The organism is Helicovermis profundi, from assembly GCF_033097505.1.
Classification (GTDB): Bacteria; Bacillota; Clostridia; order Peptostreptococcales; family Acidaminobacteraceae; genus Helicovermis; species Helicovermis profundi.
Window position 1 is genome coordinate 2607501 of the sequence record NZ_AP028654.1, and the last position, 57671, is coordinate 2665171.

At 27.4% G+C, this 57671-nt stretch carries 54 protein-coding genes (2 of these 54 cut by a window edge); 12 read left to right on the forward strand and 42 right to left on the reverse strand.

Annotated features, from left to right (window positions below; translation table 11 throughout):
- The 7 genes from AACH12_RS11850 to mnmA all read right to left on the reverse strand — a co-directional run.
- Positions 1-166, reverse strand: the 5' portion of a protein-coding gene (locus tag AACH12_RS11850; protein ID WP_338535597.1) for a hypothetical protein. The gene continues 227 nt to the left of window position 1, outside the view; 166 of the gene's 393 nt are visible here — the first part of the coding sequence; the start codon lies at positions 164-166; its stop codon lies beyond the left edge, outside the window.
- An 89-nt stretch (positions 167-255) separates the two neighbouring features.
- Positions 256-2319, reverse strand: a complete 2064-nt coding sequence (locus tag AACH12_RS11855) for an ATP-binding protein (RefSeq protein ID WP_338535598.1) — start codon at positions 2317-2319, stop codon at positions 256-258.
- Between the two features lie 89 nt (positions 2320-2408).
- Entirely contained in the window at positions 2409-3605 is a 1197-nt protein-coding gene (locus AACH12_RS11860) for a bifunctional chorismate mutase/prephenate dehydratase (protein ID WP_338535599.1), read from the reverse strand.
- Between the two features lie 73 nt (positions 3606-3678).
- Positions 3679-4971 carry a 3-phosphoshikimate 1-carboxyvinyltransferase gene (gene aroA, locus AACH12_RS11865; RefSeq protein ID WP_338535600.1) on the reverse strand — a complete coding sequence of 431 codons (1293 nt, stop codon included), beginning with the start codon at positions 4969-4971 and terminating at the stop codon, positions 3679-3681.
- 3 nt (positions 4972-4974) lie between these two features.
- Positions 4975-5835 carry a prephenate dehydrogenase gene (locus AACH12_RS11870; protein WP_338535601.1) on the reverse strand — a complete coding sequence of 287 codons (861 nt, stop codon included), beginning with the start codon at positions 5833-5835 and terminating at the stop codon, positions 4975-4977.
- A gap of 12 nt (positions 5836-5847) precedes the next feature.
- Positions 5848-6864 (reverse strand): 3-deoxy-7-phosphoheptulonate synthase, encoded by a 1017-nt coding sequence (gene aroF, locus AACH12_RS11875; RefSeq protein WP_338535602.1) that lies wholly within the window; start codon positions 6862-6864, stop codon positions 5848-5850.
- Positions 6865-7214: 350 nt separating this feature from the next.
- A complete protein-coding gene (gene mnmA / locus AACH12_RS11880; protein ID WP_338535603.1) occupies positions 7215-8312 on the reverse strand; it encodes a tRNA 2-thiouridine(34) synthase MnmA in 1098 nt (365 codons plus the stop codon).
- Positions 8313-8508: 196 nt separating this feature from the next.
- On the opposite strand from mnmA, the gene AACH12_RS11885 reads away from it, so the two are divergent.
- Complete coding sequence (locus AACH12_RS11885) at positions 8509-10158, forward strand: DEAD/DEAH box helicase (RefSeq protein ID WP_338535604.1); 1650 nt, start codon at positions 8509-8511, stop codon at positions 10156-10158.
- 155 nt (positions 10159-10313) lie between these two features.
- On the forward strand, positions 10314-12131 hold the full coding sequence (gene typA / locus AACH12_RS11890; RefSeq protein ID WP_338535605.1) for a translational GTPase TypA: 1818 nt from the start codon (positions 10314-10316) through the stop codon (positions 12129-12131).
- 72 nt (positions 12132-12203) lie between these two features.
- On the opposite strand, the gene AACH12_RS11895 is transcribed toward typA, so the two are convergent.
- The 11 genes from AACH12_RS11895 to AACH12_RS11945 form a co-directional block, all read right to left on the reverse strand.
- Positions 12204-13052 (reverse strand): PhzF family phenazine biosynthesis protein, encoded by an 849-nt coding sequence (locus AACH12_RS11895; RefSeq protein ID WP_338535606.1) that lies wholly within the window; start codon positions 13050-13052, stop codon positions 12204-12206.
- Between the two features lies 1 nt (position 13053).
- Positions 13054-13410, reverse strand: a complete 357-nt coding sequence (locus tag AACH12_RS11900) for a NifB/NifX family molybdenum-iron cluster-binding protein (RefSeq protein ID WP_338535607.1) — start codon at positions 13408-13410, stop codon at positions 13054-13056.
- Positions 13411-13534: 124 nt separating this feature from the next.
- The gene (locus tag AACH12_RS11905) at positions 13535-14446 is read right to left on the reverse strand and encodes an ATP-binding protein (RefSeq protein WP_338535608.1); all 912 of its coding nucleotides are present in this window, start codon (positions 14444-14446) and stop codon (positions 13535-13537) included.
- Positions 14446-15279 (reverse strand): ATP-binding protein, encoded by an 834-nt coding sequence (locus AACH12_RS11910; RefSeq protein ID WP_338535609.1) that lies wholly within the window; start codon positions 15277-15279, stop codon positions 14446-14448. Before AACH12_RS11910 ends, AACH12_RS11905 begins: the two co-directional genes overlap by 1 nt.
- A 15-nt stretch (positions 15280-15294) precedes the next feature.
- Positions 15295-15657 carry a NifB/NifX family molybdenum-iron cluster-binding protein gene (locus tag AACH12_RS11915; protein ID WP_338535610.1) on the reverse strand — a complete coding sequence of 121 codons (363 nt, stop codon included), beginning with the start codon at positions 15655-15657 and terminating at the stop codon, positions 15295-15297.
- A 25-nt stretch (positions 15658-15682) separates the two neighbouring features.
- Positions 15683-16495 carry an Mrp/NBP35 family ATP-binding protein gene (locus tag AACH12_RS11920; protein ID WP_338535611.1) on the reverse strand — a complete coding sequence of 271 codons (813 nt, stop codon included), beginning with the start codon at positions 16493-16495 and terminating at the stop codon, positions 15683-15685.
- Positions 16496-16539: 44 nt separating this feature from the next.
- Entirely contained in the window at positions 16540-16959 is a 420-nt protein-coding gene (locus AACH12_RS11925) for a MerR family transcriptional regulator (protein ID WP_338535612.1), read from the reverse strand.
- A 35-nt stretch (positions 16960-16994) separates the two neighbouring features.
- Positions 16995-17360: an iron-sulfur cluster assembly scaffold protein gene (locus tag AACH12_RS11930; RefSeq protein WP_338535613.1), complete on the reverse strand. Its 366-nt coding sequence runs from the start codon at positions 17358-17360 to the stop codon at positions 16995-16997.
- Between the two features lie 175 nt (positions 17361-17535).
- Positions 17536-18372, reverse strand: a complete 837-nt coding sequence (locus AACH12_RS11935; RefSeq protein WP_338535614.1) for a CvfB family protein — start codon at positions 18370-18372, stop codon at positions 17536-17538.
- Positions 18373-18454: 82 nt separating this feature from the next.
- Entirely contained in the window at positions 18455-19093 is a 639-nt protein-coding gene (locus AACH12_RS11940; RefSeq protein ID WP_338535615.1) for a cyclase family protein, read from the reverse strand.
- A gap of 85 nt (positions 19094-19178) precedes the next feature.
- Complete coding sequence (locus AACH12_RS11945; RefSeq protein WP_338535616.1) at positions 19179-20150, reverse strand: diguanylate cyclase; 972 nt, start codon at positions 20148-20150, stop codon at positions 19179-19181.
- 478 nt (positions 20151-20628) lie between these two features.
- On the opposite strand from AACH12_RS11945, the gene AACH12_RS11950 reads away from it, so the two are divergent.
- Entirely contained in the window at positions 20629-21969 is a 1341-nt protein-coding gene (locus AACH12_RS11950; RefSeq protein WP_338535617.1) for an FAD-dependent oxidoreductase, read from the forward strand.
- A gap of 173 nt (positions 21970-22142) precedes the next feature.
- On the forward strand, positions 22143-22481 hold the full coding sequence (locus AACH12_RS11955; RefSeq protein WP_338535618.1) for a thioredoxin domain-containing protein: 339 nt from the start codon (positions 22143-22145) through the stop codon (positions 22479-22481).
- A gap of 79 nt (positions 22482-22560) precedes the next feature.
- On the opposite strand, the gene AACH12_RS11960 is transcribed toward AACH12_RS11955, so the two are convergent.
- From AACH12_RS11960 to AACH12_RS11975, 4 genes are all read right to left on the reverse strand, one after another.
- Complete coding sequence (locus AACH12_RS11960; RefSeq protein ID WP_338535619.1) at positions 22561-23745, reverse strand: MFS transporter; 1185 nt, start codon at positions 23743-23745, stop codon at positions 22561-22563.
- The gene (locus AACH12_RS11965) at positions 23735-25102 is read right to left on the reverse strand and encodes an MATE family efflux transporter (protein WP_338535620.1); all 1368 of its coding nucleotides are present in this window, start codon (positions 25100-25102) and stop codon (positions 23735-23737) included. The genes AACH12_RS11960 and AACH12_RS11965 overlap by 11 nt, the downstream gene beginning before the upstream one ends.
- Positions 25103-25291: 189 nt before the next feature.
- The gene (locus AACH12_RS11970; protein ID WP_338535621.1) at positions 25292-26986 is read right to left on the reverse strand and encodes a sensor histidine kinase; all 1695 of its coding nucleotides are present in this window, start codon (positions 26984-26986) and stop codon (positions 25292-25294) included.
- Between the two features lie 21 nt (positions 26987-27007).
- Positions 27008-28258, reverse strand: a complete 1251-nt coding sequence (locus AACH12_RS11975) for an NAD(P)-dependent oxidoreductase (protein WP_338535622.1) — start codon at positions 28256-28258, stop codon at positions 27008-27010.
- Between the two features lie 224 nt (positions 28259-28482).
- Between AACH12_RS11975 and AACH12_RS11980 the strand changes: the two genes are divergently transcribed.
- From AACH12_RS11980 to pdo, 3 genes are all read left to right on the forward strand, one after another.
- Positions 28483-29256, forward strand: a complete 774-nt coding sequence (locus tag AACH12_RS11980) for a transposase (protein ID WP_338535623.1) — start codon at positions 28483-28485, stop codon at positions 29254-29256.
- Positions 29257-29287: 31 nt separating this feature from the next.
- The gene (locus AACH12_RS11985) at positions 29288-30265 is read left to right on the forward strand and encodes an NAD(P)/FAD-dependent oxidoreductase (RefSeq protein ID WP_338535624.1); all 978 of its coding nucleotides are present in this window, start codon (positions 29288-29290) and stop codon (positions 30263-30265) included.
- 68 nt (positions 30266-30333) lie between these two features.
- Entirely contained in the window at positions 30334-30975 is a 642-nt protein-coding gene (pdo, locus tag AACH12_RS11990) for a protein disulfide oxidoreductase (RefSeq protein WP_338535625.1), read from the forward strand.
- A gap of 77 nt (positions 30976-31052) precedes the next feature.
- On the opposite strand, the gene AACH12_RS11995 is transcribed toward pdo, so the two are convergent.
- On the reverse strand, positions 31053-32147 hold the full coding sequence (locus tag AACH12_RS11995) for a stalk domain-containing protein (protein WP_338535626.1): 1095 nt from the start codon (positions 32145-32147) through the stop codon (positions 31053-31055).
- Between the two features lie 266 nt (positions 32148-32413).
- Here AACH12_RS11995 and AACH12_RS12000 point away from each other — a divergent pair, with 266 nt between their 5' ends.
- Complete coding sequence (locus AACH12_RS12000) at positions 32414-33346, forward strand: CobW family GTP-binding protein (RefSeq protein WP_338535627.1); 933 nt, start codon at positions 32414-32416, stop codon at positions 33344-33346.
- A gap of 87 nt (positions 33347-33433) precedes the next feature.
- On the opposite strand, the gene AACH12_RS12005 is transcribed toward AACH12_RS12000, so the two are convergent.
- Positions 33434-34153 carry a sulfite exporter TauE/SafE family protein gene (locus tag AACH12_RS12005; protein ID WP_338535628.1) on the reverse strand — a complete coding sequence of 240 codons (720 nt, stop codon included), beginning with the start codon at positions 34151-34153 and terminating at the stop codon, positions 33434-33436.
- Between the two features lie 155 nt (positions 34154-34308).
- Between AACH12_RS12005 and AACH12_RS12010 the strand changes: the two genes are divergently transcribed.
- Both AACH12_RS12010 and AACH12_RS14275 read left to right on the forward strand, forming a co-directional pair.
- Entirely contained in the window at positions 34309-35331 is a 1023-nt protein-coding gene (locus tag AACH12_RS12010) for a DUF362 domain-containing protein (RefSeq protein ID WP_338535629.1), read from the forward strand.
- A gap of 117 nt (positions 35332-35448) precedes the next feature.
- On the forward strand, positions 35449-36186 hold the full coding sequence (locus AACH12_RS14275) for a YwaF family protein (protein ID WP_422388920.1): 738 nt from the start codon (positions 35449-35451) through the stop codon (positions 36184-36186).
- A gap of 88 nt (positions 36187-36274) precedes the next feature.
- On the opposite strand, the gene AACH12_RS12015 is transcribed toward AACH12_RS14275, so the two are convergent.
- The 7 genes from AACH12_RS12015 to AACH12_RS12045 all read right to left on the reverse strand — a co-directional run bounded on the left by AACH12_RS12015 (position 36275) and on the right by AACH12_RS12045 (position 42848).
- Positions 36275-37051: an enoyl-CoA hydratase/isomerase family protein gene (locus tag AACH12_RS12015; protein WP_338535630.1), complete on the reverse strand. Its 777-nt coding sequence runs from the start codon at positions 37049-37051 to the stop codon at positions 36275-36277.
- 13 nt (positions 37052-37064) lie between these two features.
- Entirely contained in the window at positions 37065-37901 is an 837-nt protein-coding gene (locus AACH12_RS12020; protein WP_338535631.1) for an MBL fold metallo-hydrolase, read from the reverse strand.
- Between the two features lie 29 nt (positions 37902-37930).
- Positions 37931-39064: an HD-GYP domain-containing protein gene (locus tag AACH12_RS12025; protein WP_338535632.1), complete on the reverse strand. Its 1134-nt coding sequence runs from the start codon at positions 39062-39064 to the stop codon at positions 37931-37933.
- Between the two features lie 231 nt (positions 39065-39295).
- Positions 39296-40381 (reverse strand): ribosome small subunit-dependent GTPase A, encoded by a 1086-nt coding sequence (gene rsgA, locus AACH12_RS12030; RefSeq protein ID WP_338535633.1) that lies wholly within the window; start codon positions 40379-40381, stop codon positions 39296-39298.
- 467 nt (positions 40382-40848) lie between these two features.
- Positions 40849-41388 carry a DUF5698 domain-containing protein gene (locus AACH12_RS12035; protein WP_338535634.1) on the reverse strand — a complete coding sequence of 180 codons (540 nt, stop codon included), beginning with the start codon at positions 41386-41388 and terminating at the stop codon, positions 40849-40851.
- A 193-nt stretch (positions 41389-41581) separates the two neighbouring features.
- Positions 41582-42235 (reverse strand): SDR family NAD(P)-dependent oxidoreductase, encoded by a 654-nt coding sequence (locus AACH12_RS12040; RefSeq protein WP_338535635.1) that lies wholly within the window; start codon positions 42233-42235, stop codon positions 41582-41584.
- 34 nt (positions 42236-42269) lie between these two features.
- Complete coding sequence (locus AACH12_RS12045) at positions 42270-42848, reverse strand: hypothetical protein (RefSeq protein WP_338535636.1); 579 nt, start codon at positions 42846-42848, stop codon at positions 42270-42272.
- A 153-nt stretch (positions 42849-43001) separates the two neighbouring features.
- Here AACH12_RS12045 and AACH12_RS12050 point away from each other — a divergent pair, with 153 nt between their 5' ends.
- On the forward strand, positions 43002-44447 hold the full coding sequence (locus AACH12_RS12050) for a sensor domain-containing diguanylate cyclase (protein ID WP_338535637.1): 1446 nt from the start codon (positions 43002-43004) through the stop codon (positions 44445-44447).
- Positions 44448-44559: 112 nt separating this feature from the next.
- Entirely contained in the window at positions 44560-46245 is a 1686-nt protein-coding gene (locus AACH12_RS12055) for an ABC transporter ATP-binding protein (protein WP_338535638.1), read from the forward strand.
- 6 nt (positions 46246-46251) lie between these two features.
- Here the strand turns inward: AACH12_RS12055 and AACH12_RS12060 are convergent, their stop codons facing one another.
- From AACH12_RS12060 to AACH12_RS12110, 11 genes are all read right to left on the reverse strand, one after another.
- Positions 46252-46509 carry a hypothetical protein gene (locus AACH12_RS12060; protein ID WP_338535639.1) on the reverse strand — a complete coding sequence of 86 codons (258 nt, stop codon included), beginning with the start codon at positions 46507-46509 and terminating at the stop codon, positions 46252-46254.
- 107 nt (positions 46510-46616) lie between these two features.
- On the reverse strand, positions 46617-46901 hold the full coding sequence (locus AACH12_RS12065) for a 50S ribosomal protein L7/L12 (protein WP_338535640.1): 285 nt from the start codon (positions 46899-46901) through the stop codon (positions 46617-46619).
- Between the two features lie 165 nt (positions 46902-47066).
- Positions 47067-47306: a hypothetical protein gene (locus tag AACH12_RS12070; protein WP_338535641.1), complete on the reverse strand. Its 240-nt coding sequence runs from the start codon at positions 47304-47306 to the stop codon at positions 47067-47069.
- A 325-nt stretch (positions 47307-47631) separates the two neighbouring features.
- On the reverse strand, positions 47632-49443 hold the full coding sequence (locus AACH12_RS12075) for an HD domain-containing phosphohydrolase (protein ID WP_338535642.1): 1812 nt from the start codon (positions 49441-49443) through the stop codon (positions 47632-47634).
- A 148-nt stretch (positions 49444-49591) separates the two neighbouring features.
- Positions 49592-50050 carry a signal peptidase II gene (lspA, locus tag AACH12_RS12080; RefSeq protein WP_338535643.1) on the reverse strand — a complete coding sequence of 153 codons (459 nt, stop codon included), beginning with the start codon at positions 50048-50050 and terminating at the stop codon, positions 49592-49594.
- A gap of 27 nt (positions 50051-50077) precedes the next feature.
- Positions 50078-51631 carry a cardiolipin synthase gene (gene cls, locus AACH12_RS12085; RefSeq protein ID WP_338535644.1) on the reverse strand — a complete coding sequence of 518 codons (1554 nt, stop codon included), beginning with the start codon at positions 51629-51631 and terminating at the stop codon, positions 50078-50080.
- A gap of 11 nt (positions 51632-51642) precedes the next feature.
- A complete protein-coding gene (locus tag AACH12_RS12090; protein ID WP_338535645.1) occupies positions 51643-54231 on the reverse strand; it encodes an FAD-dependent oxidoreductase in 2589 nt (862 codons plus the stop codon).
- Positions 54232-54334: 103 nt separating this feature from the next.
- Positions 54335-54979 (reverse strand): tRNA (guanosine(46)-N7)-methyltransferase TrmB, encoded by a 645-nt coding sequence (gene trmB / locus AACH12_RS12095; RefSeq protein WP_338537389.1) that lies wholly within the window; start codon positions 54977-54979, stop codon positions 54335-54337.
- 115 nt (positions 54980-55094) lie between these two features.
- Positions 55095-55724, reverse strand: coding sequence for an orotate phosphoribosyltransferase (gene pyrE, locus AACH12_RS12100; protein WP_338535646.1), 630 nt, complete (start codon positions 55722-55724; stop codon positions 55095-55097).
- Between the two features lie 233 nt (positions 55725-55957).
- Positions 55958-57130, reverse strand: a complete 1173-nt coding sequence (locus AACH12_RS12105; RefSeq protein ID WP_338535647.1) for a quaternary amine ABC transporter ATP-binding protein — start codon at positions 57128-57130, stop codon at positions 55958-55960.
- A 9-nt stretch (positions 57131-57139) separates the two neighbouring features.
- A protein-coding gene (locus AACH12_RS12110; protein WP_338535648.1) for an ABC transporter permease crosses the window boundary here: on the reverse strand, positions 57140-57671 show its 3' portion. The gene runs 317 nt beyond the window's last position; the window shows 532 of its 849 coding nt (coding positions 318-849); the start codon falls outside the window, past its right edge; it ends in the stop codon at positions 57140-57142.

Here is a 57671-nt window from a genome sequence, read left to right on the forward strand (position 1 = left end):
TCTTAGAAATAAGTACAATATCGCGTTTATCAAATTCTATATAAAATATACCAACAGTCAAATCATAGTATTTTAAATCATAATATATTTTACTTATAGCTGCAATTGCAGCAAGTGAAATGCTTACTTTAAAAATCTTTTTACATATCTTCATATTATTATTCACTTACATCCTCCTCAATTTAGTATTTTACACATCATCTTATTAGTATTTTACACATCATCTTAAATTATTATACACTTTAGAATATTATATTACAACTTCAAAACAATCTTAAATGAAGTACCTAAATTAATTTCGCTTTCAACTTTTATCTCTCCATGAAAAATACCCGTAATAATGTTATGAACGACATTCAATCCAAGCCCACTCGATGTAAATTTTGTATTAACCGAATAAAATGGAGTGAAGATATTCTTAAGCTCTTCTTTATTCATGCCTATTCCATCATCCGAAAACTCAATTAATAAAGAGTCATATTCTTTTTCAACTTCTATACTAATAATGCCCTCATTATTTGGAAACGCATGCTGAATTGAGTTAAATATTAAATTTTTTATAATCTGCGATAACTTAATAGGATCACTATATATATGCAAATCCTTATCACATAAAATATGAAAATTTATATTTGTATTTTTTTCATCCCTTTTAATAGAAGCAACAATTGAATTTAGATACTCTTCTACATTATAACTTATATTATTAGTTTCTATTTTTTCAACTGCTAACTCTTTAAATTTATTAATTAAATTTTTTAATATTAGCAAATTTCTTGAAAGTAATGCAGCTGAATCATTCATATTAGTTGTAAAATCTTCTAGATGTTTTTTTTTGAGTTTTGAAGAATTAAGCATATTTACTAAATCTGAAACTTCTTTTTCAATATAACTTGCCATAGTTATACAATTACCTACTGGCGTATTAATTTCATGAGCAACCCCTGATACTAAATAACCAAGCGAAGCAATTTTTTCCGATTCAGCTAATTGTAGTTTTGTATTTTTTTCCGCTTCTAGAGCACTTTCCAATTGATCGTTGCTCATCATAAGTTCCGCTTGCTGCTCTTCGAGTTGTCCAAGCGAAACTTCAAGATATTCATTTGTTTTTATAAGCTCTCGAGTTCTCTCATCTACTTTATTCTCTAAATCATTATTATGACTTCGTATTTTTTCAAAGCTTATTTTTTGCCTTATCCTCATTTTCTCAATTGAATTCGCTAAGCTACCTATTTCATCTTTCATATTCAAAAATTTTAAATCAACTCCATCATCATAATTTCCCTCTTCAATTTTTTTCACTTTAAAAATTATTTTTTCTATTGGTTTAAAAATTCTTTTACTAAAAATATATCCAGAAAAGCCCGCAATTATAATAGAAAATAAAATAATTAGTACAGCTATTTTAATAAGTTTATTAATACCTTCAAACATTTCAACTCTAGGCACCTTAATAACAAGTTTCCAGCCATTTACTAAAGTGTTATAAACAAATATATTATCTTTAGTTTCAAATACCCCACTCTTATTTAATTTTACACTATCAATAAATGCAGAATAATCATCTTTAAAAATACTTTTTACGTCAGAACCTATTTTTAGTGTGGAATGAACAATCACTTTATTATCTTTATTTAAAAGCATTGCATTTCCTGTATTATATATTTTAATTGATGAAATTTTATTTTTAATATCATTAAAATAATAATCAGAGCCTAAAACTGCAACAACTTTACCATTTACTATAAAAGGAGCAGTATATGAAATATACAGTATATCCTTATCAGCTTCAACTGTACCAATATAAGGGTCTGACCATTTAGCTTTTTTTGTGTTATAAGGTATATAATACCACGCTTTGCTTACTACATCTCCATCATAATAACTTAATGGAAATTTTTCTTGCCTTTCAACTTCACCATCATTATTCAAATCTGCAAACCAAACGTCATGTGGTCCACTTATATTTGGATCAAAAAAAGCATACGTACTATGTGATACACTTAGCTCTTGAGCGATTATTTGTACATTTGGTACTAAAAATTTTTCAAATTCATCTAAATATTTTTTATCACTATACATTTTATTTACGTTCAAATTTAATACCATTAATTGGTTTAATTCTTTTACAAGAAGTTCAACAGTTTTAAGATTAGAATTAAAATCTGCTACATATTTTTCAGAAACAGATTCAATTCTTGCATAAGAATTTTTATAAACTATTTTTTTTGATTGCGTAACAAAAAAAACTCCAATAAATATTGATGAAATAATCGATATTGTAATTACTGTAAAAATAATTTTATTTTTATATTTCATATTAGCACCACCTAAATAATACAGCCCTATAAAAATAATATACCCATTTAAATTCTAATTATCAAATAAAAAAAAGATTTATATATATTTTATAAATCTTTTTCATTATTATCGTAATTATATTCACCAAGTACTCTAAAATCAATGCATTTAGGTATTATATTGTCTATTGTAGACTTAAGTTTAAAATCCTTAAGGGAACCCTCAATATCTACATAAAACATGTACTCCCAAGGTTTATCGACAATAGGACGAGATTCCAATTTCAACAAATTAAATTCATTTATTGCAAAACTTTCTAGAACTTTATAAAGTGATCCAGATTTATGATCAACAGTAAATAATAAAGATACTTTTCTTCCATTACCTTCTATACTGTTAGCCATTAATTTATTATGTGAAATAATAATAAATTTCGTATAATTATTTTTTGCATTATTAATATTTTTTTTCAATATTTTCAAATCATATATTCTAGCACTTTTTCTTGAACCTATCGCAGCTATTTTGCCATCATTTATGTCCTTTACTTTTTTTACACTAATCGCTGTATTAAAATACGGTACTTTCTTCACACCTAATAATTCATTTAAATATTCACTTGTTTGTAAAAATGCTTGTGGATGTGAATATAATTCCTCTATATTATCAATTGAAGAATTAGAAAGACCTATTATACAATGGTTTATTCTAATAATTTTTTCCCCTACAATATTTACAGGAAATTCTTCTAATAAATCATATACTTCGTTAATGTTCCCAGTAGAAGAATTCTCAATTGGTAAAATTCCGTAACTACTTTTTTTAGTATTAACAGAAACAAAAACATCTCTAAACGATTTATAATTTTGTGACTTTACATTTTTTCCAAAAACTTCATCTAATGCTTCATGACTATAAGAACCTTTAATACCTTGAAAAGCAACTGTAATACTTTTATCTACCAAACATCCATGAGTAGTTTTTTTATCACCCTCTCTTTTATATTCAAAATTAATCAAATTTTGAATATAAGCTGATTGCTTCGCTTTAGATTGATTCATAATATACTTCATAAGTAATTCAACTTCTCTAGCAAATTCATTATTATCGTTTTTTGCCAAACTCAAATTTATCCTTTCAATAATTTCTTCTTCTCTCGAATTATTTACCACATCTAATTTGTTTTCGTATTTATATTTTGCGATTTTTACAACTATTTTTAACCTTTTTGACAATAGAACAGCAAGTTCATCATCTAAAGAGTTGATATGTTTTCTTAATTCATTTAGTTCATCATTTTTCATTTACTCACCTACCTATTTGATAACGTTTACATGCGTAAGGCATTCGTAATAATTTTACTTGTTTTAATAACATCTATTTAATAATAGTAACTTTGCATCCCGAACTTGCTAAATCATCCCAAAATTTTGGATACGATTTATTAATACACTGAGCTCCACTGATTGTTATTGGCTTTTTTGATCTTAAAGATGCTATAGCAAGGGACATAGCAATTCTATGATCATTCCAGCTTTCAACTTCTCCTCCATTTAGATATTCAACGCCACTAATAATTAAGCCGTCTTCTGTTTCAACTACATGAGCTCCAATTTTATTTAATTCTGTTGATATCGCTTTTAGTCTATCAGATTCTTTTAGTCTCAGTCTCTTAGCATTAACAATTGTAGTTTTTCCTTTGCTTAGCGAAGCTAAAACCGCTAAAATTGGAATAATATCCGGACATTCAGAACCATCAATAATCGTTCCATTTGTATCACTTTTAGCTACAATTAGTTCACTATCAGAAAAATCATACTCGCCATTCATTTTTCTAAAAATATCTAAAATTTCTTTGTCTCCTTGATTAGAATTTTTATCTAATCCTTTTATAGAAAACTTGTTACTAATTGACCCTGCAACTATCCAAAAAGCACTTTGTGAATAATCACCTTCAACAACGTAATCGTTTGCTAAATACTTTTGATTTCCTTCAATAAGGAATTTTTTATAAGCAATATTTTTAATTTTTATACCAAAACGTTTTAAAACATCAATCGTTAAATCAATGTAAGCTTTCGATTCTAAATCTCCTTCTATTTTTATTTCTGAATTACCTTCCAAAATTGGTAAAATAAACATTAACCCCGTTATAAATTGAGATGAAACATCTCCTTTTATAGAAAATATACCACTAGTAATTTTATCATCAATAGATAGTGGTAATTTACCATTATTAGAATGAAATTTAATATTTTTCTCCCTAAAAATCTTAAAATAAGGATCAAGAGGTCTTTCACTTAATTTTCCGCTACCTTTAAAAACAAATTTTCCGTTAAACATTAGAGCAAGTGGAATCATAAATCTAAGAGTAGATCCTGATTCCCTACAATCTATTTCCCCAGAATTTGATGTGAATTCTATAGCATTTTGAACAATAATTTTTTTTCTTCCTTTATATAGCGTACTTTCCTTAACCAAAAATCTTGCACCATAAATTTCAAGAGCGTTTATTGTAGCTAATATATCTTCAGAAAAATCTACATTGTCTACTATAGATTTTCCGAAAGATAATGATGCTGAAATTAAAGCTCTGTGCGTTAAACTTTTTGATGGTGGTAAATTTACACTGCCACTAATCACTGATGGTTTTATTTCAACTGAATACATTCATTACATCCTTTCACCTTTTATTAATTTAACATTTTTTTTACTTTCATTTAAAGTATCCATTAATTCATTTCTATTACCATTTTTTATTATTGACTTAATTCCTCTTAAATTTTCCTCAAACATTTCTATACTATCTATCAAATTTTCTTTGTTATCTAATATTAAATCAGTCCAAAGCATGCTATTAATATCTCCCACTCTTATTGAATCTTTAAAACTCCCACCACTAAAATTACTAATCGCTTTATAATTATATGGTGATTTTGATAAAGCACAAGCAAGAATATGGGGAAGATGACTCGTATAAGCAACCATATTATCGTGATTACTTGATTTACTAATAACTATATTTATATTCCCAATATCACTTATTATTTCAATAAGTTCATGCGTTCTTGATTCGCTTCCTTCAGTATTAACAAGTATATAGTTACTACCATCAAATAGTTTTGCGTAAGAATTATCATATCCATTAAGCTCTCTTCCAGCCATAGGATGACCGCCAATAAACGTAATGTCTCTTCTAATAATATTTTTTATACTTGATAATATTTTAGTTTTTAATCCACACGTATCAGTTATAATTGAATTCGATTTGAAATTTTTCATATTTTTTTTTATAAATTCAATAGCATCATTTGGATATAAACATATAATCGTTACATCTGATTTTTCTAGTAAATTTGTTTCTTCTACTACATTATTATGAATCACCATATCTTTATATGCTTTTTCAATCGTATTTTTATTTGTATCAATCGCATATATTTTGTATTTCTTATTTTTGCTTAGACTTTTCGCAATTGAACCACCAATTAAACCCAGTCCTACAATTGTTATATTTATAAAATCAACTTCCATATTATCACCTAACTATAGCATTATTTTATTTTCGATTTCAGCAATTTTCCTTAATTTAACCATCATTTCTTCAAATCTACTCGGCTTAATTGATTGTTCACCATCGCAAAGTGCATTTGCTGGATCATTATGAACTTCTACCATCAATCCATCTGCGCCGACTGCCATTGCGGCTTTTGCAAGTGGTTCTACCATCCACCATAAACCTGCTGCATGGCTTGGATCTACTATAACCGGTAAATGACTTTTCTTTTTTATTACTGGTATAGCACTTAAATCAATTGTATTTCTAGTATATTTTTCAAAAGTTCTAATTCCTCTTTCACATAAAATTATATTTTCATTTCCTGAAGACATTATATACTCAGCAGCCATAAGTAGTTCTTCAATAGTTGCCGACATGCCACGTTTTAATAGTATTGGCTTATTTGTCTTTCCCACTTCCTTTAACAAATCAAAATTTTGCATATTTCTAGCACCAATTTGAATTACATCAACATCCTCTACAAATCGTTCAATCATATGTGGCGACATTAATTCAGTTACAATTGGAAGTCCAGTTTCTTTTCTTGCTTTCTTAAGAAGATCTAATCCATCAAGTCCCATACCCTGAAAACTATACGGAGAAGTTCTTGGTTTAAATGCTCCTCCTCTAAGAAGGCCAGCACCACTACTTTTAACACTTTTTGCAATACTTATTATTTGATCTTCACCTTCTACCGAGCAAGGTCCTGCTATAACCGAAAAATATCCTCCACCAAATTTATTTCCACCTATATCCACGATTGTATCTTTAGGTTTAAAAAGTCTATTTACTTTTTTATAAGGTTCTTGAACAAATATTACTTTTTCAACATTTCTATTTGACTTAATTAGACTTGGATCAATTCTACTTGTATCTCCAACTAATCCTAGAATATGATAATTGCTTCCAATCACCTCACTTGTTTCACATCCAAGTTTTCTCATTTTCGCCTTAATTTTGTTAATTTCATCTTCATCAATTTCATTTTTCATTACAATAATCATTCTTAATCCCCCTTTTTGGTATAAAAAAAAGGACTCATAAATGAGTCCTTTTAAGTATCAATAGTTTTTAAATAAAACAATATTTTTCTTCATACTTTGATTTTTCTAACCCACTAAAAAAGCTTTTATATAAAATTTTGCAAAACAAAGAACCAGCGCTATAAAAATAGCTCCAGCTAAAATAAAAATATAGGTTATTTAATTTTGCACTTGCTTTACTAGTTAGATTTAACATAAAGTCTTCCTCCGAAATTTCTATAAATATAAAAAATATATTGATATGAGTATAGTTTGCTTTAAAGAATTTGTCAAGCAAAAAATTATAGGATTTAAAAATAAATTTGATTTATCTATTTAATAACATTTTCAATATATCCGCCACCTAAAATTTCATCATCTAAATAAAAAACTGCATATTGACCTTTAGATATTGCTCTTTCAGGTTTAATAAAGGTTATTAAATATTTTTTATCTTCAATTCTTCTAATTTTGGATTTTAATTTATAACCCCATTGACAAACTTTTACATCAATATATTTTTCAATTAAAAAATATTTTTCATCCGTAAAATTTACATCACTTACAACAATACTCTTAGAATAAGTATCAATATCATCGCCTAAAACCACATTATTGTTTTCAGAATTAATATCAACTACATAATATTCTCTATCAGTTAATAATCCCAAATTTCTTTTTTGTCCAATTGTAAAATTGTAAATTCCGCTATGTTTCCCTAAAATATTACCTTCAGTATCAACAAAATTTCCTATTAGAGTATCTATCTTAATCTTATTTTTTATATATTTTCTGTAATCACTATTTTTTATAAAACATATTCCTACACTATCTTTTTTTCTAGCAATATTATTACTTATATTAAGCGCAACTTTTCTAACTTCAGCTTTTGAAGTGTATTTTCCTAAAGGAAGAATTAAATGTTTTAATTGGTCTTGTGATAATTGATTCAGTAAATACCCTTGATCTTTTTCGTTACTTTTACCACTTTTAATTCTATAAACATTATTTTCTCTGTCATAATAAATATTCGCATAATGCCCCGTCGCAAGATAATATGCTCCTTTAGAAAATGCAAATTCCATAAGCTTACCATATTTTATATTCTTATTACATAAGACACATGGATTTGGTGTTCTAGCTCTAGAGTATTCTTTAATAAAACTTTCTATTATTAGTTTATTAAAATCTTTAGTAAGATCAAGAACATAATGTTCAATTTCAAGTTTTTCACATATAATTCTAGCATCATTAATAAAATCCGCTTCTATTTTATTACCATAGTCATCTTCTTCTACAAATAATTTCATTGTTACACCAATTACTTCATAACCTCTTTCTTTTAATAGATATGCACTAGCGGTTGAATCAACTCCTCCACTCATTCCAATAACTACTTTATTTCTATCTAATTTCATAACATTCTCCATAATTTTCTTCGTATTTTGTTAAATTAAATATATATCAATTCTAAAAAAAAATAAAGCAAATGTTATTGAACAGTCAATATAATCATTTTATTAAAACATTTTTTAAATATTCTGCTTGATTTTTTTTTATATTAAGTATATAATAACAAAGTTAAGCACATACAGAATCGAAATGATTCTTACGAAAGGATATAATATGAAATTTAGTGAATTAAACTTATCAACAAAATTAATGGATGCAATTGACGATTTGGGCTTTATCGGTGCTACTGAGATACAATACAAAGCTATACCTCTACTATTAGAAGGTAAAGATTTTATTGGCCAATCTCAAACTGGTTCAGGAAAAACAATAGCATTCGGAATTCCTATTATCGAGAAACTTGATCCATCTTTAAATAAAACACAGGCAATTATCTTGTGTCCAACAAGAGAACTTGCAGTTCAAGTTAAAAATGAAATCGATAAATTATTAGTACATTATAGAAACATAAGAACACTTGCCGTTTATGGTGGTGACCCTATTTCTAATCAAATTAGAAATTTAAGACGAGGTGCACACATAATAATTGGTACACCAGGAAGAGTACTTGACCATATTAATAGAGGTACTGTTAAACTTGGTAATGTAAACACTTTTGTTCTTGATGAAGCTGATGAAATGTTAAACATGGGATTCAGAGAAGATATTGAACTCGTAGCAAGCAAAATACCTGAAGATAAGCAAATGGTATTATTTTCAGCAACAATGCCAAAAAGTATTGTACAAATTGCAAAAGTTCATCAAAAAAACCCAGTACATGTAACAATTAAAAGAGAGTCATTAACAACTGAGACTATTGAACAAATGTACGTTAGTGTTCAATCAAAACACAAATTTGAAGTTCTAACTAGATTAATTGATTCTAATGAAGCTAAACTTAATTTGATTTTCTGTAATACAAAAAGAAAAGTTGACGAATTAAATGATATGCTTCAAAGCAGAGGTTATAAATGCGATAAACTTCATGGCGATTTGAATCAAACATTAAGACTTAGTGTTCTAAGCAAATTTAATCGTGGCGTTGTAAAAATTCTAATCGCTACAGACGTTGCTGCAAGAGGAATAGATATTAATGATATTGATGTAGTTTACAACTATGATCTTCCAGATAACGAAGAATATTATGTACACAGAATTGGAAGAACTGGTCGTGCTGGAAGAAAAGGTAAAACTTTTTGTTTAGTAGGAAGAAGCGAACAAAGAAAACTTCATAATATTGAAAGATATATCAAATTAAAAATAAAACAAGCGCCGATTCCTTCAGTAGAAGCTGTAAATAAAAGCAAAATAAATTCTTTCTATAATAATTTAATAGAAAAATTAGAAAGCGATAAACTTGATGATTATACAAAGATAATCGATGAATGGATAGAAAAAGGTGTTGATTTAAAAACACTTAGTGCAGCTTTACTAAAAACTCAATTTGTGCTGCAAGATCCAAAACAAAAAAGCCTTGAAGTTCCGGCAAATGAAAGACGTAGACTTTCTGGTTCAAAAAACGGAATGACAAGAATGCATATTAATATTGGTAGAAAACATAAGGTTAGAGTTGTAGATATCATTGATATTGTTTCAAAAAATAGTAATATACCTAGAAGTGCAATCGGTACAATTGACTTATTTGATAAGTATTCTTTTGTAGAAATTCCAGATAGACATACTAAAAAAGCAATACAGGCTGTTGAACAAAAAAACTTTAACGGCAAAAAATTATCTCTTGAAGTTTCAAGTTCTGTTAAGCGAACTTATTCAAGAGATCGTAAACAAACTACAAGAAGAACTTATCCAAAAACAAACAAATAATTTAATTTTGGGTATCAGGCTTTTAGTCTGATACCCAAATCATTATATTAGTAATTACTGAATTAAAAAACAGAACTTTTAATTAAGAGATAGATGTATTATAACTATATATTTATATATTATTTATGCTATTAATATAGCTAGAGGAATTTCATATGAAAAAAAAGGATATAATTAATGTAGCTGTAATTGCTCACGTTGATGCAGGAAAATCTACACTTGTAGATGCACTTCTTTCACAAAGTGGCGTTTTTAGAGAAAACGAAACTGTGGTAGATTGTGTTATGGATAGTAATGATATAGAACGCGAAAGAGGAATTACAATTTACTCAAAGAACTGTGCAATTAACCATCAAGGAGTTAAAATAAATATCGTTGATACACCAGGTCATGCTGATTTTTCTTCTGAAGTTGAGAGAATTATTAAAACTGTTGATACAGCAATTTTACTTGTAGATTCAAGTGAAGGACCAATGCCTCAAACAAGATTTGTACTTCAAAAATCGCTTGAAAGAGGACTAAAGCCAATATTATTTATCAATAAAATTGATAAAAAAGATCAAAGAGCAGAAGAAGTTGTCGATATGACTTTTGATCTTTTTGCAGATTTAAATGCTACAGAAGAACAATTAGATTTTCCAATAGTATATGGTATTGCAAAAGACGGTATTGCAAAAAGAGAAATGGAAGACGAAAGTGATGATTTAACACCACTATTTGATTTGATATTTGACCACGTTGAAAAATATCCCGATTTAGACAATGAACCACTTCAGCTTCAAGTATCATCACTTGACTATGATGATTATGTTGGAAGACTCGGAATCGGAAGAGTTACAAAAGGTATAATAAAAAAAGGTCAGCAAATTGAAATTTCAAGACGCGATGGCACTACTTCAAAAGGAAAAATTTCTAAACTAATGGTCAATGAAGGTCTAGCTAGAGTAGAAGCTACAGAAGCAGGAAGTGGTGAAATCGTTATAATTGCAGGTATCACTGATATTTCTATTGGTGAAACTATTGGAGAAGTTGGTAAACTTGACCCAATGGAACTTATAGTTATAGAAGAACCTACATTATCAATGAATTTTCTTGTTAACAATTCACCATTCTGTGGTCAAAGTGGTAAATTCTTAACGTCTAGACATATAAGAGCAAGACTTGACAAAGAACTTGAAGTAAATGTTGGTCTAAAAGTAGAAGATTTAGAAGGAAATGAAGGATTTAAAGTTTCTGGACGTGGAGAACTTCATTTATCTATACTTATAGAAAATATGAGAAGAGAAGGTTATGAGCTTAGTGTATCTAAACCAGAAGTTCTTTATAAAATGGTTGATGGAACGCTTTATGAACCATTTGAAAAAGCTATAGTTAATGTTCCTGATGAATATAGTGGTACTGTTATAAGTAAAATAAATCTTAGAAAAGGTCTTATGCAAGCAATGTCAGCAGAGGCAGGATACACTAAAGTTGAATTCTTAGTACCAACTAGAGGGCTTTTAGGATATAGAAGTGAATTTATTAATGATACAAGAGGCGAAGGAACTTTGGTTAGATCTTTTGATTCTTATCAGCCTTTCGCAGGCGATATTCCTAAAAGAAAAAATGGCGTTTTAATTTCTCAACAAAAGGGTTCATCAATGGCATATTCTTTGTTTAATCTTAGTGAAAGAGCTACAATGTTTATAGGTGCGGCCGTTCCTGTGTATGAAGGAATGATTGTTGCTATGAATAGTAGAAAAGAAGATATGGTCGTTAATGTATGTAAAAATAAAAAACTTACAAACGTTAGAGCGTCTGGTAGTGATGATGCTGTAAAACTTATAGCTGCAAAATCATTTACTCTTGAAGAAGCTTTAGAGTTTATTGAATACGATGAATTAGTTGAAATTACTCCTGAAGCTATTAGATTAAGAAAGAAAATTCTTAACTATCAAGAAAGAATGAGAGCAAATAGCAAAACAGGCAAATAAAATTAAAATATATTCAAAAAGGTGTTAAAAATCAAATGATTTTTAACACCTTTTTTATATTTAATCTATTAATTAACTTACTACTTCAGCGTATCCTCCAACCCAAACTCCACTTATATTACCTTTATCAGATATAATTTTTCCTAAAATTAGTGAAGTGTTATTCATAGATACCCCTTGTATAAATTTATATTCGTTTACTTTCTCACCCTCATACTTATATAAATACGCACTGAGTGCTCCGTTTGAAGTTCCAGTCGCTGACTCTTCATCAATATCATAAAGTGGTGCAAAATTTCTACAATAAGCAGAAATATCATCTTTAACGGAAGTACTAAACACGTGATATCCAACAGCATCAAGCTTTGAACTAATTGATTTTATTTGACTAAAATTCGGCTTGATACTATTTAACACCTCATTGTTTTTTACAGGAATCAATATATCTTTAAGACCTGTAGATACTATTTGAAGTGGATATTTATCATCCAAATCTTCTTTTTTAATGTTTAGAGAACTTACTATTTTTTCAGTATATTCACAATTAAGTTTATCAAAAAACTTAGGGCTATTTTGCTCCATTAAAATCAAATCATTTTCAATTTTAATTTTAAGGACTCCCGCTTTAGTTTCTTGCGTAAAATTTCCACTTCCAATTAATTTAAGATGTTTAAGCAAGTGAAAAGTTGCAATAGTTGCATGTCCGCAAAGATCTACTTCAGAGTTAGGTGTAAAAAATCTAACTTTAAAATCAGAAACATCAGATTTTAATACAAAAGCAGTCTCCGAAAAATTAAGTTGTTTTGCAATTTTCTGCATTTCTTCATCTGCTAAATCGTCAGAATCAAGTACAACACCCGCTAGATTGCCTCCACTTTTATCAAATGTAAATGCACTAACAGTGTAATGTTTTTTTTCCATATTAATGTCCGCCACAGTCTCCAGCATGCTCATGTTCATTACATACTGATCCTGTAGATTCAAGTTCTTCTTTAATAAACGATTCAATATTTTTATCAATTGATCCTTTAGCTCCAGTAATTACTTTAATTCCATTTTGAGCGAATATATCAATAGCTTTTCCACCCATTCCACCTGAAATAATAGTTTTTACTCCCATATCACTTAAAAATACAGGTAAATATCCTGGTTTATGACCTGGATTTGCAACATATTCCGATTTTACTTCTTCTCCATTAATTTCTACAATTTGAAATCCCTCGCAGTGTCCAAAATGTTGTGCAATATTTTCTCCCTCTTTTGTTAATGCAATTTTCATAATATATCCTCCTTAAGCTGCTATAAATTGTTATTTTCTAAACTAATTACTATAAATAATTTCCTGACTTCATAGAAAATTTTTAATTACTATAAAGTCAAGAAATTAGAAATACCGTTTTTGTTTAAGCCATTCTAAAGGTACTTTTTTCAATTTTTTCAACTTCAAAAAATTCTTTATTTAAAATATTCCATATTTTTTTAATTTCATTTCCAGCATTTGAATCACTATAGTCGACTACTGTTTTAAATTCTTCTAGCGATTTAGAAACCATTTTATCATATGGAATACTTCCAATATATTCAATATTTTCATCTTTACAATATTTTTTTATATCTTCAGTTAATTCAATATTTATATCATATTTATTTGTGCAAACAAATGTCTTCATATCCATATTTTTAGAAACTTTTACTATACGATCTAAATCAGACATACCAGAAAGTGAAGGCTCAGTAACAATTAATACTGCATCTACTCCTGTCATTGATGCAACTACAGGACATCCTATACCGGGTGAACCATCAATAATAACAATAGAATTAGGTTCAACTCTCTTGTATAAGTTTTTTCTAACTTCTGTAACTAATTTGCCAGAAGCTCCATTGCCCATTGTTAAAGTTGCTGTAGAAAAAATATTATCCTTTACTCTCGATACTTCAGTTGTCCCCGAAATACTATCTTCAAGTCTAATAGCTTTTTTACCGTCTTCGTCCATAACTGGACAAACCGCTTCACAAATTCCACAACCTTCACAAAAGAGTGGATTAACAATAAGATTTTTTATTGCATTAAACCTACAAACCTCTTCACATTTACCACACGATATACAAATATCATCATACTTAATCGCCTTTTGATAACCAACAAAAGAATTCTCAGATAGCTTTTCACCTTCATTATAAATCAAATGCATATTAGGTGCATCCACATCACAATCAGCAAAATCAACTTTATTTGCTAATTTAATTAATGAACTTGCAACAGTTGTTTTGCCAGTTCCACCTTTTCCACTAAGAACTACTAACTGTTTCATTATTTTTCACCTTCTTTAATTTGATCTAAAATATCCTTAAAAAGCTTATAATACTCTTTGTTTTCTTTTGCAATTAAGATTCCCTTTGAATTAATCAATCCAATTTTTTTATTAAAAGGAATTTTCTTAAGAATAGTTACATTATTTTCTTTTGCAAATTCTTCAACTAATCTATTAGAATCATTGTGTTTATTAATAACTATTCCACTATTTTTATTAAATATCTTTACTAATTCATAAACTAACTTAAAATTATGAATTCCAAAAACTGTTGGTTCAACAACAAAAACACAGTAATCAACATCTTTTATTGCTTCCATAACAGAACAAGAACTTCCTGGAGGTGAATCTATAATGATATCATTCGTATTATAATTTGCTTCAACAATTTCATTAATTACAGGAACCCCAGTAATTTCTCCAATATTCAAAAGACCTGTTCCGACTCTTACATTTTCAGAGTTACCGTATTCAATCTTACCAATAATTTTATCCTTTTCTGTCATTGCTCCCGTAGGGCAAACTAAGCTACATCCTCCACAAGAATGGCAAAGTTCTTCGAAAATTACAACTTTATTTTTAGCAAACGCTAGGGCATTAAAATGACATATATCAACACATTTTCTACATCCATCGCATTGCTCTTGATTGTAACTCGGAACTTTAACTTTAACTTCTTTAACTTCATCTATTATCGGTTTAAAAAATATTCTGCCATTAGGTTCCTCTACATCACAGTCTAAATAAGTCGATTCTTTTGAAACGTAAGCTAGATTTGTAGATACAAATGTTTTTCCTGTTCCACCTTTACCACTTAATACGGCAATTTTCAACTTTTTTACCTCCAATTAACCGTGCTTATGAAATCCAGAATGAATATCCGTTAATTCACTAAGTTTATTTTCATTAAATAATTTTAATGTAGTTTCAATATCTTCTCCTACTGATTTATATAATTTAACTTCACCAACTTTTAATAAGTCAAATGCATTTTGACCACATCTTGGCGCAACTAATATATCTACATCATTATCAATTAATTGTTGGGCTGCTTTTGGACCTGCTCCGCCTTGTGCTGAAGCTGCTACATTTTCAATTGCAATAAATTCACTAGTTTCACTATCAACAATAATAAATTTTTCCGCTCTAGCAAAATTATCATTTACATTTGATTTTAAATCTTCACCTGTACTTGGAAATGCAATTTTCATATTTTTCTCCTCTACATATTAATATTTATTTACCTTCTACACTATATTTTTCTTCAATGTATTTAGCTGCTTCATCAAGCGCAATATGATTGAATTTTTCTATCTCTCCATTATCACAAAGCTGAGCAATTTTAGGATCTATTGGCATTTTAGCTAATACTTTTGTTCCAAGCTCTTCAGCAATTTCATCAATTCTACTTTCACCAAATAATTTAATTTGTTTTCCACAATCTCCACATTCAACATAACTCATATTCTCAACTAAACCAATTACAGGAACATTCATTTTTTTAGCCATATTATATGCTTTTTTTACAATCATATGAACTAAATCTTGAGGAGAAGTTACTATAACTATTCCATCAACTGGTAACGATTGAAATGCCGTTAAAGCTATATCGCCAGTTCCAGGAGGCATATCCATAAACATATAATCAATATCACCCCAAATAACATCAGTCCAAAATTGTTTTAAAGTATTAGCAATAATTGGTCCTCTCCAAAGAACTGGATCTTCTTCATTTTCAAGAAGTAAATTTATACTCATAACACTAATATCATTTGAACTTCTTTCAGGAAGTACTCCATGTTCAGAACCCTGAGCTTTCCTATGTAGTCCAAACATTCTAGGAATTGATGGCCCTGTAATATCAGCATCAAGCACTCCCACTCTATAACCTTTTCTTCTCATATTTACTGCAAGCATTCCTGTAACAAGTGATTTACCTACTCCACCTTTACCGCTAACAACTCCAATTACTTTTTTAACTTGATTCATTTCATGAGTTTCAATCTTTAAATCCTGACTTTCTTTTGTTTGAAATGGTGTAGAATCCATTATTTTCATCTCCTATTTTTTTGTTTATATCATCACTAAACATTTTAGCAATTTTCACTTTGGCCACAATTAGAGCACTTTTTCTTTATATTACAACCATTGCACCACTCAGATTTATCCTTTAATACTAAACAAAAGGTATTCTCCCTTTTCCAGCAAGGTTTATGTCTATTGATTTTCTCTTTAGCATTACCCTTAGCTCCACCTTCGCAGTTATCAACATACCAACATGAATACATTTCAATGACTTGTTTCACGCCTGCAATATTAAGTTTTTTTTCTAATAACAAATACTTAATAAACTTCAACCTTTTTATATCTTCATTAGAATATTTTCTTTGGTATGATGATCTATCAGGTTTTATTAGATTATTTTTTTCCCACACTCTAAGAGTTTCTGGATGTTCATTAATCAATTTTGCAACTAACCCTATAGAATATATATCATCTTTTTTTTCAAACATAAAACACCTCCAAAAGAAAATTAACTCTCTTTATGCTATTTTTTTTTTCTATAATCATCAATCGCCATTCTTAAAGCAGTAACTCCCAAATTTGAGCAATGATACTTAGCTTCAGGAAGACCTTCTAATTCATTTATTACATCTTCGTCTTCAATTTTAAGCGCTTCCTCGATTGTTTTTCCAATTGCAAGCACTGAGGTAACACTACTTGTTGCAATTGCAGATGCACATCCATAAACAAGATACTTTAAATCTACAATTATATCATCCTCAACTCTAATAAATAATTCTAGATTATCACCACAACCAGGATCACCTACTGCTGCTTCTCCATCCGGATCTATTATTTTACCAATATTTTTAGGTGCTAAAAAATGTTTAAACACAACTTCTGAATACAATTTATCATCCCCTTTTTGCTTCGATAATATTATATATCTTACAAAGCAAAACTTCAACAATTTTATTGAAGTTTCGTCTACTAAGAATACTACTAATTTATGAATAAAATATAAACAAGCTGCTTATATAATAATTAATATTAATTATTATATAAGCAGCTTTATTTTTTAACACTTAAAGACTCTGTATTCCATTGTCTTTAAATTCAATTTTATTTTCTTTTAATAATCTTCCAACTACTTTTTTAAAGGCTCTTTTACTCATTTTAAATTCTTTATTTATAATTTCTTTATCAGTTTTATCGTTATATGGTAAAAACCCATTGTTTTCAACTAACTTTTCAACTACTATTTTGTAATCGTTTTCAATTTGTAAATGTGATTTTTCTCTTACAGAAATGTCAAGTTTACCATCATTTCTTACATTTGTAACCCTAGCTTCAAGCAAATCTCCTACCTTAACATCACCATATATTTCCCTTTTAGGAATCATTCCATGATACTTATTGTCTATGGCAACAAAAATGCCCATATCATCTTTTATCTGATAGGCTACTCCCTTAACCAAGTCTCCAGTTTTATAAGGCGCATTCATTTCAAGAATATTATAAAGTTTTGCAGTTGCACATAGTCTTCCACTTTTATCAACATACATTTTTACCACGCATTTATCATCTTTTTTTACTTCAATTATTTGCTCTTTAAATGGTAATAGAAGATTTTTACCAAGACCCCAATCTAAAAATGCTCCAACTTTATTAATATCAACTACTTCTAATACTTCTATTTCACCCAACTTAATTAGTGGCTTTTTTCTTGTTGCAATTAGTCTATCTTTTGAATCTCTATAGATAAAAACATCTAATAAATATCCTAATTCAACATCCTTTGGAACTTCTGATTTAGGCAAAAATACGCTATCTAGTCCACCTTCACCTTTTTCATTTAAATATACTCCAATATCTTTAATATTTACAACTTCAAGATTATAAAACTTACCAACTTCTATCATACTACCCCTTTCACTAAAATTTATGTCTTAGTTTTAAGACTAAAATCCTTAATTAATATTCCATAACTGTTTATCTAACTCACTAATCTAAACACTTCGCATACGCTCTAACTAAAGAACCATTTGCATTTTCTATATTTATTGGAGCACCATAAAAAACAACGTTTCTCCCAATTATTGTATTCAACTTTGTTAAATTTTCTATTATAATAATTTCTTTGGACAACAAGACTTTGTGATTATAAAAATCCTCTGAATCAATAGAATCTACTGAAATAAAATCAATTCCAATACCTTTTATATTAAATGAACTTATAAATTGGATTGCTTCTTTACTAAACAATGGATAATTTTTAAAATATGCATCCGTATTCCATAACTTATCATATCCTGAATAAAACAAAATGAAATCATTTGTATTCAGTTTATCCACAAATTGTTTAATAAATTCAAGGCTTATACACTTGTCATAAAATCCACTAACATCAATAGTATACGCATTTCCAATAAATTTATCCATTAAAAATTCATCTAAACTTTTACCGTTTTCTACAATATGACTTGGTGAATCTATATGAGTTCCTATATGTGAATAAAAAGAATATAAAGTTTCTCTAAATCCATCCTCTTTAATTTTATAAATCTCATTTATTATAGGACTCGGAGTACCTGGATACACACTAATAGTGCTTGAAACCAAATGAGTTAAATCTATATACATTATTTTATTCCTCCACTTAATTTTATCATTATTGTTCTTAAAAATATATAATGAATAATAAAAAACTCCTTAATATTAAGGAGTTTTAAACAATGTATTGTGTTACTACTTTATCCCGTCCAGTATTTTTTGCCAAATAAAGCGCATTATCTGCAAATACAAGCATTTGTTTTAAAGAATTAACACTTTCATTCTTTTCAACTACCCCTATACTTGCTGTAACTTTCACTTCGTCCTCACTAGTCAATATACTAATTTTTTTAATTTTCCTTCTAATTAATTGAGCTTTTTTTTCTGCTTTATTTACATCTTCACCGTAAACAGCAATTGCAAATTCTTCTCCACCAATTCTACCTGTAATTGTATTGTCACTGTTTTGTGTTTTAAGAACTCTTCCAATTTCATTTAAAACTTGATCTCCAATATGATGTCCATATGTATCATTAACTTTTTTAAAATAATCAATATCTAAAATCATCATTGAAAGTTTATCATTATTTATAAGTGATTTTCCAAAAAAATTATTTGCCTTTTCCATAAAATATCTTCTATTATGAATTTCCGTTAGTGTATCAACAGTTGCTAGCCTATGTAGCATTTTTTCCGTTTCTTTTCTAACTTTTATTTCTTCTTTTAACATATTGTTCTTTTCTTCTAATTGGCGCTGAACTTCTCTTATTGTCACATGCGCCTTAACTCTATTAAGAAGTTCAAATTCATTAAATGGTTTTTTTATATAGTCTACTGCACCAAGTTCAAACCCTTTAATTAAATCTTTTGTTCCATTCTTTGAAGTTAAAAACATTACTGGAATACTACTAACATGTTCATTTTGCTTTAAAATAGAACAAAGTTCATAACCATCCAAACCAGGCATAATAACATCTAATAGGATTAAATCAATTTTTGTATGATTAATGTTTATATAATTTAGAGCTTCCTTTGAATCCAAAAATGACATAACATTATATTTGTTTTTCTTTAACAAGTCACAAATAGATAAAATATTAAATTTACTGTCATCAACAACAACAATCGTTCCGTTTAATTTAGTCATATAAAATCCTCTTCACAATTTAATGCACACATTAGTAACTCTATACTCAATATATAATATTTCAAATAATAATTCAACAAAAATATAGAATTTTATATGAAATCTTAAAGTTTAGATGCTACCTTTTTAAATAAATGAATTTCTTGGATTCAGAGGGAGTTTTTACTCCCACTTAATCTTAGAAAACACAATCCAGGGTCTTTTTAGAGTTCTAATCCCCCACTTTTTTAAGAAGTGGGGGATTAGAACTCTAAGGCATCGGATAAAACAAGTTAATTAATTAACTTATGCCAATTACAGTTTTTGCATTGACAATGATAATTATTCGCAGTATACTTTTTGTGTTGTAGTTTTTAAATATTTAAATAAATATTTTTTAGTAATTTCGATTGTTAAAAATACTACTTTACTATTGCAGCATTTATTAAATATTTAGAGTCTATAATATCGAATAATTAAACTTTATAGGAGGATTTATATGAAACATGTAGTAGTAGTTGGCGGAGGAGTTGCAGCAAAAGGATTTTTATCTTCAGCAGTAGCAATTCATAGTGATGTTAAATATACTTTTATTAGAAAAACTGAATTTGGTCCTGTTCCATGTGGAATTCCATATGCATTTGGAACTTTAGATTCACCAATGGATAATATTTCACCAGATACTGGCATTTTAAAGGGTGGAGCTGAACTAATTATAGACGAGGTAATTGAAATTGATTCTAAAGAAAAAAATATTACTTTAAAAAGTAATAAAAAACTAAATTATGATAAATTAGTAATGGCAGTCGGTTCAGAGCCTATTGTACCACCATTTCCAGGACTCGAATTAGAAAATATTTTAACAATAGAAAAAGACTTAAATGTTGTTACTAAACAAAAGGAAATCATTAAAAACTCTAAAAATATTGTTATTGTTGGTGGTGGATTTATTGGTGTTGAATTAGCTGATGAAATAAAGAACTTCGAAGGAAAGAATGTTACTATTATAGAACTTGCTAGAAATGTATTATCTGCAGCATTCGACGTAAAATACTGCCAGGCAGTAGAAGATATTTTAAAACATAAAAATATCAATGTAATAACTAAACTTGGTGTATCTGAATTTAAAGGTAATGGTAAAGTTGAAGAAGTTGTTCTAAGTAACGGACAAATAGTTGCTGCTGATATGGTATTTTTATCGATCGGTGCAAAGCCATTAATCAAACTTGGAGAAATGGCGGGCCTTGAAACAAATCCACGTGCTGGAATAATCACAGATGCATATGGCTACACTTCAAATTCTGATATTCTTGCAATTGGTGACTGTTCTTCAAAAATTGATTTTTTTAGCGGAAAAGGCAGTGGAATTAAACTTGCTTCTGTTGCTGCAAGAGAAGGTAGAATCGCGGCTCTTAACTTATTTGGAAAAGTTATGCCAGAATCACCACTTGGAGTAACTAGTCTTTTTTCAACATGTGTTCATGGTGAATATTTTGCAGCAACTGGAATGACAATTGAACAATTAGAAAAAAGTAATACGCTATTTAATACAGTTGATATCACTACAGTAGATAAACACCCAACTACTTTACCAAATGCAAAGAAAATTGAGGGAACATTTATATTTGCTAAGGAAACAAATATTATCCTTGGAGCTCAATTAAAAGGTAGTGTTCAAGTTGCAGAATTAATTAATTTCTTAGGTTATGCAGTTCAAAACAAAGCAAGCGCATATGAATTATATACACTTAATTATGCATCTCACCCAATGGGAACACCTTCACCAAATAAAACTATTGCACATATGGCTGCAACTGCCTTATTAAAGAAAATCAAATAGTAGATTAATATATCGAACTCTAGAAAAATCTTATAAAAATATAAGATTTTTCTTTTGTTTATATTATCTTTGATATTAAAATAACAATTTTTGACAAAATTAATTTTACGTTGTATATTAATAACATTGATAATCACTTTCAATAGTGAAATAAAAAGGAAAGAGGGAAAAAAATGTTAACAACTAATTTAGAACACATTAATTCGGAAGAAGAATTACAAAAGACTATATCTGCAAATGAAAATGTAATGGTATGCTGTGGAAGAATGGGACCAATGTGCTTACCTGTTTATGCAGCTATGGATGAAATCAAAGATGAATACCCTAATGTGGTATTTAAAGATATGGCTTTTGATTTACCTGATGCAAAAGTTATAAGAAGTTTACCTGAATGTAGGAATTTTAGAGGACTACCTTTTACTATCTACTACAAAAATGGAAAAGTTGTAAAAGCAACTGCAAGTATTCAATCAAATGAACAAATAAAAACAATTCTCGACTCTGAATTTTAGTATTAATTTATAGTCAAAATTAAAAACCAAAAAAAATCATTAACCTACTAAATATTTTAAATAGGTTAATGATTTTTTATTATTTTGCAATACTTTCATTAAGTTTATCTTCATCAAGTTTTTTAGGAAGTAAAACACTAAGTAGAATTAAGATAAAAACAGGAAGTAAAATAAATTTTATAGCGTAATTCAAGTTAAAAATATCTGCAAATTTACCAAGGATTAATAAACCAAGTCCACTAAGACCAGTTGCAAGACCTGCAACAAATCCATAACCTGTATTAACGTTTTTAGGAAAAAGTTCATGAGACATAACAACAGTAGATGTATTAGTAATACTTAGTGACATTCCAAGCATTGCAAAAGATGCGAATGCTAATATACCCGAAGAAAAAGCAAATACTGTAAAGAGTGATCCTGCTATTATATTGAAAAATACTAAAGTTCTTCTACTACCAAACTTATCGTTTAATACTCCACCAAAAAGTGTTCCACCAGCTGCCAAAAATAAATGAATAGTTAAAAGTAAAGTTGCAAGGCTTAAAGAAGTTCCTTTAGCAAGAAGTATTTGAATGCCAAATGCAACTCCAACTCTCCTAATAAATGATCTATTCATTGAAATAATAACCAAAACTGACATTATTCTTTTAGCATATGAGCTAATTATATATTTGGATTCTTTAATTTGTTTCTTTTCTTTTTTAGATATAAATTCAATATCTTGTACTCTTGTTAAATACATAAATAAAGCAATAATAAAACCAGGAATCATAAAATATGTTAAACTACTTAATCCATACGTTTTAATCAAAGGTATGGAAATCATAGGAGAAACTGCACCAGCCAAGGTACCGAGAGTCATAAATACAGATAACATTTTCCCTTTTGATTCATTTCCAATATTAATTACTGTTGAAGATGCTAATGGATGAAATAATGCTGACGCTGTTGCTCCAAGTCCAACTACAACAAGTAATAAATAATAATTATTTATTAGTCCCGTAATATTCATCCAAAACGAAATCCAAACAAGTGATAAAATAATAAAATATGTTTTCCCTTTTTTATCAACTATATTTCCAACAATTGGCTGAGTCAAGTTTCCAAATGCCATAATTACAAATACCAATAGTCCTTGCATAGTTAAGCTAAGTCCAAATTTTTCAGCAAAAATAAATGAAATTGGTGCTATTAAACTCATATAAAAATCATTCATAAAATGTGCTGCCGATATACTAAGTAATTTTGAAAATCTATTTTGCATTAATTCTACCTCCCTTAAAAAAATAATTCTCATTAATTTTTTTATACATCATAATCATAAATATTACAAGTAAAGTCCCCTTTATAACAGAACTCATAGTTATTGTCCACCAAATTCCTTGTATTCCTAATAGATTGCTTCTTGAAAGTATATATGCAAAAGGGACTCTAAGCCCTGTAAAAACAATACTAATCACTGCAGGAGTTATTGTTTTTCCAAGTCCATTAAAAGCACCAGATAGAGTTATCTCAAGACACATAAATAATTGAGATATAGCTATTATTTGTAGATAGATAGTTCCAATAGAAAGAGTTGGCTCTTCATTTATAAATATCATAAATACATATTTAGCAAATAAAAATAATACTAACGATATAACAATGCCATAGCCCGCCATAATTTTTGCTGAAAACTTTATTCCGCTTCTAACTCTATCATACATCTTAGCACCAAAGTTTTGTCCTGTGAATGTGCTAAGAGCAACAGAAAAACCAGTAGCGGTCATATAAGACAGAGCTTCTACTTGCGTACCAACTTTTTGAGCAGCTATTGCAGACGGTCCAAATGATGCTACAACTTTTGCTATAAACATAGCAAAAACTGTAAAAGATGCACTTTGAAGAGAAACCGGAAATCCTATTTTAAAAATTTTATAGAAATATTCTTTACTAACTTTTCTTTCAAAAGCAAATCCTCCAAAAGGAATTTTTTTAATAAATAAACTTCTTATCATAATAATACTAACTATAACCTGAGATATTACAGTTGCAATCGCAGCGCCTGATACTCCTAAATTAAAAACAAATATAAATATAGGATCTAAAACAATATTCAAAACTAATCCAATTGAATTAATTTTAAAAGGAGTTTTACTATTTCCTGAACCATTATATATACTTGAAATAATTGGATTAATAAAACTTGAAACAATTCCAATTGAAATAATCATTAAATAATTTCTAGCTTTTGTATTTACTAAAGTATCATTAATGTTAAAAAAACCAATAAGGTCTTTATTGAATATTAATAAAATAAGAGCGTAAATAATAGCTAAAACTAAACTCATTCTTAATGCCATATTAGAATACATATTTGCATTTTTATATTTTTTTGCCCCTATTGACTGTGATACATTAACTTCTGTTCCAGTTTGAGCAAGCCTAATTAAAGACATACTGAGCCACAAATAAAATCCTGCTGTTCCAACAGCAGCAACTGATTTGCTACCAAGTTTTCCAATCCAAATCATATCAACTAAATTATAAGCCATTTGCAAAAATGATGTTCCCATTATAGGGAGTGCTAAATGTAAAATTGTAGTTGAAACCTTACCATTAGTTAAATTTATTTTCTTCATAGTTCTCCCTATTACTCTAAATGGACTAATTTTTTACATATAAATTTTTTTCTATATCCAACTACACACATTCTATAGTATTTTTCTTTTATTAACAACATATACTTCAATATAAAAGAAGATATTTAACATTGCATTAAATATCTTCTTTTATATTGAAAATAATTATCTAGCTATAAAACTAAGAAATCATTTATCTACAATTTTATCAGGGAAAATAATTTCAAAATGTACCCCCTTACCTTCATTATCCACTAGTTTTATTGTACCCTTTAACTTTTGATTAACCAAATTAAATACAATATGCATACCGAGTCCTATATTACCTTCATTTCGTCTGGTTGTAAAAAAAGGGTTGAAAATTTTATCTTTATACTGAGAATCAATACCTTTACCATTATCATAAAAATCAATAATAATATTTTTATTTAAACGCCTTATTTTTATAAAAATCTTTCCATTAACTTTGTTATCAAAACCGTGAGATATGCTATTTGTAATAAGATTCGTAATAATTTGTGAAATAATTCCTGGATAAGTTTCGAAAACAAGATTATTTTCTATATCTATATCGACTTTGCACCCATTTTTTTCTACAATTGGAGAAAGAGCATTAATTATTTTATTAATGTAATCTTTAATATTTATTACTCTTTTTTCCTCCGTATTTTGATCAGTTGACAACCTTTTAAAACCTACAACCAATTTTGAAGTTTTTTCTAAATTAGTTTGCATAATTTCTGTTGAATCAACAATATCTCTAATATAATCACTTAATTCCGATTTTTTCAAATTTTTCTCACAAAAGTTCTTGTTTATCTTTGAACTAATATCTTCCATATAAGAATTTAATGTTATACATATACCAAGAGGTGTATTCATTTCATGGGCAACTCCAGCAACAAGTTCACCAAGCGCTGCTAATTTTTCTCTTATTATTAATTCTTTCTGAGTTAATTTTAGTTCACTCAAGGATTTTTCTAAATTCGCATTTACTATATTAATATCTTTTGTTCTTTCATCAACTAATTTTTTTAATTTAATGTTAGATATAAGAATATTATTTATTGAATACGAAATTATAATACTAAATATTAATCCTAAAATTATTAAGAAATAAAAAATAGTAGTTTTTCCATTATAGCCATCTTTGAATTCGGCAGAAATTTTCCACATTCCAGTTTCAACATTTACTTTCGTTTCAATAGGAGTTTCTTTGAAACTAGAGACATTAGAATAAATGACACTTTCCAAATTTTCATTATTTTGAATTTGTTCAATTTTAATATTATTTTTTTTTGAAAACTCACTTATTCCGCTAATATTAAGCATTTCATTATATTTTATTACTAAAGAAAGTTGTCCCCAATATGTTCCGTCACTTAAAACAATAGGCATTCTATTAATTAATCCTTTTCCGCCCTGGACTAAATCAACAGGACCAACAAGCATACTTATTTTTTGGTTTTTAATCTTTAAAATATCTTCACTTTGTGAATCAACTTTAGCCAAATCAATGCCAATCGCATTTTCATTGCCTTTTAGAGGATAAACAAATTTAATTGTAGTACCTTTTACTAATGTTAAATGACTTATAATTTTATCACTTTTTGGAAGTAAGTTCTTTGAAAACTCATTAAACTCATTTTGATTTATATCTGGATTCATTTTTACATATGCAATAAGACCTCTTGCATTTCTAATACTTTGATTTACAGCCTGATTCACCTTTGCACTCAAAGTAAGCATTTGATTTTGAAGTAAACGTTTTTGCTCTGCAATAGATCTTTTATATTCAATATTTGCAGAATACAAAAACATACCTAGTATAAAAACAAAAGCAGTTGCAACAATTAAAATTCTTCTTTTATTTTGAATTTTCATTGATCTCACCTCTAAAAAATACTATAAAATATCACAAGTACTTTTTTCTCCCTTAATAAATTTATCTATTTCATTTGCAACATCTTTAGAATACTTAACAGCCTCAACAACTGTTCTTGCACCTGTTACAACATCTCCTGATGCAAAAATTCCTTTTCTAGTTGTTCTTCCGCAGTTATCAGTTGTTACAAACCCGTATTTATTAGTATCAATTCCTCCAGAATTTGAAACAATATTACTCCTTGGAGCTTGGCTAACCGAAACTATTATTGAATCACATTCATATAGTTTTATTTCATCTTCTTCAATATATGTTATTTTTCCATCAATTTCTTTTTTTATAATATTTTTATAAAGTACTCCATCTTTAGTAAATTCAATAGGTTTTTTATAAAATTCAAAATTAACACCATCTATTTTTGCATAATCAACTTCATATTTACTTGCTGGTATATCATCTTCACCTTTTCTATAAAGTACAGCTACATCTCTTGATCCTGTTCTTATCGCTGTTCTTGCCACATCCATAGAAACATTTCCAGCACCTATTACACATACTTTATTTCCTAATTTATAAACCTCAGGATTTTTCAAATAATCTATTGCGTAGTGAACATTTCCAAGGCTTTCACCTTTAATATTTAGTTTTCTTGGATTCCAAACTCCTGTTCCAATAAAAATTGCATCATAACCATCTCTAAATAAATCTTCGATAGTTATAACCGGTCCAATTAGTGTATTAGGTCTAATTTTAACTCCAAGTTTTTCAAGTCTTACTTTTATTCTTTCAAGTACATCTTTAGCAAGTCTAAATTCAGGTATACCATATCTAAGCACACCACCAATTTTATCATGTGACTCAAATATTGTAACATTATAACCCTTCATAGATAAAATAAAAGCAATAGTTATACCCGCTGGGCCAGAGCCTATAATACCAACATCACCTAAATTATTAGCTTCTTTTTTAAGTTCAATAATATCTAAATTATAATCCGAAATATAATTTTCAATACCACCTATATTTACAGCTTTTCCTTTTATCGCTAATATACAACTTCCTTCACACTGTGATTCGTGAGGACATACTAATGAACATATAACAGAAAGTGGATTATTATCAAATAACATTTTACCAGACTTCTTAATATGGCCATCTAAAAATAGATTTATCATTTCGGGGATATTAGTTTCGACTGGACATGCTTTGACACATCTTGGATTCTTACAGTTTAAACATCTTTTTGCTTCATCAATTATATTATTTGACATAATAGCCTCCTACAATATTCATATCCATTTTTTTTGATAGTAATCATTACATTTTCATATGGATATATCAAGTTTCTATATAGTATACTATAAAAATATCTAAAGAAATTATGAACATTTTGTTAACTGTAGGGACGGAACTTGACTTTTTGTTTTTTCAAATGTATATTGAATATAAGAAATCAATTTTTTAATAATTGACTATTTACTAGTAAGGTGGGTATATGGTAAGAAAAGCTAGAGATAAAAACACTTTTGGAACATATTACATTACGCAAAATGCAAATGTAGATACTGATCTATTTTCTGGTGATGAAGATAGAAAAAAGTTTTTAGATATTTTAGAGAAAACAAAATCTAAGTTTGATTATAAATTATATGCATATTGCCTTACTAACAATAATTTCTATCAATTAATTATTTTTGATAACGGAAGTGATATTTCCAAAATTATGAAAAGTATTAATATATCCTATTCTATGTACAAAAAATGCGATAGAAAATTATTTAAAGATAGATATAAAAGTTATTTAATTAAAGATTACTTTGAATTACTTGAATACACAAAAAAAATACATTGTCATGACAATAAATGGAATAGCTACTGCCATTATATTTCTGATAATAAAATTTCTAATACACTCTTAGATTCAGACGAGATACTAAATACTTTTAAATTCAAAGATTTTGATCCAAAAAAATCATATAAAGATTTTCTTGATGATAAATTAGATTTTAAAGATATTGTTTGTGATAAAAATATTATATTTTGTGAAGATAATAAAAATTGTATTTCTTGTTTAAAAGAAGCCAATACTTTTCTACAAACTATATTAGAAAAAGAAAATATTTCTTTTGAAAATTTAATCAAAAATAAATCACGAAGAAATTCACTAGTAAAATACTTTAGAAAAAATTCTTTACTTACATTAAAAGAAATTGGAGCTTTATTTGGTAATTTAAGCGAGTCAACAATTTGTAAAATTATAAATAAATAAAAATATTAATAACAAATTAGGCGGTGAAAAAATGGATTTAAATTTTAGTATTGATTCAAATGCAATAAGCAGTAAAAAAAATACACTTTCAGAAAATGTCATTTATGACATTCTTGTAATTGGCGGTGGTCCTTCTGGACTTAACAGTGCACTGTATAGTAAACGAAGTGGATTAAATGTAGGAATTATTGCCGATAAATACGGCGGACAAATTCTAGATACTTCATCAGTTGAAAACTATTTAGGATATGAATCTCTTTCTGGTGAAGAACTTGCTAAGAAATTTCAAAAACATATAAGTAATTATGATATCCCTATAAAAAAGGATAGTAAAGTAACTAACATCACAAAAGATAACAAAGTTTTTTCATTGATCTTAAATGATACTACTATTTTAAAATCAAAAGCTGTTGTAATAGCCACAGGAAGTAAACCTAGACAGCTTAATGTAAAAGGTGAAAATGAATTTTTAGGAAAAGGAGTTGCTTACTGTGCTATATGTGATGGCCCATTATTTGCTGATAGAACTGTTATAGTTGCAGGTGGTGGAAATTCTGCTGTTGAGGCTGCAATGGATCTTTCTAAAATAGCGAGCAAAGTCATTATTGTTCATAGAAGTAAATTTAGAGCCGAAAAAATATTAGTTGATAAACTTAAAAAAATAGAAAATATAGATATCCATCTTAATACTGAAATTAAAGAAATTTACGGTAAAAGACTTGTTAGTGGAATCAAAGCACTAAATAAATCAAACAAGGAAATTATAGATATAAAAGCTGATGGTGTTTTTGTTGAAATTGGATATAACCCTAATAGCGAACCCTTTAAAGATTTAATAGAGCTTAATGAGAAAGGCGAAATAATTATTGATGGTCTTTGCAAAACAAATATTGAAGGTATATTTGCATCTGGAGATGTTACAAACGTTTCTTATAAACAAATTTCGATATCAAGCGGAGAAGGCGCTAAAGCTGCTCTTTCTGCTAATCAATATATAAACGCATTATAAATTATCAAACTTTTTATGATTACTATTATTTAAAATTTTGATAGCAAACAAACTAGGAGGAATAAAAAATGGCATTATTAAATGAAGACATTAGAAAACAACTTACAGAAGTATTTGACACAATGAAGGATGAGGTAACAATTGCACTTTTTACTAAAAAAGACAGTTGTGATTCATGTGCTGACACGCTTTCATTTATGAAAGAAATTGAAGAAATTGGATCAAAAATAAAATTAATTACTTACGATATTGATGATGATAGTGAAAAAGCAAAAGAATATAATGTAGAACTTACTCCTGCTATTGTTTTACTTGACCATAACAATGTAGATAATGGAGTAAAATATAATGGTATTCCTGCTGGTCATGAAATCAATTCTTTAATTACTGGTTTACTTGAAGTTTCAGGTACTGGTGAAGCTTTACCAGAAGAAATGAAAAAAAGAGTTGATGCAATAAATAAACCAATTCATATAAGAGTATTTGTAACTTTAGGATGTCCTCATTGTCCTGGTGCAGTTTCAAAAGCACATAAACTTGCTCTTGAAAATAAATTTGTAACAGCTGAAATGATTGAAGCTCAAACATTCGCTGACTTATCTGATAAATACGATGTTAGTGGAGTTCCAAAAATAATCATTAATGAAGATCACGATTTAGTTGGTAACCAACCACTTGAAAAATTCTTAGAAGTAATAGAAAGTCTTTAAAAAAATTAAGCGTAAAAAGGAATATTAATCCTTTTTACGCTTTTTTATTCAATACATTAGAATTCTAAATTCATTTATTAATATATAATATAAGAGCTTGTTTGAGCTGGTATACTCATTGTCATAACTGGTGGACAAATTGCTTTAATGAAGTCTCCTTTTTTAAACGATTTATTAAAAATCGTAGAATCTCCATTTGTATGAATAATAATTTGATCCATCATTTCTCTTGAATCTTTTTTTGTAGAAATTGTAATATTCGTATTACCTCTTGAATCTACCGATATATCTTTTACATATCCCATATGACTTACTACATTATTGTTTGAAATATAATAGTTTTTATTTTTTAGACTAACTTGCATTTCAAAAATAACACTTAAAAATTCTACTGGAACCAAAGTAAGTCCATTTTTTATAATTGGTGCATGACTTAATTTAATAGGAGCCATTTTATTTTTACTATAGTAATTTTTATCTATATAAATTTCCGTCCATCTTGCACCCTTACTAATTGAAATAGAATGATTTTCACTATTCCATTTAACTGTATATCCCATTTTTTCAAACACATTTCTAAGAGGTAAATAGCTAATATTTTTTTCTCTAACTACATTTAGATCAGAAGCTACTAATTCATTATTGTAATATATTTTTGAAATACTCTTTGATTCACTATCTTTCGCTAAATTAGTAATGTTTAACAAATTGTTAGTACTTTTAACATTCAATATAAAACTATCAATTGCAGCTTTTTCCCAGCTTCTTGAATAATTAAAATTTATTTCAGTATTCGAACCTTCTTTAACTTCAAAAGTTATAATTCTTTTTCCAGGCGAACCTATTAAACCGCTTGTAGAAGAAGAAAATTCATCTTTTATCACTTTAATTAAAGTTTTATCAGCTACTTTATAATTCCACTGATAACCCGTTGAAGGATTCTCGATAATAGTAATTGTAAATTTATCATTTTCTTTTGAAATTGTATATTTTTCCTCTTCACTTCTATTAGTTATAGTCTCTACATCATTTGAAATTAACATAGGTTTAACAGTATCCATTTCACCAATATATAAGGTTGGCACAGGCACATTTGCATTTACATCCGCAAATGCCACTATGCTAGAAAATACCATTAATCCTACCATTATTAAAGTAATTATTTTTTTCATCTTTTCCTCCATATTTCCATATAATTATTAGTTTTATTTTGCTTTTCATAGATTAGACGAGTAATTTTATAAAAAGTTCCATTTTTTTCGAATAATTTTTATTTAGTAAATTAGTACACAAAAAAAATTATAAATTATACTTTCTGAAAATTTCTTTGTTAGTATATTATAAACTTCTAATATAACTATTGATTTTTAAAAATTATGTTGTAGAATGTTAATGAAGTTAATTTTTTAACTATTATTTTAAAAGTGAGGATAAAAATATGAGAACTCCAATAAACTTATTTACAATTAACGGATTTTTAGGTAGCGGGAAAACAACATTATTAAAAAATGTACTCGAAAATAATAAACATCTTAAAATTGGTGTAATTCAAAATGAATTCGGAAAAATAGGTATTGATGGTGAAATTATAAAAAAAGACGGACTAGAAATTGTTGAAGTCAATAGGGGCTCTATTTATTGTTCATGCCTTCAATTGTCCTTTATTAGTGCGCTAAAAGAAATGGTAGAGAGAGAAGTTGAATATCTTATAGTTGAAGGCTCTGGACTAGCTGATCCTTCAAATATGAATGAAATACTTGATGCTCTTCACTCTGTGATGCCAAATGCAATGCACTATAAAGGTTCAATTTGTTTGATCGATGCTCCGCAGTTTTTAGATCAACTTGAAGAAATTGAAACTGTAGAAAGTCAATTAATTCACTCTCAGTTAGCCGTAATAAATAAAGTTGATTTAGTTAACACAAATAAAATAAGAAAAATCAAATCTGTTATAAAAGAAATTAAGCCTGATATATTAATAGAAGAAACAACTTTTGGAAAGTATGATATGGAGTTTCTTACTAAAAACCTTGTAGAAATTAGTCCTATGCATTTTGGCGAAACGTCTAATTCAGTTGATAACAAACCAAAAACACTCTCTATGACTTTTGATAAAAAGGTTGATAGAAGCAAATTTAAAAATTTCATAGATTTAATAAAAAAAGATTGCTATAGAATAAAAGGATTTATTAGTACTAATGAAGGATTTACTAAGATAGATGCAGTAGGTCCTCAAGTAGATTTAATTAATTCTGAAAAAGAAAATTTAGATTCTAAAGTCGTATTTATATCAAAAATTGGACCACAAATCATAAGACCTATTTTTGCTGCTTGGGAAAGTAACTTTGATTTTGAAATGAAACTTAGATAGTTTTTATATAAATAAACCAATCATAATATTAAAAACACTAGCCTATATGAATATATATATGCTAGTGTTTTGTTTCGTTTTGTTTAATTAAATAATAGCAGAAATAATGCTCATAAGTCCCATTATAAATATTAAAAATAAAGTAATTTTTTTAAAGTGCTTTTCTTTAACTCTTTTTGATGTCCTTATGCCACCAAAAATACCTATAAATAGGGCTAGTATATTTATAGCGGAAAGTTTTAAAACGTCAATAGTTAACAAATTTCCAAAGAAAAAAGCTGGTAAACTCAAAATATTTAGAAGTAAAAAATATGTAGTGAGCGTTTTTCTAAAAGTATCTTTATTCGTATCTTCATTACTTAAAAGCAAAACTATTGGCGGTCCGCTTAGAGAGACACTTCCATTAAGAACACCACTTAAAAAACCCGCGAAAACATCAGCAACTATTACATTATTAATTTTAGCTCTATAGCCTTTCATCATAATAATTGAAGAAAATACAATCATAATACCAACGAATAATTTTAATGAATTATCATCTATCACGTTTAAGATTCTAACTCCAATAAAACTTGAAATTGTACTCACTATTACTAAAATAATAATTCTCTTTTTATTTACTTTACCATCTAGCTTAAAAAAAAGGACACTATTCATTATTAAACTATATATTATTAACATTGGAACAAATTCTTTTAGTGGTAATATTAAGCTTAAAAGTGGAACTGCTATAAGGGAAAAACCAAAACTTGTAATACCTTGAATAAATCCTGCAAAAATTATTATTAAAAATATCGCTATTTCCATACATCCTCTCTTTTTTTATATATTTTTTATCAAATTCATTTAATTTATCTCACCTCAACATTATTATATACTAAAAATTAAATGTATAAAATAACAATTGATTATTTGACTTTATAGCATATAATTAAATTAGTACAGCACAAATAGGAGGATTTATGTCTAAAGTATATTTCAAAAAATATAAAGGTAGTGATACAGAAATTCTAAGCAAAATAGGTAAAGAATTACTAGCAAACATTATTAATACAGAATCTATTAAGCTTGAAAAAAATATACCAATAAAAGTTCATTTTGGAGAAAAAGGCAATACTACATTTGTTCCAGCTTCTTGTTATAACGGTATTATTGATTATTTAGAAGAAAATGATATTAACTCTAAATTCATTGAAACTAACGTTTTATATAGAGGTAGCCGAACTACAAGAGATAGTCATATTAATTTAGCAAAAGAACATGGTTTTACAAGGCTTCCTATTATTATTGCTGATGGCGATATGGGAGAAGCAGTGCATGAAGTAACAATAAATAAAAAATATTTTGATAAGGTAAAACTTGGAGCAGCATATGAAGATTATAATCAAATTTTAGTTATAAGCCACTTTAAAGGCCACGGTTTAGCAGGATTTGGTGGAGCTTTAAAACAACTTGCTATGGGCTTTGCTTCAAGAAGTGGAAAAATGGCTCAACACTCAGTATTAAGTCCTACAGTAAATGGGGATAAATGTATTTCATGTGGACTTTGCGTAAAAAAATGTGATGTTGATGCAATTGAAATAAAAGATTTCGCTATTATTGACGATAAAAAATGTGTTGGTTGTGCTGGATGTATTGCTGTATGCCCAGTTGGGGCTATAGCAAATGATTGGGGTGCGATGAATTTCAGAGAAAAAGTTGCTGAATACGCATACGGCGCCCAGCTTAATAAAAACCATATATATATTTCTTTTATGATGAATATTACAAAAGAATGTGACTGTATGGGACAACATATGGATCCCATTGCTGAAAATTTCGGAGTTTTCGCATCTCTTGACCCTGTTGCAATGGATAGTGCGTGTTTAGATATCTTGCAAAATGAAAGCGACAAAAAATTATTTGAAAATGGAAGAGAAACACTTTTGCATTGTAAAGAAATAGGATTTTCTAGCGGAAATTATGAACTTATAGAAATTAAATAGTTCAATTTATAACAAATTACAGCTTTCTAGTCTTTATTGAATTACTTTATCTAAAGGCTAGAAGCTATAATTTTAACAATATTCTTAAATGAATTTTAATTTTTGAAAGGAATAACAATGAATCCAAGCTTATTTATTAATATATTTCATCTTTACAAAAATAATTATGTTGATTTTCAATTGTTTTCATTTTATCATAAGATTTCTCTTATGCTTATAGCCACAATTTTAGTATTCATGTTCATCTTTAAAAAATATATTAAGTATCCAAAACTTACTTTAATCATCAGATTAATTTTATTATTAATTATGATACTTCAATTTATAACTTTATATGCTTGGATTTTTAAAACAAACTCTTTTTCTTTTTCTGATTCTCTACCTATCTATCTTTGTAGGCTTACTTCTTTATTTTGTATTTTTATGCTATTATTTAAAAGTTATAAATTATTCGAAGTGCTTTATTTTTGGGGATTTGCTGGAGTTCCATTTGCACTTCTTACTCCAGATACATTTGGGCAGACATTTCCAAATATAATATATATAAGATTTTTTGTGTCACATGGCGCTATACTAATTTCTCTACTATTTATGATAATTGCATATGATTTCTATCCTACATTCAATTCACTAAAAAAAACGATCAAATATAGTTTATTATATCTAATCGTTTGTTATATTATAAATACTATTTTTAATGGAAACTACTCTTACCTTAGTCAAAAACCCTATACATCATCAGTTTTAGATGTATTACCTTCTTTCCCATTTTATATTCCCCTTATGATTATTATAATATTTTCAATTTTTGCATTACTATTTATTCCGTTTTTTTTATACTCAAAAAAACACTAATTATTTGTCGATATTCATATTTATATTCAATAACTTATTTATTTAAATTTAATATATTATAACAAAACTCACTATTAAAATAGGCACTCTATCTATTTTTCCAAATCGGGTCTCTTTTATTTAAAAATGCATCAACACCTTCATGAGCATCTTCAGTTGTACAAAGAGTCGCAAAATGATTATTTGATAAATCTAACGCTTTTTCAAAATCAAGATCTTCCATTTTATAAAAAGATTTTTTGCCAATTTGAAGTGCAAGTGGACTTTTTAGCGCTAATTTCCTTGCATATTTAAGAGTTTCTTCTTCTAATTTTTCCGTTGGAACAACTTTATTTATAAGCCCAATTCTCTTAGCTTCAAATGCATCTATCATTTCTCCCATTAAAATTAATTCCAAAGTTTTTTTTCGACCTAGGCTTTTTGATAAAGGTACAGCTGGTCCCATACAAAATAGACCTACATTAATAGCAGTAGCCCCAAATTTAGCATTTTCAGCAGCAATAGCTAAATCACATGCTGCAACTAAGCCAATTCCATTTGCAACGGCTATCTTTTGAACAGATGCTATAACTGGCTTACCCATATTTGCTATAGTTATATTCATTTTTTCCATTAATTCTACCCATTTTAAATATTCTACATTACTTTTTCCTTCTAAATCATTTACATCTATTCCAGTGCAAAAGTTCTTACCACTAGCATTAATAATAACTACATTAACACTAGGGTCATTTTCGAATTCTATAAGTGACTTGTTCAGTTCATTTGCAAGTGGAACATTAAAAGTATTATTAAATTCAGGTCTATTTAGGGTAATAATACCGATATTTTCATTTTTATTAACTAAAACACTTGTATATTTCATATCGATCCTCCATTTAATACTTAATAACTAATCCAACGCCAACTTCATCAATATCAACCACTTTAGACAATTCAATTTTAGATTTTAAATCTGTACAATGGCATGCATGTATTTTTTTAACTCCTAGTTTCGAAAAATAGTCTACAGTTTTATCTAATTGTATTTTTGAAGGATTTTGTAAATGAAATCCTCCGATTACATCAAACACTTTATTTTCATTACATACTTCTTTTGCATAGTCAATAATATTACATATTCCTGAATGAGAACAACCAGTAATAATAACTAAACCATTTTCACTCTTATAACATAAGGCACTGTCATCAATATTATAATCCTCTTCATATTTGTCATCTATAAGAACTTTCCCAATACTTTCTATTGATTCAAAATCATTTTCTCTTGGTATTTCACCTAAAAATACTAATTTATTAGTAAGCCAGATTGGCTCTTTGCTAATAGCATTCTTAAAATATTTTAGAACTTTTTCTTTATCCAAAGTTATTCCAAATTCATCTTTTCCATAAAAAGTTTTTGAATCAAATACTCTTGGATGAGCTATAAAAGTAGATTTATTAAAATTTCTTCCTTCAAAAAGTTCTTCGCTCAATCTTTTAATATATGGCTCAAGTCCCCATGTATGATCAAGATGACTGTGACTAATAGCTAAAAAATCTATATTAAATAAATCAATTTTCATCTTTTCGCCGTTATATATAAATGCATCAGAATAACCTAGATCAAAAAGGATTTTTTTGCCTTCACTTTCTATAAAATATGATACTCCAGGTTCTCCAAGAAAATATCTATCAATTAAAGTGTTATTATCTATTAAAACCGTTAATTTCAATTTCAACTCCCCCTTTTGTAATAAAATATTTAATTTTTTATTAATTTCAGTAAAATTTCTACTAATTTAGGATTAAATTGTTTGCCTTTTTCACTAATGACAATTTTTAATGCATCTTTATTTGAAAATCCTTTTCTATAAGATCTATCAGAAGTCATTGCATCAAATGCATCGGCGATTTGAATTATTTGAGCTTCTATTGGAATCTGATCACCTTTTAATCCATTAGGATAGCCATTACCATCATAGTGTTCATGGTGCATATAGGTTAATTCAGCTATTCTATCAAAATCCTCAATATTACTAAGAATTTTTTTTGCATTAAGTGGATGTTGTTTAACAATTTCATACTCCTCTTTTGATAATTTTTCTGGTTTTACTAATATATCAGTTGGAATTCCAATTTTACCAACATCATGAAGTATTGACGATATATCAATATCATTTAATTGTTTTCCCGTAATACCTATTTCTTTTGCTAATGAAAGACTTAATTTATTTACTCGTCTTGCATGTCCAACCGTGTACTTATCTTTTATTTCTATAGCGGATATTAAAGCATCAATTGTATTTTGATACATTTTTTTTTCTCTCTCTTGAATTATTTTTTGAGAATAGAAATTTGAAATTAACTGAGAATAAAATTTTAATACAACTTTTGAGCTCTTAGAAAAACTTTTTTCATCAAAATTTTCTAAACTAATTAACCCAATATATTCACCTTCTACAATGATGGTTGCATATAATGATACAAATTCTTTATACGTACCTAATTGTTTAAATATGTTGATTGTTTCTAAATCAAATTTAGAATCTTCTCTTTTTGCAATATATACTTCTTTGGCTAAAAGAGTCTTCTCAAAACAACTATCATAATCAATAAATAATTTATCCTTTGGAAATTTAAGTTTATTTAACACTTCTATATCATATCCACGAGAAAATATAGGCGTATAAAAATCTTTATTCAACTCATATAAAGATCCTTTTTGAGCTTCTGGAATTAATTCAAATGCAGAATCAAAAACTAATTTTAAAAAATCTCTTTTATCCATATTATCAGTATGTATAAAAGAATTTATTATTACTTTATATCTTTCATATATTAATTTTTCATATTTTTCTTCACATTCACTAGTCTTAAGTTCCATTTTTTGATTCATATACTTATACCTCGCCTATAAAAATTTTATCCGATGCCTTAGAGTTCTTTATCCCCCACTTCTTAAAAAAGTGGGGGATAAAGAACTCTAAAAAGGCCCTGGATTATGTTTTCTAAGATTCAGTGGGAGTAAAAACTCCCTCTGAATCCAAGAAATTCATTTATATTATTCAAAATTAATTATATCATAATTTAGGGAAAAAGCTCAGCTTACGCCAAGCTTTTTCCTTAATTATCTTACACTTTTGTACTTTTGTCTAATTTGCTTTGCAAATTTTTTTCTTCTTTCTTTTTCTTTTAATCTAAGATTTAAATCTTCTTTCTTTTTAGCAAACAGTACTTCTTTTTTAAGTTTTTTATAATTTTTCCATCTTTCTTCACTTATTTTACCTGTAGCTAAAGCATCAATTATCATACATCCTGGTTCTTTAGTATGAGTACAATTTGTGAATTTGCATATTGATGCATATTCTTCAATATCACTAAAAGTTTTATCAACTCCACTACTTGCACTCCACATACCAATTTCACGCATACCAGGTGTATCAATTATCATAGTTCCATTTTTAAGTACTACTAGTTGCCTATGAGTGGTAGTATGCTTTCCTTTAGCATCGCCTACTCTTATATCATTTACCTTCATTATATTTTCATCTGAAATTCTATTAACTAAGGTAGATTTTCCAACACCTGATGATCCTAAAAAAACAATAGTTTCATATGGATTAATATACTTTTCAAGTTTATCTAAGCCTTCACCAGTAAAAGAACTTACTTTAATAACTGTTGCAAAAGAATCTATTTTATCTATCTGATTTTTGTAAAAATCATAATTCTCACATAAATCTGATTTTGTAAGAACTATTATTGGAGTTGCTCCACTCTCCCAAGATATGGCCAAATATCTCTCAAGTCTTTTTATATTAAACTCATCATTTAATGAGCTAACAATAAAGACATAATCAAAATTTGTAGCCACTATTTGTTCCTTAGAATTAAATGTATCCATTCTTGAAAATTTACTTTTCCTGCTTAATACTTTAAATATTATATCTTCACCAAGTTCATTTTGTTTTGCCATTACAAAATCACCAACTACAGGATATATTTCATTTATACTATCATTATAAAAAACTGATCCCTTTAAGCTTGCACTTTTTTCTCCATATTTATTTATAATCTTATATTTTTCTCTATGAACTTCTGTGATTCTTGCAATATTTAATCCACTCAAATCTTTATTTTCTAAACCTAATTTTTTAACTTCTTTTTGAAAAAAACTATTAAATCCATATTTCATCATTTCATTTTCTATCATTAATTCCTCCGTATTTTAAGTTACTACATTTCCTTAAATTGTCATTTTCTACTTCTAATATATATTTATTAATATTGTTTTTATAAATTCTTTTCATATTAAATCACTCCTTTTATATGCTCTTAGTTTCTAAAAAATTGTGCCTAAACTAGCTAAAAATGGATATAAAAATACCGCAATTAATAACCCAAGTTACTATTTGCGGACACAAAAAAACACGACCTACATCGCGTTATACAATTATATAAACATATTTAGTATAGTGAAAGGTTAACAAGATTTACGTTAGCTGAATAAACAACTTACGCCCATATTCAATTTAATTTAATACCACCCTTAAATTCACACTCATATTAAACATCTCCTTTCAAAACAGAAATTTCCTACACTTTCAGTGTATATTTTTATATTTTCTTTGTCAAGAAAAAAGAATTTGATTAATTAATCAAATTCTTTTTTTGTAATTATTAAGCTCTTGCTAAATTAGTTTTATTATTACTACCAGACGTTTTACTTATATTTTTTATCTTTAGTTCTGGTTCTAAAATTCCATTGTTTTTTAAAATTACTTCAAAATTCTTAAATTCTTTTCTTTCCATTACTATTTCAACTTTATGTCTTCTTTCTCCATTAATTCCACGTGCTAAAAAATTATTTACTGTATAACCTTCTTTTCTAAGTCTTTCAGCAATTTCTACCATCTTTTGCTGATCGTTTAAAAATAAATCTACTTCTATAATTCCAAGTGCTAAACGCTCTTCAACCTTACCACCTATAAATACACCAAATGTTTTACCTAGTGCATAAGCCAAAGTAAAATAAATCCCACCCGAACTTACTACTTTAGTAAGTATTGAAGCAAATATAGTTGCATCTATAAATACTACTATATAAACTGGATTCATAATCTTTTTTGATATTAATATCGTTTTTAAAGTCGCTAAAATATTAGTAAAAGAGGTAATTAAAAATAAACCTATTACAGCAATTATAACTTCATTAGTCATATGCCTTCCTCCTTTTCAATTGATATTTCAGTTGCCGCGATTCCAAAAAAATAAAAGAGCTAATTAAAATAATTAGCTCTATAATCGTATTTTCTTTTAAGAATAACTAAATATATCTGTGCTAAATTTCATTCGTTAGCTTTTGCCAACATTCACATACTAACATAATTCTATAATTAAGTCAAATATATTTTTAAATTACTATCTCTTTACGTCCATCATCACTAATAAATATTTGTTTTGCAACTTCTTTAGCTGATTTTAACCTTGACTTGTCTTTTATATATGATTTCCCATCCCAAAATGGTGTATTCATACCACCCATATATACTGCAGTTATTTTAAGTTTTTCGTCTTTATATTCATTTTGCAAACTTTCAGAAAAACCCCTTATAGCAAATTTGCTTGCAACATAAACGGCTTCATTAGGTTTTCCCTTTAAACCAGCAGTAGAAATTATATTAATTATTTTTTCTTTTACTATAGGAATAAATTTTCTTGTCATCATTATTGTCCCTTTAACATTTACATCAATCATTGTATTAATATTTTCATCTTTAATATTTTTAAAAGGTCCAAAATAACCTACACCCGCGCAATTAACTAGTGTATTTATACTTTTATATTTATTTTCTACTATTCTTAATACATCATCAATATGATTTGCCTTTGTTATATCTAACGAAATAGCACAAGCTTTTCCGCCATTTTTTTCAATTATTTCTTTAACTCTATCTAATTTTTCTTTATTTCTTCCTATTAGTATAACTTCATTATTTTCAGAATATACTAATGCAAGCTCTTTTCCAAGTCCACTTCCTGCTCCTGTTATAAGTACTTTATTCATATTTTAACCTCCTATGTTAGTTTGGATTATATTATTATTTATAGTAAATTCCCTTAAGTTCTTCACTTTGTGCATACTTATATAATATATTATTTTCATTACTTCTTACAAAACTATCATATTCAATTAAAATTCTTATTTCTTTAATTCTAAGTAGCTCTTTCCATCCTTTTAAAATAGACTTTTCAAAATCAGGATTCCAAAGCTCTTTTTTTTCAATCAATGGACAGTCATGCTCTTGTTCTTTTTCAATTATTAAATAAAGTTTACCATTTTCAATATGTGGGGCAAAAGGAAAAGTTCTACACTGAATTGGTCTAAGACTACGAATACAATTTGTATTGTCTTTGCAATTTCCAAAAAACATTTTATTTATTCCTACTGGCAAATCATAAACTTTTCTTGTATGTATCTCAATAGAATTTTCATCAATTAATTTCTCGTTTTTCTGAATTTCATTATATTCAAATGGCAAAAAATATATTCCAAGTGCACATCCATTTTCATCCACTGCTCTGCAGCAATGATAATTACAAAGTAATCCGCAGTTACTCTCAGTTAAAGTTACATCCATATATTTATATGCTTTTTCAAATATTTCTTTATTATTCATATATACCTACTTTTTTTATAATCAAAAGTTCTAAATTTATTTTGATAAATATATTATTATGCACGCTTTTTCGTGGTATATATAACTATATACTAATTTATTAAGTATGTATATTATAAGCTTTTTCCTATACAATTTTGCAAAGGAGCTATTATGCGTAAAAATACTTCTATTAAAATAAATACATTAATATCAATTGTTATAATCATTGGCTTTATTGTGACTGGAATAATTAGCTATTCCACATATAGCAAAATTATCAAAAATGATATTAAAAACATTTCAAAACTAACCTCTATGAATATCTATTCAGAAATTAATAATGAACTTACCAAACCTATTTTTGTTTCTTTAACTATGGCTAATGATAGTTTTTTAAAAAATTGGCTTAGCATAGAAGACAAAGTAAATACTATTGATCACTATAAGCAGTTACAAAATTATTTAATTGGGATAAAATTAAAATATGGATATGATTCAACTTTTTTAGTTTCAACTTCTACTAGTAATTATTATACTTATAAAGGTATTGAAAAAAGAATCAGTAAAAATAACGCACATGATATTTGGTACTTTGATTTTATAAATAAAAATCTGAATTATGATTTAGATGTTGATACCGATGAAGTTTCTGACAACGCTCTAACAGTTTTTATCAATTGTAGAGTAGAAGATGCAAAAAACAACTTACTTGGAGTTGTTGGGGTAGGATTAAAAATAAATGAAATTCAAAAAATGTTGAAAACGTTTGAAGACAATTATGGCTTAGAAGTGTTTTTAATTTCACCTGATGGAATCGTTGAAGCTCATACTAACAGCAATTTTATTGAGAAACTTAATATATTTGATGATAAAACAATTAGTAACTTCAAAAATGAAATTCAAAATAATCATAGCGACCTTTTAACTTTTAAATATAAGGATAAAGGAATAGATGGATATATAATTACAAGATACATTGATGAATTAAATTGGTACCTTGTGGTAAAAAAAGATACTTCTATTCTAAAGAAATCTTTATATTCACAGCTTTTTAAAGTAATGGCTGTAATGATATCAGTAATTATTTTCACATTAATTATTAGCACAAAAATAATCAATTGGTATAAACAAAAACTTTCTAACATGGCTAAGACAGATTATTTAACTAATCTCCCTAATAGACGCGGCTTTAATGAATTCCTTAATAATGCAATTGAAAATCATTCAAACTACGGCAATGATTACTATGTATTTGTTTTTGATATTGATGATTTTAAAAGTATTAATGATAATTTTGGACATTTATTTGGCGATCATGTTATAAGGAGAGTAGCAAAAATATCAAATAAATTTATTGAAGGTAATGGTATGCTCGCCAGATGGGGTGGAGATGAATTTTCTGGTGTTTTATTTAATATTGATAATTTAGATGATTTTTCAACTAATTTATTAAATATTATTTTAAACGACGTAGAACTTAAAGATAAAAACATTACAATAAGTCTAGGTATAACAAAATCAAAAGCTTTAGATACAAGAGATACTATTATATATAGAGCAGATCAAGGTATGTATTATTCAAAAGAACATGGTAAAAACCAGTATAAGGTAAATTAGGTATTTAGATTTTATACAAATAATTCAACTCCTTTACCCCGATTTTAATAGGGTACAATTTTCTGCTTAAGTATGCTATAGTTTCATATAGTAGGAAAACAAAGGAGGAAATGTGAGAAAAATAATAATTAAATATAAAATGAGCTTTGCAGTAGCTATTTTATTAACTATTTTGGATTCATCATTGCAAATAGGTGTGGCTTTTTTTATGAAGTTCATAACTGATGCAACTATAAGCAAAAATATGGACTTGTTATTTAAATTAGCAATATTGGCTAGCTTATTCTTTATACTTCAATTTATATTTTATTTTATATCAAGAGTTGCGAGAGCAAAATACATACAAAATGTTATTGGATTTTTAAGAGAAAATATATTTGAACAATTATTTAAATTACAAATTAATGATTTTCACAAAAAAAATTCAGCAGAATATATTTCTATGTTGAGTAATGATGTTAAATTATTGGAAGAAAGTTATTTTGAAAAAGTACTAGATTTAGTTGCAATGAGTAGTCAGCTAATAGTAACTAGTTTAGCGCTAATTTGGATTCATCCATTTGTGGCTTTAATTGCTATATTACTGAATTTACTCCCCTTGGCTATACCAGGGGCTTTTAATAAGAAAATGGATAATAGTAAAAAAATATATTCTGATAGTATGATGACTTATACTGAAAAGTTGAAAGACTATTTTGATGGTTTTGAAGTTATTAAGAGTTTTAATATAGAAAAAGAATTAATTAGGTCTCATAATATTTCAAATAAAAGACAAGAAAAAAATAAGTTCAGTTTTGTGTTAATTGAATCATTAATGAATGCTTTATCTTTTTCTAGTGCCTTTTTTATTATGGTAATTGTCTTTGCCTTGGCTGCTTTTTATTCTATAAATGGTAGTGTAGAATTAGGTACTATGGTAGCAGTTATTATGTTAGTGAATTACTTAGTTGTACCAATTGTTGAGATTAGTTATATAATTGGAGATATGAATTCAGTTAAATCAATAAAAAATAAGATTGATGAATTTCTTAATGCTAAAGAAATTTGTAATGAAAATAATAGTAATGCCACTTTTAATAATAGTATAATCCTTAAAGATATATCGTATAGTTTTGAAGATACTAAAGTATTAAATAAGATAAATTTGAAATTAGAAAAAGGAAAAAAATACGCAATTGTTGGTGGTAGCGGTTCTGGAAAGACTACATTAGCTAAATTAATACTCGGTTATTATGATGATTATGACGGATTAATTAAATTAGACGATATTAACATGAATAGTATTAGCGATTTTAATAGATATAATATAATGACTATGATTCACCAAAATGTATTTATGTTTGATGATAGTATAATTAATAATATCTGTCTCTACAAAAAGTATGAAGAAAAATATATAGAAGAAGCTATTAATAAATCAGGATTAGATAAAGTAATAACATCGTTATTAGAAGGAAGAAATGCCAGAATTATTGATAATGGCAAAAACTTTTCTGGTGGCGAAAAACAAAGATTTGCAATAGCAAGAGCCTTAGTTAAGAAAACAAATATTTTAATTATGGATGAAGCAACTTCAAGTTTAGATATTGAAACTGCAAGTGATATAGAAAAATCAATTTTAACGATCGATGATTTAACAGCAATAGTGGTGACTCATAAATTAAATAAGAGTATTTTAAAAATGTACGATGAAATAATTGTACTTGATGACGGTAAGATAATTGAAGCAGGCACTTATGATGAATTGATGGATAAAAAAGAAATGTTTTATGCATTATTAAAAATGGCTACAAATTAATTTGCTTCAGCCTTCATCTTTATTGGATTTAACAATATATAACAGCATTTTAAATAGGCTATAAATACAAATTGCTAAAAACGAAGCAAAAACTCCGACAAGCAATATAAAGCCAATTTCTTTTGATATAAAATTATATATTGGTAAAGCTATAACAAATTCGAAAATTATAGTAGCAATAAATAACAAAGCAATTACGGGCATTCTATTATCTTTAATATTGAAAATTTTAGTAAAAAATCTTTCATAACTATTATTCTTCAAAACAGCCCCTCCAAACTATATATGTAGCTAAGCATAAATGAATTTCTTGGATTCAGAGGGAGTTTCTACTCCCACTGAATCTTAGAAAACATAATCCATGGCCCTTTTTAGAGTTCTTTATTAATCATTTTATCAATAGCATCAACAGCCTCTAACAACTCTACTTTAGTACATTTTCTATATAATTTTATAGCTTCGTTTTTCTTTCCTTTTACAATTAATTTTTCTATTGCCTCTTTATCTTTTTCATCAAGTTCATTATCACCATTTAAAAACAATACTTTAGTTAATAAAAAATTACTTCGTTTTATTTCATTTAAAATCCTAATTAATACTATTAATAGTATTAAAAACAAAGCAAATGCAAAAAAATATATTGCTTGAAAATTCATTATCTACTCCTTGTGTTTATTTAATTTGTAACTAATAGCCTTAAAATCCCTAATTAATATTTTAATCATTATAAAAATTAATTTTTTCTACGTTTTATAACTCTTTACATACTAAATTCTATTCAAAAGCAAATTAAGTTTAACTATTTATTTTTACATATTTTACTACATATTATTATATTTATATAATCTTAATGAATTTATCCAAAAAAATATACAAATACCAATAGAAATCCAAAAAATAAAATTTGATGCAAAAATAATTATATAAGGAATGAATATTAATGTTAAAAACGAAATAGTCACAAATTCACTTTTTTCACTTTCAAATTTTTTATCAAAGACAAGTTTTTTAAGCATAAATCCTATTAATCCAATAATTAAAAGCCCATATACATGATTCATTTAAATTTCTCCCATTTGTTAAATAAAAACATCACCAAACAATATCTCTAATTGAAATTTATTATCTTAATTTAGTTTAACATTTACATGTGTATTTTATAAGTACCTTTTATAATAATTTTATTTTTTTATATATATTTTTTGTTATTTATAACCAATATTTTATTACAATTAGAGAGATATATAGATTATAATAAAATTAACAACATGTATTTATTTCAAAAACTATTATGTATATAAATTTAACATCCTCATTAATTTCAAGGCGAACTTGTTTTTTCAAAAAAAAGCTACTACACTTTAAATTAAGTGTAGTAGCTTTTCTTTACTCTTCTTTATATTTGTAATATATTTTTTCTATTTCCTCTTTGCTTTCAAAAAATACGTCTACTACTTCCGGATCAAAATGATTACCTTTACCTTCATTAATAATTCGATAGCATTTTTCAAGCGAAAATGCAGTTTTATATGGTCGTTTTGTTGAAAGAGCATCAAATACATCAGCTATTGCACAAATTCTAGCCGATATAGGTATTGTGTCCCCTTTTAATCCATTTGGATAACCTGATCCATTAAATTTTTCATGATGACAAAGTGCAATATCAACTGCAATATCAAAATAATTAATATTAAATCCTGAAAACTTTTTATCAAGATCTTTTAAAACTTCAGCACCTGCATTAACATGTGTTTTCATAATTTCAAATTCTGCATCTGTTAATTTACCCGGTTTAAGTAGTATATCATCTTTAATTGAAACTTTTCCAATATCATGCATTGGCGCAGTTAAGTATATATTTCTAATAAATTCCGAATTAATTTCTTTTTCCCATTTACTTTTAATAGAAAGTTTTTTAGCTAATAGTTCAGTATATAAAGCCATTCTCTTTAAATGACCACCCGTTTCAGGGTCTTTCGCTTCTGCCATTTTAGCTAAACTCGATGTAACAATATTTAACAAATCGTCAAATAGTAAACTTTTATAAAATGCCATAGAAAGTTTTGTTTCAATTAATTTTACAAAATCAATATAACTTTCTTTAAAAAATTCTTTATCTATTTCAAAATATGCAAAACCAAGAATAATGTTATTCATCGCAATTGGCGTTTTTATAACTTTATTATTATTTATATTTTCAATAACCACTTTATCAATCCAAGGAGTAAATTCAATATTATTTTCCGTGCAGCAACATTTTTCATCAAATCTAACTTCAACTAATGAATTTTCTTTTGAATATACAATTCCAATAGCCACAAAAGGAATAAATTTTCTAAAATTTTCATACATATATTTTAGCATAGCATCTAAATTATTCTCTTTTAAAATACTATCTTCAAATTCATAAATTAATCCAATTTGAGAAGTAAAACTATTAAAATCTTCGAATAATTCAGCAAATTCATCTTCTTTATCCCTACTTAATTTTATATCAATTTTGCCTAAGCTCATTTTTCTAAATGCTTCTTTTATTTTCTTAATTGGATTATAAAAGTCGACTATCATCATAAATATTAGTAATAAAATAAGTAAAACTGCTATTATAACACTTGAAAGTTGTGTGTAAAAAGAAATTTTACTTTTATTTGTTGCTTCATTTAAACAAAGAACAACTAATTCATCCGAGAGCATTAGTAAATTGGGATTAATTTCGCTAAAAGATTTATACAAATTTTTATATTTTTCAGAGTTTTCATCAAGTAAAGTGCTAGATAATTCTTTAGAAAGTTCACTCGATTTTAGAAAAGTATCTCTAATTTCTTCAACTTTATTAACTACCTTTTTTTCGAAATCCCCTCCAAGTTTTAACTTAATTTCATTTCCATCTATTAATGTATATCGCCTACTATCTATTGTTTCTAGCAAATTATTAAATTTTTCCTCAGTAAGCAATATACTTTTTGATAAATCATTTATATCAGTAAAATACATATGTGACATTCTTGACTGAGCGAGGTTTATAGTTTCACTAGAAAATTTTTCAGCTAGTATTCTTTCTTCTGAAATAATTTCAGTTATTGCTATATGTTGTTTTTGAGTATCTATAGCAACGTAACTTGCAATTATCGTTACTGTAAGTGCCACCACCATAACCATAAATACTAGAATTAATTTAAATGATAATTTTTTTACCATAATTACTCCCTTCCAAAGCTATGTATATTTTTTTCTTTACTCTAATTATACCACTTATAAAGTACTATAATCATAAGTAATATAAATAAAAAAACTAATTTCACCTAGAGGTAAAATTAGTTTTTGGGATTTATTTATATATTGTTTTCTATATCTTTAAATCAGCTTTTAAAAATATAACTGCAACTCCTAGTAAGACAGCTCCCATTACAATAAATGAATCTGCAACATTAAAAATGGCAAAATTTATCAATCTAAAATCAAAATAATCTATAACATAATTTAATCTTATTCTATCAATAATATTTCCAAGCGCTCCGCCAATAATAAATGCAATTCCAATATTTATAATTGGACTTCCAAGGTTTCTAACATTTTTTATAAGTAATCCTCCAATAAGTGCAATAGCAAGGAATGTAAAAAGTATCAAAAATAATTGTTTATCCCTAAATATACTAAAAGCGGCTCCTGTGTTTCTTGCATAAGTTAAGTAAAAAACATTTTTAATAAGAGGAACACTTCCAATAGCCATAAGCTTTGTTGTTACAAAATATTTTGATATTTGATCAAGTGTAGTTACTAGTGCAATAATAAATAAATATATCATTCTTTGCTCCTTAATATTAGTAATAGTTTATTGTAAAGGCGAAACTAATCTTCCAAGTGATTCTAAAAATCTATTTCCAATACCTCTTTTAATAAATTTTTCATAAAAAATCTCATCACTATTTGAAATATCATTCATAAAATCCTCTTCTAATCTTTCGACTGTTTTTTCATCATATATAAAGGCATTTACTTCAAAATTTATCTCTAAACTTCTTATATCTAAATTTGCTGTTCCAAGTGAAGCTACTTTACCATCAGCTAAAAATATTTTTGCATGGATAAAGCCTTTGTTATAAGTATATATTTTTACGCCTGCTTCAAGTAATTCTTCAATGTTATCTCTAGATGCCCAGTAAACAAAGAAATGATCCGGCTTATTTGGGATAATAATTCTTACATCTACTCCAGAAAGTGCAGAAGCTATTAGGGCCATCTTTAAACTTTCTTCAGGTACAAGGTATGGAGTGGTTATCCAAACCCTTTTTTCAGCATTCGAAATCATTGTAAAATAAGCTTGCAAAATTGACTTCCAGTCACTATCTGGTCCACTTGAAGTTATTTGAACAATTTTATTTCCTACATAGTTTTGCTTATTAAATAAATAATCTCCACTAAGATGTTCTTTCGATACATGAAACCAGTCATTAATAAAAATTTGTTGCAGAGAAAAAACTGCATCTCCTTTTATCATTAAATGCGTATCTCTCCAAAATCCTAATGTAGGGCTTTTACCTAAGTACTCATCTCCTATATTAAGTCCACCTACAAAGCCTATTTTACCATCAATAACTATGATTTTTCTATGATTTCTATAATTCAATTCTCTCGATAAAATTGGAAATAAGACAGGAAAAAACTCATTAATTTTTACTCCAGCTTCTTTTAAGTCATTTTTAAATTTATTTCCAAGACGCCATGATCCAACACTATCGTAAATAACTCTAACTTTTACTCCTTTTTTTGCTTTTAAAATAAGTATTTCTTTAATTCTATTTCCAATTTCATCATTTTTAATAATAAAATACTCTAGATGAATATGATCCTCTGCATTTAAAAGCATATCAATTATTTTATTAAATGTATTTTCTCCATTAGTTAAAACTTCAAGATTATTATTAACAGAAAAAGGTGTATCAGAATTTTTTAATAATAAGTTAACTAACCTTTTATTCATAATTGAATCATCATCAAATATATTTACATAATCAATTATGTCTCTTTGTATACTTGCAGCTTTACTCATTATATCAGATTTTTTATAATTTTTTATTTTCTTTTTAACTTTTCTTGAATAGGATCTACCAAATAATATGTAAAAAGCAAAACCTAGTAGTGGCACTAAAAATAAAACAATCATCCAGGCAAGAGTCTTGCCCGGATCTTTGTTTTCTAAAAAAATAACTAAAGCTATAGTGACAATATACGCAGTAAATATCCAGTATATGATACTTCTAATGAAAGCAATTACCGAACTATTGGTAAAATTAATATCAAGTATCGCTAAATATAATTGTACAGCCATAAAGATTGAAAATATTATTAAAATACTCATCCCTATTCTTTTAATCCATTTATCCATAATTACTCCAATTAACTAAAAAACTCCATTGTTAAATTGTCTTTTTTTAAGCCATTTTTTATACCATTAATAAGTTTTATACTATTTTTCATATCACCAAATAATATTCCGCCAACTAATATGTTTTTATCGAATGTGAATTTTTGGTAATTTCCATTTTTCAAATCATCTATTAATATATATGAGTATTTTTCATCATCACTGTTGCCTATATCACCAATAGAAAAGAATTCTAAATCAAATCCACTAAATACAGTTGAAAGAGTAAAATGCTCAAACTTCTTATTATCTCCTACAGAATTAGCTCCAGCGATTTCTCCTTGAGTTTGAGAAGCCGGCCATATTCCATACACAAGTGAATCATACTCAGCAACATCTCCAGCTGCATATATATTCTTAATATTTGATTCCATAAATTCATTTACCTTAATACCTCTATTAATATCTAAAGCAGTATCATTTCCAATGCTTATATTCGACCTAATTCCAGCTGAAACAATTACTAGTTCTGCATCAATTACTTGACTATCACATAAATGAACTCCACTTACTTTTTCATTTCCTAAAATAGCATTCGTACTCATATTCGTAAATACCTTTACTCCAAGCTCACCTAGTCTATTTTTCAAAAATGATGATATTTTTTTATCTAATTGTCTAGAGGCAAGCGAACGAGAAAGCTCAACAATTGTAACTTTTTTACCAAGTTTAAGCATTGAAAAAGCAGATTCAAGTCCAAGTAATCCTCCACCAAGTATTACAACATTATTTACGTTTTCGCTATATTTAATAATTTTATCTACATCATCTATAGTTCTTACTGTAAATACTCCATCTAAATTAATATCAGTAATTGGAGGAACAAAACATCTACTACCATTTGCAATAATTAATTTATCATAACTAATTACTTCTAAACCACTAGTAGTAAGAGTTTGGTCTTTATCATTTATTTTATCTATTCTAGTATTCAGTTTTAATAAAATATTATTTTCTTTATACCAATCTTCATTTTCAATGTAGAATGATTTTTCGTCATAATCATCAACCATATAATCACTTAACATTGGTCTATTGTAAGTAATAGTTTTTTCACTAGAAATTATAGTAATTAATGCCACTTTATTTCGCTTTCTAGCAGCTTTTGCAGCTGAAAGTCCAGCTATACCATTACCAATAATAACAATATTTAATTCTTCTTCACTTACAAATAAATTTTCTTCTTCAATATATTCTTCAAATTGTTCACTTGATGCACCGCATGTCGGACAGATTTCTGGAGGATACTCACCTTCAAAAATATCTCCACAAACAACACATCTCCATTTTTTTATTTTACCATCACTTTCAAATTTGGGTCTGTCGCTTCTTGAAGTTTTGGTAAATAGAGGTTTTTCAATCGTACCAAGTAAAGTTTTTGCAAATTCTTTACCATAATTAAAGGCTAATTCTTCCTGTGAAATAGAAGGCTTAAAATTAATCTTAAGACCATCGGCAAATTTATTTGTTCTAACTTGCTTTAGTCTATCTTCTATATTAGAAACGCCCTCACCACTCCATCCATAGCTACCAAAAACTGCTGTTAATTTTTTGCTGTGAATAATTGGAGACATACTCATAACCAAATCCCATATTGGTGGAAGTGCGTCGCCATTAATAGTTGGAGTTCCAAATAAAATTCCATCTGACCATCTTATTTTTTCTAGTACTTTATTCTTATCTTCATAAACCATATCATAAAGAAATACATCAATTAACTTTTCAGACTTAATTCCTTCAACTATTTTTTCAGCAATAGTTTTTGTGTATCCATATGCTGATACATATGGAACAACAACTGTTTTATTTGTAAAGATTGGCTCCTCAGTTGACCATTTTCTATAAATATCAACAATTTCCCAAGGATTTTCATCAAGAACTGGTCCATGTCCTGGAAGTATCATATCTATCTCTTTCTTTTCTATCTTCTTAATTGCACTAAGTAAATACGCTTTAAAAGGGCCAAAAATCATAGTATGATAGTACTTTAATGCTGACATATAATCATCTCTACTCTTTACTTTGCTAAGCAAAATTTCATCGAAGCTATAATGAGCACCAAAGCTATCACAAGTTATAAGTGCTTTATCTTCTTTTACATAAGTATACATTGAATCTGGCCAGTGTAAAAAAGGAGCTGAAATAAATTCAAGTGTTTTACCACCTAAATCAATTGTATCACCAGTTGACACTGCAATACTTTCAAATTCCATATTAACTATATTTTTAAGAAATCTAAGAGCAGTAGTTGAACCAACTATTTTCATATTTGGATTAAGTTTAAGTAATTTTTCAACAGAGCCTACATGATCTGGTTCTGTATGATCAACAACGATATATTCAATTTTATTAATATCAATTAATGATTTTAGTTTTTTTATATATTCATCAAAAAATTTAATTTTTACTGTTTCAAATAATGCAATTTTATCTTTTCCTTCAACAATATACGAATTATATGACGTTCCAAATTCTGTCTCCATAATAATATCAAAAACCTTTAAATTAGGGTCAAGTGCTCCTACCCAAGTTATACCATTTTTTAAATTTAACGTATCCATATTTCCTCCTTGTATTAATTTCTTATTTGAAATGATTACATTTTAATTATATTGATTCGTTTATATTTTGTCAATGTTTTTATTTGATATTATTTTTCTCTAATTACAGATTTTTTATACTTACTTCAACTCTAAATATTGGGTTTCCTTTTAACATAAATTTTTCTTCATATTCCGTAGTTACATTTTCCTCAAAATCATCACTTGCTAGATCTAGACTAATATTTTTCATTTTTAAGTCTAGTTCACTGAATTCATTTAATGAAAACTGAAATAGTTTTCTATTATCCGTTTTAAAATGAATCCAACCATCTTCAGCTAAAATAGTTTTATATTTATTTAAAAATACTCTATGAGTCAGTCTTCTTTTTGCATGTCTTTTTTTATGCCATGGATCACAAAAATTAATATATATTCTATCTAACTCATCTTTGTCAAAAGCCTCTTCTATAAATTCAACATTAAATAGCATAAATTTCAAATTGCTTAATTTTAGTTCTTCAACTTTCTGCATTGCTTTATATAGAACTTCTGCTTTATATTCAATTGCTATATAATTAATATCAGGATTTTTTGCTGCTAAAGTAGTTATGAATTTACCTTTTCCCGTTCCAAATTCAGAGTAAATAGGATTGTCATTGCCAAATATTTCTCTCCATTTTCCCTTTGTTTCTTTTGGATTTTCTATAATATAATTTTTTTTAGAAAAAATAAATTCTTCTGCGCCAGGTATATTTCTAAGTCTCATCTTTCTTTGTATACTAAATTTATTTCTTAGTATAACTCTCCTTTTCATTTATAGTTTATTTTAATTATAACATAAAAAGAGTTACCGTAATAAACGATAACTCTTAAATAACATTTTATTTTGTAAACATTGTTGGATTTTTATTCCACTTTTTTAGTAGATCAATTGATTCTTTATTAAATTTTTTTGTTTGGCTTAAATACTCTATTAGGTTATTATAATCCGTAATTGTTTCAAATTCTTTATTAATATTTTTAAAAGCTTCACTAAGTTTTGAAAAATTATAATTAAATATTCCATACACTTTTAAAACCTTTGCTCCTGCTTCTTCAATTGCTTCAACTGCATTAATAGAACTTCCTCCTGTTGAAAATAAATCTTCAATTAAAATAACTCTATCTCCATTTTTAAGAACACCTTCAATTTGGTTTCCTTTTCCATGTGCTTTTTTTCCGCTTCTTACATATATCATTGGCTTATCAAGTATATCTGCAACTAACATTGCATGTGGAATACCCGCAGTTGCAGTTCCTGCAATCACATCATATTCATTAAAATCTTTCTTTATCATTTTACAAAATTCATTTGCAACTTTTTTTCTAAAATCGGGATAGCTTATTATTAATCTATTATCACAGTATATAGGAGATTTAATTCCCGATACCCAAGTAAATAAATTATTTTCATCTTTTACCGAAACTGCTCCAATTTCTAACAATCCTTTAGTAATTTCAATTTTTGACATAAAAAAATGGCCTCCTATAAAGCCCTTTAATCACGCACTACCTATTAGTGTCGCCTTTTAGCCTCTCTGGACTATATTAAAGGTGCTACTTATTTATTCTTAGTTTATATACTAGTTAATTCTATGTCAAGACTTTTCTAATGTTATTTATTATAATTAAAAAACAGATAATCTTTTATTCAAAGTTTATCTGCTTAAAATATAAATGAAATTTCCTACTCAGTAATTAAAATTTATATTAGTGATTTTAATATAGAACTTCTAGGAATAATCCCTTTTATACAACCCTTATCATCTAAAACTGCTAATGGATACGCTGATTCCAAAGCTTCATTAATAATGTCTTTTATATAACTATTTTTTTTAACAACTTTATAATCCGTTCTAAGAACATCTACAATCTCAAGATTTTCATTAATGGCCTTAATGCAATCATCTATATTTACAACACCTTTAAGAACTCTTTCTTTGTCTACAATAAATGTATAATCTAAATCTCGTGATTCCATTTCTTTAATAATTAGTTTTGGAGACATCGTAAGCGTACCTTTTAGTCTTAATTTTCTCATAATGTCTTTACTTTTTAAAATCCGTATTTTATCTATGTCTTTAATAAAATTTTCAATATACTCATCGGCAGGATTATCAAAAAAATCTTTATGTGTTCCAATTTGAATAATCTCCCCGTCTTTTAATACAGCAATTCTATCCCCAAGTATAAAAGCTTCATTTACATCATGTGTAATAAAAATCATAGTTTTTTTTACTTCTGATTGAATATCTAAAAGTTCTATATGCATATCACTTCTTATAAGTGGGTCTAATGCACTAAAAGGCTCATCCATAAGTAAGATATCTGGATCATTTGCTAATGCTCTAGCAAGTCCAACACGTTGTTGCATACCACCACTTAATTCATGTATATAAGAATCTTTCCACTCAGTAAGACCTACTGAATCTAGTGTATCTTTAGATAATTTATATCTATCATCTTTGTTAATTTTCTTTACTTCTAAACCAAATTCAACATTCTCTAAAACAGTTCTATGACTAAATAAACCAAAATGCTGAAATACCATAGAAACTTTATTTTGACGAAATTTTCTAAGTTCTTTAATGTTATAATCTATAATATTTTCACCATCTACAAAAATTTCACCATCAGTAGGTTTGTTAAGCAAATTCAAACACCTTATAAGTGTTGATTTCCCACTACCTGATAAACCCATAATAACAAAAATCTCACCCTCATTAACTTCAAAACTAACATTATTAAGTCCTACAACATTTCCTGTGCTCTTTAATATATCGTTTTTATTCATTCCAGAGCTAAGGTGTTTAAGAATTTTTTTAGGATTTTTCCCAAATACTTTTGTCAAATTTTTCACTTCTAACTTAATTGGCATATCCCTCTCCTATTTTTCTATTTCAAATTTACTTCCTATAGCTTGTGTTAAACGATCTATTATAATAGCTAATAAAACAATGCTCGTTCCTGCTTCAACACCCATTCCAATATCGGTTCTGTTAATTGCAATTAATACATTATAACCAAGTCCTTTTGCTCCAATCATAGAAGCTATAACTACCATAGACATAGCCATCATGGTAGTTTGATTTACACCAGCCATAATAGTAGGTAGTGCTTGTGGTAATTCCACTTTTATTAAAATTTGCCACTGAGTTGCGCCAAATGAATTTGCAGCTTCAAGCATCTCACTAGATACACTCTTAATTGCAAGCGTAGTTAATCTAATAACCGGCGGAAGTGAATAAATCATTGTTGCAAATACGGCTGGAACTGATCCAAGACCAAATAACATAATTGCAGGGATTAAATATACAAAACTTGGCATTGTTTGCATTGCATCAAGAACTGGTTTAGAATATCTTTCAAATTTTTCTTTATATGCAGAAAATATTCCTATAGGAATACCTATAATTAAA

Coding starts and splice junctions, on each gene's coding strand:
- AACH12_RS11895 (WP_338535606.1), bottom strand. CDS start 13,052: ATGGAAAAAAAACATTACACTGTTAGTGCATTTACATTTGATAAAAGT.
- AACH12_RS12105 (WP_338535647.1), bottom strand. CDS start 57,130: ATGCCAATTAAGTTAGAAGTGAAAAATTTGACAAAAGTATTTGGGAAA.
- AACH12_RS12045 (WP_338535636.1), bottom strand. CDS start 42,848: ATGAATAATAAAGAAATATTTGAAAAAGCATATAAATATATGGATGTA.
- AACH12_RS12040 (WP_338535635.1), bottom strand. CDS start 42,235: ATGAATAAAGTACTTATAACAGGAGCAGGAAGTGGACTTGGAAAAGAG.
- AACH12_RS12090 (WP_338535645.1), bottom strand. CDS start 54,231: ATGGATACGTTAAATTTAAAAAATGGTATAACTTGGGTAGGAGCACTT.
- AACH12_RS11920 (WP_338535611.1), bottom strand. CDS start 16,495: ATGGATTCTACACCATTTCAAACAAAAGAAAGTCAGGATTTAAAGATT.
- AACH12_RS11935 (WP_338535614.1), bottom strand. CDS start 18,372: ATGATAGAAGTTGGTAAGTTTTATAATCTTGAAGTTGTAAATATTAAA.
- pdo (WP_338535625.1), top strand. CDS start 30,334: ATGGCATTATTAAATGAAGACATTAGAAAACAACTTACAGAAGTATTT.
- AACH12_RS11925 (WP_338535612.1), bottom strand. CDS start 16,959: ATGTTTGAAAAAAAAGATGATATATATTCTATAGGGTTAGTTGCAAAA.
- AACH12_RS11965 (WP_338535620.1), bottom strand. CDS start 25,102: ATGAAGAAAATAAATTTAACTAATGGTAAGGTTTCAACTACAATTTTA.
- AACH12_RS11960 (WP_338535619.1), bottom strand. CDS start 23,745: ATGCAAAATAGATTTTCAAAATTACTTAGTATATCGGCAGCACATTTT.
- AACH12_RS14275 (WP_422388920.1), top strand. CDS start 35,449: ATGAATCCAAGCTTATTTATTAATATATTTCATCTTTACAAAAATAAT.
- AACH12_RS11950 (WP_338535617.1), top strand. CDS start 20,629: ATGAAACATGTAGTAGTAGTTGGCGGAGGAGTTGCAGCAAAAGGATTT.
- AACH12_RS11970 (WP_338535621.1), bottom strand. CDS start 26,986: ATGAAAATTCAAAATAAAAGAAGAATTTTAATTGTTGCAACTGCTTTT.
- AACH12_RS12025 (WP_338535632.1), bottom strand. CDS start 39,064: ATGAATCAAAAAATGGAACTTAAGACTAGTGAATGTGAAGAAAAATAT.
- AACH12_RS11900 (WP_338535607.1), bottom strand. CDS start 13,410: ATGAAAATTGCATTAACAAAAGAGGGAGAAAATATTGCACAACATTTT.
- AACH12_RS12015 (WP_338535630.1), bottom strand. CDS start 37,051: ATGAAATATACAAGTGTTTTAGTTAATAAAAATGAAAATATCGGTATT.
- AACH12_RS11985 (WP_338535624.1), top strand. CDS start 29,288: ATGGATTTAAATTTTAGTATTGATTCAAATGCAATAAGCAGTAAAAAA.
- lspA (WP_338535643.1), bottom strand. CDS start 50,050: ATGATATATTTATTTATTATTGCACTAGTAACTACACTTGATCAAATA.
- AACH12_RS11975 (WP_338535622.1), bottom strand. CDS start 28,258: ATGTCAAATAATATAATTGATGAAGCAAAAAGATGTTTAAACTGTAAG.
- AACH12_RS12065 (WP_338535640.1), bottom strand. CDS start 46,901: ATGAATTTTCAAGCAATATATTTTTTTGCATTTGCTTTGTTTTTAATA.
- AACH12_RS12000 (WP_338535627.1), top strand. CDS start 32,414: ATGAGAACTCCAATAAACTTATTTACAATTAACGGATTTTTAGGTAGC.
- rsgA (WP_338535633.1), bottom strand. CDS start 40,381: ATGATAGAAAATGAAATGATGAAATATGGATTTAATAGTTTTTTTCAA.
- AACH12_RS11955 (WP_338535618.1), top strand. CDS start 22,143: ATGTTAACAACTAATTTAGAACACATTAATTCGGAAGAAGAATTACAA.
- AACH12_RS11915 (WP_338535610.1), bottom strand. CDS start 15,657: ATGAAAATTGCATTTCCAAGTACAGGTGAAGATTTAAAATCAAATGTA.
- AACH12_RS11940 (WP_338535615.1), bottom strand. CDS start 19,093: ATGTATATAGATTTAACTCATTTGGTTTCAAGCACTATTAGTGTGTAT.
- AACH12_RS12070 (WP_338535641.1), bottom strand. CDS start 47,306: ATGAATCATGTATATGGGCTTTTAATTATTGGATTAATAGGATTTATG.
- AACH12_RS11860 (WP_338535599.1), bottom strand. CDS start 3,605: ATGAAAAATGATGAACTAAATGAATTAAGAAAACATATCAACTCTTTA.
- trmB (WP_338537389.1), bottom strand. CDS start 54,979: ATGAGACTTAGAAATATACCTGGCGCAGAAGAATTTATTTTTTCTAAA.
- AACH12_RS12005 (WP_338535628.1), bottom strand. CDS start 34,153: ATGGAAATAGCGATATTTTTAATAATAATTTTTGCAGGATTTATTCAA.
- AACH12_RS11995 (WP_338535626.1), bottom strand. CDS start 32,147: ATGAAAAAAATAATTACTTTAATAATGGTAGGATTAATGGTATTTTCT.
- AACH12_RS11945 (WP_338535616.1), bottom strand. CDS start 20,150: ATGACTAAATTAAACGGAACGATTGTTGTTGTTGATGACAGTAAATTT.
- aroA (WP_338535600.1), bottom strand. CDS start 4,971: ATGTATTCAGTTGAAATAAAACCATCAGTGATTAGTGGCAGTGTAAAT.
- cls (WP_338535644.1), bottom strand. CDS start 51,631: ATGGATAAATGGATTAAAAGAATAGGGATGAGTATTTTAATAATATTT.
- AACH12_RS12050 (WP_338535637.1), top strand. CDS start 43,002: ATGCGTAAAAATACTTCTATTAAAATAAATACATTAATATCAATTGTT.
- AACH12_RS11885 (WP_338535604.1), top strand. CDS start 8,509: ATGAAATTTAGTGAATTAAACTTATCAACAAAATTAATGGATGCAATT.
- AACH12_RS11870 (WP_338535601.1), bottom strand. CDS start 5,835: ATGGAAGTTGATTTTATAAATATAACAATTGTAGGACTGGGTTTAATT.
- AACH12_RS12010 (WP_338535629.1), top strand. CDS start 34,309: ATGTCTAAAGTATATTTCAAAAAATATAAAGGTAGTGATACAGAAATT.
- typA (WP_338535605.1), top strand. CDS start 10,314: ATGAAAAAAAAGGATATAATTAATGTAGCTGTAATTGCTCACGTTGAT.
- AACH12_RS12035 (WP_338535634.1), bottom strand. CDS start 41,388: ATGACTAATGAAGTTATAATTGCTGTAATAGGTTTATTTTTAATTACC.
- AACH12_RS12075 (WP_338535642.1), bottom strand. CDS start 49,443: ATGGTAAAAAAATTATCATTTAAATTAATTCTAGTATTTATGGTTATG.
- AACH12_RS11905 (WP_338535608.1), bottom strand. CDS start 14,446: ATGAAACAGTTAGTAGTTCTTAGTGGAAAAGGTGGAACTGGCAAAACA.
- mnmA (WP_338535603.1), bottom strand. CDS start 8,312: ATGGAGAATGTTATGAAATTAGATAGAAATAAAGTAGTTATTGGAATG.
- aroF (WP_338535602.1), bottom strand. CDS start 6,864: ATGATTATTGTAATGAAAAATGAAATTGATGAAGATGAAATTAACAAA.
- AACH12_RS11980 (WP_338535623.1), top strand. CDS start 28,483: ATGGTAAGAAAAGCTAGAGATAAAAACACTTTTGGAACATATTACATT.
- AACH12_RS11855 (WP_338535598.1), bottom strand. CDS start 2,319: ATGAAATATAAAAATAAAATTATTTTTACAGTAATTACAATATCGATT.
- pyrE (WP_338535646.1), bottom strand. CDS start 55,724: ATGTCAAAAATTGAAATTACTAAAGGATTGTTAGAAATTGGAGCAGTT.